At 70.8% G+C, this 49,621-nt stretch carries 45 protein-coding genes and 1 pseudogene (1 of these 46 only partly in view); 24 read left to right on the top strand and 22 right to left on the bottom strand.

Annotation, left to right across the window (positions count from 1 at the left end):
* Positions 1-43 precede the first annotated feature (43 nt).
* Positions 44-292, bottom strand: coding sequence for a flavin reductase (locus ACFP2T_RS06680; RefSeq protein ID WP_377418569.1), 249 nt, complete (start codon positions 290-292; stop codon positions 44-46).
* A 55-nt stretch (positions 293-347) separates the two neighbouring features.
* On the opposite strand from ACFP2T_RS06680, the pseudogene ACFP2T_RS06675 reads away from it, so the two are divergent.
* A pseudogene (locus ACFP2T_RS06675) lies at positions 348-581 on the top strand (DNA-binding protein); the annotation flags it as partial.
* The gene (locus tag ACFP2T_RS06670; protein WP_377418566.1) at positions 568-759 is read left to right on the top strand and encodes a DUF397 domain-containing protein; all 192 of its coding nucleotides are present in this window, start codon (positions 568-570) and stop codon (positions 757-759) included. The pseudogene ACFP2T_RS06675 and the gene ACFP2T_RS06670, both read left to right, overlap by 14 nt.
* Positions 760-984: 225 nt before the next feature.
* Here the strand turns inward: ACFP2T_RS06670 and ACFP2T_RS06665 are convergent, their stop codons facing one another.
* Positions 985-1,818 (bottom strand): S1 RNA-binding domain-containing protein, encoded by an 834-nt coding sequence (locus ACFP2T_RS06665; RefSeq protein WP_377418563.1) that lies wholly within the window; start codon positions 1,816-1,818, stop codon positions 985-987.
* Positions 1,819-1,942: 124 nt separating this feature from the next.
* Here ACFP2T_RS06665 and ACFP2T_RS06660 point away from each other — a divergent pair, with 124 nt between their 5' ends.
* On the top strand, positions 1,943-2,134 hold the full coding sequence (locus tag ACFP2T_RS06660) for a DUF397 domain-containing protein (protein WP_377418560.1): 192 nt from the start codon (positions 1,943-1,945) through the stop codon (positions 2,132-2,134).
* 465 nt (positions 2,135-2,599) lie between these two features.
* On the opposite strand, the gene ACFP2T_RS06655 is transcribed toward ACFP2T_RS06660, so the two are convergent.
* Positions 2,600-4,036 carry an amidohydrolase family protein gene (locus tag ACFP2T_RS06655; RefSeq protein WP_377418557.1) on the bottom strand — a complete coding sequence of 479 codons (1,437 nt, stop codon included), beginning with the start codon at positions 4,034-4,036 and terminating at the stop codon, positions 2,600-2,602.
* Positions 4,037-4,532: 496 nt separating this feature from the next.
* Here ACFP2T_RS06655 and ACFP2T_RS06650 point away from each other — a divergent pair, with 496 nt between their 5' ends.
* The 4 genes from ACFP2T_RS06650 to ACFP2T_RS06635 all read left to right on the top strand — a co-directional run bounded on the left by ACFP2T_RS06650 (position 4,533) and on the right by ACFP2T_RS06635 (position 7,459).
* Positions 4,533-5,450 carry a hypothetical protein gene (locus ACFP2T_RS06650; protein ID WP_377418554.1) on the top strand — a complete coding sequence of 306 codons (918 nt, stop codon included), beginning with the start codon at positions 4,533-4,535 and terminating at the stop codon, positions 5,448-5,450.
* Between the two features lie 233 nt (positions 5,451-5,683).
* Entirely contained in the window at positions 5,684-6,505 is an 822-nt protein-coding gene (locus tag ACFP2T_RS06645; RefSeq protein WP_377418551.1) for a C1 family peptidase, read from the top strand.
* A 46-nt stretch (positions 6,506-6,551) separates the two neighbouring features.
* Positions 6,552-6,878 (top strand): protease inhibitor I42 family protein, encoded by a 327-nt coding sequence (locus ACFP2T_RS06640; RefSeq protein WP_377418548.1) that lies wholly within the window; start codon positions 6,552-6,554, stop codon positions 6,876-6,878.
* Positions 6,879-7,009: 131 nt separating this feature from the next.
* Positions 7,010-7,459, top strand: a complete 450-nt coding sequence (locus ACFP2T_RS06635) for a DoxX family protein (protein ID WP_377418545.1) — start codon at positions 7,010-7,012, stop codon at positions 7,457-7,459.
* A gap of 79 nt (positions 7,460-7,538) precedes the next feature.
* Here the strand turns inward: ACFP2T_RS06635 and ACFP2T_RS06630 are convergent, their stop codons facing one another.
* From ACFP2T_RS06630 to ACFP2T_RS06595, 8 genes are read right to left on the bottom strand one after another with little or no spacing between them, the layout of a single operon-like run.
* Positions 7,539-8,711, bottom strand: a complete 1,173-nt coding sequence (locus tag ACFP2T_RS06630) for a 4-hydroxybenzoate 3-monooxygenase (RefSeq protein WP_377418542.1) — start codon at positions 8,709-8,711, stop codon at positions 7,539-7,541.
* Positions 8,712-8,765: 54 nt separating this feature from the next.
* Positions 8,766-10,037, bottom strand: coding sequence for a CynX/NimT family MFS transporter (locus ACFP2T_RS06625; RefSeq protein ID WP_377418539.1), 1,272 nt, complete (start codon positions 10,035-10,037; stop codon positions 8,766-8,768).
* A gap of 47 nt (positions 10,038-10,084) precedes the next feature.
* Entirely contained in the window at positions 10,085-11,545 is a 1,461-nt protein-coding gene (locus ACFP2T_RS06620; protein WP_377418536.1) for a benzaldehyde dehydrogenase, read from the bottom strand.
* 49 nt (positions 11,546-11,594) lie between these two features.
* Positions 11,595-13,199: a thiamine pyrophosphate-binding protein gene (locus tag ACFP2T_RS06615; RefSeq protein WP_377418533.1), complete on the bottom strand. Its 1,605-nt coding sequence runs from the start codon at positions 13,197-13,199 to the stop codon at positions 11,595-11,597.
* Positions 13,196-14,092 carry an ABC transporter ATP-binding protein gene (locus tag ACFP2T_RS06610; RefSeq protein WP_377418530.1) on the bottom strand — a complete coding sequence of 299 codons (897 nt, stop codon included), beginning with the start codon at positions 14,090-14,092 and terminating at the stop codon, positions 13,196-13,198. Before ACFP2T_RS06610 ends, ACFP2T_RS06615 begins: the two co-directional genes overlap by 4 nt.
* Positions 14,089-14,937 carry an ABC transporter permease gene (locus ACFP2T_RS06605; protein WP_377418527.1) on the bottom strand — a complete coding sequence of 283 codons (849 nt, stop codon included), beginning with the start codon at positions 14,935-14,937 and terminating at the stop codon, positions 14,089-14,091. Before ACFP2T_RS06605 ends, ACFP2T_RS06610 begins: the two co-directional genes overlap by 4 nt.
* On the bottom strand, positions 14,934-15,779 hold the full coding sequence (locus ACFP2T_RS06600) for an ABC transporter permease (RefSeq protein WP_377418524.1): 846 nt from the start codon (positions 15,777-15,779) through the stop codon (positions 14,934-14,936). Before ACFP2T_RS06600 ends, ACFP2T_RS06605 begins: the two co-directional genes overlap by 4 nt.
* A complete protein-coding gene (locus ACFP2T_RS06595; protein ID WP_377418521.1) occupies positions 15,776-16,738 on the bottom strand; it encodes an ABC transporter substrate-binding protein in 963 nt (320 codons plus the stop codon). The genes ACFP2T_RS06600 and ACFP2T_RS06595 overlap by 4 nt, the downstream gene beginning before the upstream one ends.
* Positions 16,739-17,245: 507 nt before the next feature.
* Here ACFP2T_RS06595 and ACFP2T_RS06590 point away from each other — a divergent pair.
* From ACFP2T_RS06590 to pcaC, 6 genes are read left to right on the top strand one after another with little or no spacing between them, the layout of a single operon-like run.
* Complete coding sequence (locus ACFP2T_RS06590; RefSeq protein WP_377418518.1) at positions 17,246-18,427, top strand: thiolase family protein; 1,182 nt, start codon at positions 17,246-17,248, stop codon at positions 18,425-18,427.
* A 14-nt stretch (positions 18,428-18,441) separates the two neighbouring features.
* Positions 18,442-19,227: a protocatechuate 3,4-dioxygenase subunit beta gene (gene pcaH / locus ACFP2T_RS06585; protein WP_377418514.1), complete on the top strand. Its 786-nt coding sequence runs from the start codon at positions 18,442-18,444 to the stop codon at positions 19,225-19,227.
* Entirely contained in the window at positions 19,220-19,900 is a 681-nt protein-coding gene (gene pcaG / locus ACFP2T_RS06580; RefSeq protein ID WP_377418511.1) for a protocatechuate 3,4-dioxygenase subunit alpha, read from the top strand. Before pcaH ends, pcaG begins: the two co-directional genes overlap by 8 nt.
* A 40-nt stretch (positions 19,901-19,940) precedes the next feature.
* Positions 19,941-21,383 (top strand): 3-carboxy-cis,cis-muconate cycloisomerase, encoded by a 1,443-nt coding sequence (gene pcaB, locus ACFP2T_RS06575; RefSeq protein ID WP_377418508.1) that lies wholly within the window; start codon positions 19,941-19,943, stop codon positions 21,381-21,383.
* Positions 21,380-22,207, top strand: coding sequence for a 3-oxoadipate enol-lactonase (pcaD, locus tag ACFP2T_RS06570; protein WP_377418505.1), 828 nt, complete (start codon positions 21,380-21,382; stop codon positions 22,205-22,207). The genes pcaB and pcaD overlap by 4 nt, the downstream gene beginning before the upstream one ends.
* A complete protein-coding gene (gene pcaC / locus ACFP2T_RS06565; RefSeq protein WP_377418502.1) occupies positions 22,200-22,580 on the top strand; it encodes a 4-carboxymuconolactone decarboxylase in 381 nt (126 codons plus the stop codon). Before pcaD ends, pcaC begins: the two co-directional genes overlap by 8 nt.
* A 13-nt stretch (positions 22,581-22,593) precedes the next feature.
* Here pcaC and ACFP2T_RS06560 read toward each other — a convergent pair whose 3' ends face one another.
* Positions 22,594-23,808, bottom strand: a complete 1,215-nt coding sequence (locus ACFP2T_RS06560; protein WP_377418499.1) for an RNA-guided endonuclease InsQ/TnpB family protein — start codon at positions 23,806-23,808, stop codon at positions 22,594-22,596.
* A 155-nt stretch (positions 23,809-23,963) separates the two neighbouring features.
* On the opposite strand from ACFP2T_RS06560, the gene ACFP2T_RS06555 reads away from it, so the two are divergent.
* Positions 23,964-24,749, top strand: a complete 786-nt coding sequence (locus ACFP2T_RS06555) for an IclR family transcriptional regulator (RefSeq protein WP_377418495.1) — start codon at positions 23,964-23,966, stop codon at positions 24,747-24,749.
* Between the two features lie 7 nt (positions 24,750-24,756).
* Here ACFP2T_RS06555 and ACFP2T_RS06550 read toward each other — a convergent pair whose 3' ends face one another.
* Positions 24,757-25,362: a DUF1349 domain-containing protein gene (locus ACFP2T_RS06550; protein ID WP_377418492.1), complete on the bottom strand. Its 606-nt coding sequence runs from the start codon at positions 25,360-25,362 to the stop codon at positions 24,757-24,759.
* 302 nt (positions 25,363-25,664) lie between these two features.
* On the opposite strand from ACFP2T_RS06550, the gene ACFP2T_RS06545 reads away from it, so the two are divergent.
* Complete coding sequence (locus ACFP2T_RS06545) at positions 25,665-26,960, top strand: L,D-transpeptidase (RefSeq protein ID WP_377418489.1); 1,296 nt, start codon at positions 25,665-25,667, stop codon at positions 26,958-26,960.
* Between the two features lie 169 nt (positions 26,961-27,129).
* Here ACFP2T_RS06545 and ACFP2T_RS06540 read toward each other — a convergent pair whose 3' ends face one another.
* Positions 27,130-27,480, bottom strand: a complete 351-nt coding sequence (locus ACFP2T_RS06540; RefSeq protein WP_377418486.1) for a histone-like nucleoid-structuring protein Lsr2 — start codon at positions 27,478-27,480, stop codon at positions 27,130-27,132.
* 349 nt (positions 27,481-27,829) lie between these two features.
* Complete coding sequence (locus ACFP2T_RS06535) at positions 27,830-28,813, bottom strand: LacI family DNA-binding transcriptional regulator (RefSeq protein ID WP_377419917.1); 984 nt, start codon at positions 28,811-28,813, stop codon at positions 27,830-27,832.
* A gap of 410 nt (positions 28,814-29,223) precedes the next feature.
* On the opposite strand from ACFP2T_RS06535, the gene ACFP2T_RS06530 reads away from it, so the two are divergent.
* The 7 genes from ACFP2T_RS06530 (at position 29,224) to ACFP2T_RS06500 (ending at position 37,668) form a co-directional block, all read left to right on the top strand.
* Positions 29,224-30,165 (top strand): ABC transporter substrate-binding protein, encoded by a 942-nt coding sequence (locus ACFP2T_RS06530; protein ID WP_377419915.1) that lies wholly within the window; start codon positions 29,224-29,226, stop codon positions 30,163-30,165.
* 88 nt (positions 30,166-30,253) lie between these two features.
* The gene (locus ACFP2T_RS06525; protein ID WP_377419913.1) at positions 30,254-31,816 is read left to right on the top strand and encodes a sugar ABC transporter ATP-binding protein; all 1,563 of its coding nucleotides are present in this window, start codon (positions 30,254-30,256) and stop codon (positions 31,814-31,816) included.
* Positions 31,816-32,868, top strand: a complete 1,053-nt coding sequence (locus ACFP2T_RS06520) for an ABC transporter permease (RefSeq protein ID WP_377418483.1) — start codon at positions 31,816-31,818, stop codon at positions 32,866-32,868. The genes ACFP2T_RS06525 and ACFP2T_RS06520 overlap by 1 nt, the downstream gene beginning before the upstream one ends.
* Positions 32,869-32,970: 102 nt before the next feature.
* A complete protein-coding gene (yjfF, locus tag ACFP2T_RS06515; RefSeq protein ID WP_377418480.1) occupies positions 32,971-33,969 on the top strand; it encodes a galactofuranose ABC transporter, permease protein YjfF in 999 nt (332 codons plus the stop codon).
* Between the two features lie 107 nt (positions 33,970-34,076).
* Positions 34,077-35,747, top strand: a complete 1,671-nt coding sequence (gene araB, locus ACFP2T_RS06510) for a ribulokinase (protein ID WP_377418477.1) — start codon at positions 34,077-34,079, stop codon at positions 35,745-35,747.
* A 179-nt stretch (positions 35,748-35,926) separates the two neighbouring features.
* Positions 35,927-36,598 carry an L-ribulose-5-phosphate 4-epimerase gene (locus ACFP2T_RS06505; RefSeq protein ID WP_377418474.1) on the top strand — a complete coding sequence of 224 codons (672 nt, stop codon included), beginning with the start codon at positions 35,927-35,929 and terminating at the stop codon, positions 36,596-36,598.
* 323 nt (positions 36,599-36,921) lie between these two features.
* Positions 36,922-37,668, top strand: coding sequence for a 4'-phosphopantetheinyl transferase family protein (locus tag ACFP2T_RS06500; protein ID WP_377418471.1), 747 nt, complete (start codon positions 36,922-36,924; stop codon positions 37,666-37,668).
* Between the two features lie 75 nt (positions 37,669-37,743).
* On the opposite strand, the gene ACFP2T_RS06495 is transcribed toward ACFP2T_RS06500, so the two are convergent.
* The 4 genes from ACFP2T_RS06495 to ACFP2T_RS06480 form a co-directional block, all read right to left on the bottom strand.
* A complete protein-coding gene (locus tag ACFP2T_RS06495; RefSeq protein WP_377418468.1) occupies positions 37,744-37,974 on the bottom strand; it encodes a hypothetical protein in 231 nt (76 codons plus the stop codon).
* A 340-nt stretch (positions 37,975-38,314) separates the two neighbouring features.
* Positions 38,315-39,625, bottom strand: coding sequence for an Hsp70 family protein (locus tag ACFP2T_RS06490; protein ID WP_377418465.1), 1,311 nt, complete (start codon positions 39,623-39,625; stop codon positions 38,315-38,317).
* Between the two features lie 252 nt (positions 39,626-39,877).
* The gene (locus ACFP2T_RS06485; protein ID WP_377418462.1) at positions 39,878-40,660 is read right to left on the bottom strand and encodes an LLM class flavin-dependent oxidoreductase; all 783 of its coding nucleotides are present in this window, start codon (positions 40,658-40,660) and stop codon (positions 39,878-39,880) included.
* A gap of 124 nt (positions 40,661-40,784) precedes the next feature.
* A complete protein-coding gene (locus ACFP2T_RS06480) occupies positions 40,785-41,621 on the bottom strand; it encodes a hypothetical protein (RefSeq protein WP_377418459.1) in 837 nt (278 codons plus the stop codon).
* Between the two features lie 357 nt (positions 41,622-41,978).
* On the opposite strand from ACFP2T_RS06480, the gene ACFP2T_RS06475 reads away from it, so the two are divergent.
* The gene (locus ACFP2T_RS06475) at positions 41,979-45,350 is read left to right on the top strand and encodes a BTAD domain-containing putative transcriptional regulator (RefSeq protein WP_377418456.1); all 3,372 of its coding nucleotides are present in this window, start codon (positions 41,979-41,981) and stop codon (positions 45,348-45,350) included.
* A 72-nt stretch (positions 45,351-45,422) separates the two neighbouring features.
* Here ACFP2T_RS06475 and ACFP2T_RS06470 read toward each other — a convergent pair whose 3' ends face one another.
* Both ACFP2T_RS06470 and ACFP2T_RS06465 read right to left on the bottom strand, forming a co-directional pair.
* Positions 45,423-45,734, bottom strand: coding sequence for a hypothetical protein (locus ACFP2T_RS06470; protein WP_377418454.1), 312 nt, complete (start codon positions 45,732-45,734; stop codon positions 45,423-45,425).
* 232 nt (positions 45,735-45,966) lie between these two features.
* Positions 45,967-47,037, bottom strand: a complete 1,071-nt coding sequence (locus ACFP2T_RS06465) for a LacI family DNA-binding transcriptional regulator (protein ID WP_377418451.1) — start codon at positions 47,035-47,037, stop codon at positions 45,967-45,969.
* Positions 47,038-47,196: 159 nt separating this feature from the next.
* Here ACFP2T_RS06465 and ACFP2T_RS06460 point away from each other — a divergent pair, with 159 nt between their 5' ends.
* Positions 47,197-47,781 carry a beta-L-arabinofuranosidase domain-containing protein gene (locus ACFP2T_RS06460; RefSeq protein WP_377418448.1) on the top strand — a complete coding sequence of 195 codons (585 nt, stop codon included), beginning with the start codon at positions 47,197-47,199 and terminating at the stop codon, positions 47,779-47,781.
* 916 nt (positions 47,782-48,697) lie between these two features.
* On the opposite strand, the gene ACFP2T_RS06455 is transcribed toward ACFP2T_RS06460, so the two are convergent.
* Positions 48,698-49,621 carry the 3' portion of a hypothetical protein gene (locus tag ACFP2T_RS06455; RefSeq protein ID WP_377418445.1) on the bottom strand. Its footprint extends 111 nt past the window's final position, so 924 of the gene's 1,035 nt are visible here — the last part of the coding sequence; the start codon falls outside the window, past its right edge; it ends in the stop codon at positions 48,698-48,700.

Below are 49,621 nucleotides of genomic sequence, written 5' to 3'. Positions count from 1 at the left end.
CCGATCCCGTGGAGGAGTGCGGCCCGGTCGGGTGACGCGGCGGTCAGCGGCGGCGCGGCACCCAGTAGAGGATCTGCGCAGCGAGTAGTGCCGGATGCGTGTCGGGCAGCGCTTGCAGCGCACGGGCGAGGTGCGCGCCGAGGTACACCATCAACCCCGTCCGGTCATTGCGGTACGCGGTAACCAGCGCCAGCCGGGCGGAATGGCAGGGCCAGGGGTCGGCGCAGCCCCGGCAGCGATACGACGGGTAGGTCGGGAGGTGCCTACGCCAGCGTTCCTGCGGGCCGATCACCGGTCACATCCGGGTACGGGGCCGAGTTCGGTGCTCCTGCGCGGGCGTCAGCCCGCCCGCGCGACCGTGCCTGTACGTCGGTCTTTCCGGGCAACTCGCCCTGGCCAGGTCCGCCGACGGCAACTGGGTAGGGAACCTGGAGAACCAACTTGCCGATATTGCCGTCGGTGATGAGGATGGGATCGCCACGCTGCTCGGGCGGTGGGAGGGTGTGCGCGGCGTAGCCTTGCCGCAGAACCTGTCGCTCGCCCTGCTGAAGGAAGTGGAGAGCCAGCATGCGCCTCAGTAACGCCCGGTGGCGGAAGTCGTCCCGCAGCGGCACGGCCGGCGGCGACTGTGTCGAGGTGGCCGACAACCTGCCCGGCGTGGTTGCCGTACGCGACAGCAAGAACCCGACCGGCCCGGTGCTGAGCTTCGGGCCGGAGGCGTGGCGAGCCTTCGTCGGCCTCGCTGCCAGCCAGCACTAGTAGTACTTCGTCACGATCTAATCGGTTAACGGGGTTCCTTAGCGGACCAAGATTCTTGGCGAGCCAGGGCGCGTAGGGATCCATAGTTCGCCAAGGATCATGGCAGGCTGAGTGTTGTCCATCGGCCAGGCGATGGGCTGAGGAGCGGGGTCCCCGCTTCGCCTGCCCAGGCCAATGGGCACGGATTGCTCGGCAGGGAAACCGTGTGAAGGCAACGCGTGGGAGTTAGCCGAGGTCGGGTGGGACCTGTCGTCGGGAGAGGGTCAGCCTTCGTCGCTCCCGGTCGACTTCGGTGACGACGACTATGACGTCGTTACCGACCTGGACGACGTCCTCCGGGGTTTCCACGGGCGTCGGTGTGAGTTCTCGAAGATGGACCAGCCCTTCGATCCCGTCGGCGACCTCGACGAGGACGCCGAACGGGATCAGCTTGGTGACCTGTCCACGCAGTGTCTGGCCAACCGCAATGCCGTCGGCGAACGTCTGGAAGGGGTCTGGCTGTGTCGCCCGCAGGGACAGCCTGGCCTCTCCGTTCGATGTGTCGAACTGGAGAAACTCACATGAGACGCGCTGTCCGACCTGAACGACGTCCGAAACTGCTTCGAAGCGCCGCCACGACAGTTCGGGGGTCGTGATGAACCCGACGCCGGGGAAGACCGGGTGATCGGGGCCGTCGTCCAACGCCACGAACACGCCGAAGCGTTCGATCGCCGCGACCGTTCCGGGGAGGATCTCTCCGCGGTGAAGTGATTTCAGGAACGCCCAGAGTTCGGGATTCTCGGTGGCGGCCATCGACAGTCGGGTCCGGCCCTCGTCCAGGTCAACGGCGATCACCTCGGCGGTGATCCGCTGGCCGACCTGCACCGCCGCAGCACGATCCTGACGCCAGGACAGTTCCAGCGGTCCGACGGTCTCCAGGGGGCGCGTGGGGAATCCGTCCAGGGTCACCGCCACTCCGTGAGATTGCGTGATCCCTGTTGCGGTCCCACTGCAGAGGTCACCCACCTGGATCGCTGCCAGAAACCTCCGGGAAGCCTGATCATCCGACGCTTCGTCCATGCCGTCAAACCTCTCACGAGGAGCCGCGCGCTTGCCCGGAAGTGTGCTCACGCTGCAGTCTTGAGGGGACGTCCGCCCCAGCGAAACCTGTCGCTCACCCTGCTGAAGGAAGTGGAGAGCCAGCATGCACCTCAGTAACGCCCGGTGGCGGAAGTCGACCCGCAGCGGCACCAACGGTGGAGAGTGCGTCGAGGTGGCCGACAACCTGCCCGGCGTGGTTGCCGTACGCGACAGCAAGGACCCGACCGGCCCGGTGCTCAGCTTCGGGCCGGAGGCGTGGCGAGCCTTCGTCGGCCTCGTTGCCAGCCAGCACTAGTGCTGTGACCGCATAGGTTTGCCGGGTGAGGAGCGGGAGTCTCCTCTTCGCCCGTCTGCCAGACGAGCGGAGGGCGCTTCACCCTGTCCGCCGTGCGAGCCCTCCGCCCTGTTGTCCGTCCAGCCGAACCTCGCACCATCGTGGTCAGCCCGCTTCCGAGCCTCGATCGGCAACGATGGGCGGCATGGCTCGGCGGATGAAACTGAAGACGTGCAACGACCTACCCGGGGAGGCAAGGTGAGTCAGCGCTCGCAGCACCAGCGGGGCCGGTGCCCCGTCTGTAAACGCCTCGTAGCCCTCACCGCTGACGGAAGAGCTGCGCGGCACAACGGCACCATTCGTGCCTACGCCCCGCCCGAGGAGTGCCCCGGGGGTGGACAGCCAGCGGAAGCCACGGGGTCATGAGCAACAGCGCGGCCCTGGCGTAGACGCCGAGTCCGGTCACCGCACGAGGTAGCTGCCAGATCAGCCGAGCCGGTCCCGCGCGGCCTTGGCATTGGCGCGAAGGGCGGTCAGGTCCGCGACCAGCTCTCCGGCCCGTTTGCGGGCCTCGCCAGCCACGAACACCCAGGCGATGTTGCCCGGGTGGGCCGCGTGAACCACGGCGTCACGCGGGTCGGTGAGGAACAGGTTGAGGTCGGTCGAGTCGATGACGATGAGGTCGGCTTGCTTGCCCGGCGAGAGGCTGCCGATCTGCCAGGTAATCCCCAGCGCGGCGGCGGGGTTGGTGGTGACGTAGGACAGCACGTCGCGTAGCCCGGGTGGGGGCAGGGTGGAGAGCGGCGTGCCGGCCTTCAACGCGGCCTGCTGGGCCAACATCCGGTGGCTGGCGACGGAGGCACGGAGGTTGTCGAAGAGGTCGCCGGTGTTCGCCGCAACGATGTCTGCCGAGACCGCCGGGCGAATACCGGCCGCGACGCTGGCCGGCAGGATGTCCGGGCCGACCATCTGCATCTCGACGAGCGGTGAGGCGGTCAGTTGCGCTCCCCGGGACCTGATGAGCTGAAGGTCGGCCGAGGTGAACAGGTTGCCGTGGACGAATGTGACGTTTCCGTTGAGCAGGCCGACGCTGTCGAGCATGCGGGGCGCGTAGGTCGACACCGGTTGCAGACCGGCGTGCAGGGTCACCGGCACCCCCAACTGTTGGGCAAGGCGGATGTCCTGCTGGATCCGCTGCCAGACCTGGGCGGTGGCGGTCTCCGGGTTACGGGTGCCGATCGCCAGCCCGATCATTGGCTCGTTGTCGGTCAGCGCCTTTGCGGCAAGGATGTCGTCGTTGCTGGGTGGGCTGTCCGGCGCGGTGGCGGAGGCGGGCGGGCCGTACGCGTAGACGGCGCGGATACCGGAGTCGCTCAGTGCGCGGATACCGGCCAGCGCATGCGCTCTGGTGTTTGTGCCGTGCGCCCAGTCGAGGACGGTCGTGATGCCGCTGTCGATGGCCTCGTACGCACCCAGCAGAGTGCCGTAGTACACGTCGTCGGGGGTGAGCCGGGTCGAGACGCCGAGGGGCACGTCGGCGAAATACTGCCCGAAAGTGCTGTTTACCGATCGGCCGCGAACGAGGCTCTCCCACAGATGCCGGTGGTTGTCGATCAGACCGGGCATGACGATCATCCCGCTGGCATCGATGACCTCGGTCCCGACCGGGACAGACAGGTTGGGCCCGACCCCGGTGATGGTGCTGCCGATGAAGAGGACGTCGCCACGGGTGATGTTTCCCAACGAAGAGTCCATTGTGATCAAGTAACCGCCGCGTATCACGATAGAGCGGTCGGCGGCGGCGCTCGCCGGTGCCGCCGATTGCAGCGCCACTCCGCCGAGTCCGGCCATGGCCGCCAGCGAGAACAATTGCTTGCGGGTCACCGGAAGTTGGGCCAATCGGCGCACATCGTCCACGGACATGAATACTCTCCACTTTGGAATTGGCTGAGCCGGCGGCAGCGTATCGGGCAGCCGTTGTCGGATCAACTCCGCCGGGCCATATGGTCGTTGACCAGCGGAAATCAGCGAATAGTGGAAGGAAAACACGAGCGGCCCTGAATTTGCCTAATCGCCTGTCCGTAATCCTCCATTATGGAGCCCAATCAGCCGGGAAGTGGCCACTGATTGTCCGAGATAGTTCATTACGGCGGCCGACAGGCGAGCCGAGAGAGGGTTGTATTCCCGCCTCGATCGCACCGAACGGAACTATTGGTACTTTGTCGCCTCTCGAATGAGTAGCCGTCACCTTCGAGCTGTTGATTCGTGAGGTGGGGTGTGCGCTGACCCGTAGCGGCTGGCGGGACCGGGCCGCGTCCTACCTGCGATGACTGGCTGGTGCGCGGTCCGGGCCTGTGCGTCCGCTCGGGTTGTGGTCGGTGACCCGGAACCGACCGGGGCTTCGGCCCGTCTGATTGGCATGAGAACGTGGCGAGGTGTCCGGATAACCTGTCTCGGCGTGGTGCTTCTGCTGGCTGCGGCCTGTGCCCGGGAGGGCAGTGGGGCGGGCGACGACGGACCGGGCGGCTCGGGCGGCGATCCCGGCCCGGCCGACCCGAACGGTGTGGTGCTCCGGGTGGAGCACGTCGGCGGGTTCGTGGCGCCGGCCGCCCGGCTGACCCGGGTGCCGATCGTGACGGTCTACGCCGACGGGCGGGTCATCACGGAGGGCCCGCATCTTGCCATCTATCCCGGCCCGGCACTGCCGAACCTCCAGCAGCAGCGCATTCCGCTCGACGAGGTCGACAAGCTGATCGAGCAGGCCCAGGCCGCCGGTGTCGGCTCCGCCGCCGCCGCCGATTTCGGCCGGCCGTCCGTCACGGACATGCCGTCGACCCGGTTCACCGTGTCGTCCGCGACCGGCACGGAGGAGCTGGAGGTGTACGCGCTGTCCGAGGGCACCCAGGGCGCGGGCGGCCTGACCGAGGCGCAGCGTACGGCGCGGACGGAACTGCAGAAGCTGATCACCGTACTCACCGACCTGGCCGGGACATTGGGGCCGGACACGGTCGAGGCGGCGAAGCCGTACCAGGCCGAGGCGGTGGCCGCAGTGGCGAGTCCGTGGCAGGCCGACGACAACGGGATCGCCGCTCCGCCCGAGGTCGCCTGGCCCGGCCCGGCCCTGCCGGGGTCGCCGGCGGCACCCGGCCTCGACCAGGGCTGTGTCGACGTACGCGGTGCCGAGGCGACGGCGCTGCTCGATGCGGCGGCGCTGGGCGGTGCGGCGGCCAAGGCGAACGCCCGTACCCCGTGGACCTCCGGCGGCAAGCGGTGGCTGGTCAGCCTGCGTCCGCTGCTGCCGGACGAGGCGGGCTGCGCCGACCTGCCGGTCGACTGATCCCCGGGGCCGTCCCGCGTCCTGTCGTGAATACGTCTCGGTTCGGTCGACGGATCGGACCCGGAGAATTGCACCGGGGGCGCACAATGGGTGACGCGGCGGCCTCGACGCGGAACGGCCCGTTTCCGACCTGCGCGAGCGGTGCGGAACGGGCCGCTCCGGGCTTCGCCCGGGTTTGACCCGCAACGGCCGCCTCCCACCCCGCCCGCCAGGGCCCGGTCGAAGGCGAGTTCATGGAGCAGGACAGGCGTTTCGCGGTAGATCCACCGGAGACGAGCGCGAATGACACACCCGGTCCACAGTTGCTCGGCCGGCTGTACCAGCCGGATGCGCGGGACTGGGACATTCCACGTCTGCTGGAGATTGCGGAGCCACCCGAGTCGATCCGTCAGATGACCATCGAGCAGGTGTTGACGGACACGTCGTACTTCTCGGACTGGCGGTCGTACCTGGTCTTCTGGCGGTGGCTCCGGACCCAGCGCGAGCCCGTCGCCACGCGCGACACGGCACCCGCCTGGGAACTGACCACCCAGCTCGACCAGGGGCAGACCGGGCACTGCGTGGGGTTCGGCTGGGCGGGCTGGGTGGACGCCATGCCGGTCGCCGGCACCTACCAGAACGCCGACGCACACGCGCTCTACTACGAGTGCAAGGTGATCGACGGCGAGCCGGGCGCGGAGAACGGCTCGTTCGTACGGTCCGGAGCGTTGGCGGTGCGGGAGCGGGGCCGGCTCGCCGCCTTCGCGTTCGCGCACACGCTCGCCGAGATCGACGAATGGATCGACAGTCAGGGGTCGATCGTGGTGGGCACCCAGTGGACGAATGACATGTTCGAGCCGGACGCCAATGGATTCGTCAGGCCGACCGGTGCCGGTGCCGGCGGGCACTGTTATCTGATGCTTGATCGGATTGCGGACGAGGACGCCTATCTCTTCCAGAATTCCTGGGGTTCGGGCTGGGGCCAGAGCGGTCGGTTCAAGATGAAGCGCGGCGACTTCGACGGCCTGCTTCAGGATCAGGGGGAGGCGTGCTGCGCGGTCGAGCTGCCGCACTGACCGGATCGGTCGGCTCCGGTCGGAGGGCCGCGAGGCGGGATCCGGTATGGCGAACCTTGAGCTGACCGAGTCCGACGGCGGACGGTCGTACAGCCCGTCGCCCGGTGACGTCGTGGTCGTCCAACTGCCCGAAACACCGAGTTCGGGTTTCCGCTGGCAGCTCGATACGGTCGATGCCAGCGTGCTCGCGCCGGCCGGGGACAGCTTCCGGCCCGACCAGGCGGGGCTGGGCGGCGGCGGGATCAGGCAGTTGCGGTTCACCGTCGTCGGGCCGGGGCGTACCAGCGTACGGCTCGGCCTGCGGCGAGGCTGGGAGACGGATGGGCCCGCCACCCGGCGATTCGAGGTGGCGATCCACGTGGCCGGGGACTAGTCGATTCGGTCGGTAGGGAGGCGCCTGCTCTGGCAGGAATGGGAGTCTATTGACATCCATCAATGTCACTGGATAACGTGGCGTTGCCGTGGGACCCGATAGCTACCCCTGCCAGTCGCAAGGAGTGTCCCATGACCAATGCCAAACTCACCGATCTGATCACGACGCTGTTCCGAGTGGTACTCGGGCTGCTGTTCGCGCTGCACGGCGCCGCATCCCTGTTCGGACTCTTCGGCGGCAATCGCGGCAGCGGTGAGGCGATCCCGCTCGGTACCTGGCCCGGGTGGTACGCCGCCGTCATCCAGTTCGTGGGCGGGCTGCTCGTGCTGGTCGGCCTGAGCACCCGGATCGCGGCCGTGATCTGTTCCGGCTCGATGGCGTACGCCTACTTCGTGGTGCACCAGCCGGACGGGCTGCTGCCACTGAACAACGGCGGCGAGACGGCCGCGCTGTTCTGCTGGTCCTTCCTGCTGGTCGCCGCGCTCGGCGCCGGACGCTGGTCGCTGGACGGCACGCTCAGCCGCCGCCGGGGCCGTGACGTAGCCGAGAACACCGGCCGGGTGGCCGCGCCCGCGAGGTAGCCGCTCTGCCCACCGGTCCGCACCGGGTCCCGTCCGCCGATCGGCGCAAACGGACGGGACCCGGTGTGTGCCGGAGGGCTCACACCTCGGCGAGCCCGACGTAGTTCTCCGCCAGGCTGGTGGCGTACGCCCGGGACGAGGTGAGGTAGTGCAGGGTGGAGACCTGTAGCTTCGCCTCGTACGGGTCCTGGGTCTCCAACCGGTGTAGCAGCGAGGTCATCCACCAGGAGAAGTGCTGGGCCCGCCAGACCCGGCGCAGCGCGGTGTCGGAGTAACCGGTCAGCAGATCGTCACGGCCCTCGTGGTACCAGGCGGCGAACGCGTCGCCGAGCAGCGCGACGTCGGCCATTGCCAGGTTCATCCCCTTCGCGCCCGTCGGCGGCACGATGTGCACCGCGTCGCCGGCCAGGAACAGCCGTTCCCACCGCATCGGCTCCACCACGAGGCTCCGCATCCCGGTGACGCTCTTCTCCAGGATCGGGCCGGTGTTCAGCGACCAGCCCGGCACCGTCTCCAGCCGGGTCCGCAGCTCGGACCAGATCCGGTCGTCCGGCCAGTCGGCGATGTCGGTGTCCGGCTCGACCTGTAGGTAGAGCCGGGATATCTCCGGCGAGCGCATGCTGTGCAGGGCGAAGCCCCGCTCGTGGTGCGCGTAGATGAGTTCCTCGGCCGCCGGTGCGGCGGCAGCGAGTACGCCCAGCCAGGCGAACGGGTACTGCCGCTCGTACTCGGTCAGGACGCCGGCCGGCACCGCGTCCCGGCTCACCCCGTGCGAGCCGTCGCAGCCGGCGACGAAATCGCAGTGCAGCTCCTCCTCGCGCCCCTGGTGCCGGTACCGGATCACCGGCGAGGTGGAGTCGAGCCCGGAAAGGCGTACGTCCTCGACCTCGAACCGGAGCTGTCCACCGACGGCCGTACGGGCGGCGATCAGGTCCTTCACCACCTCCTGCTGCCCGTAGACGGTGATCGCCCGGCCGGTCAGCTCGGTCATCGCGATCCGGTGCGCCGTACCGCCGAAGCGCAACTCGATGCCTTCGTGCCGCAGTCCCTCGCGGTCCAGCCGATCCCCGAGACCGGTACGCCGGAGCAGGTCGACGGAGCCCTGTTCCAGTACGCCGGCCCGGACCCGGTGCTCCACGTAGTCCCGGCTGCGACGTTCCAGCACCACCGAGTCGATACCGCTGCGGTGCAGCAGGTGCGACAGCAGCAGGCCGGCCGGCCCTGCCCCGACGATCCCGACCTGGGTACGCATCGTTCCACTCCCTGAGGTTCCGACTCCACGAATCATCGCCGCGATCCGGGCCCGTCACACCTGGCGGTTGCGGCCCGCGCCGAGCGCGCTCACTGCCATCCCCACCGTCACGACCGTCAGCGCGGCGAGCGGTACGCCCCAGCCGGTGGACAGGTCCCGCAACCAGCCGACCAGCACCGGACCGGTGGCGCCCAGCAGGTAGCCGACCGACTGTACGGCGCCGGACAGCTCGCGTGCCGACCCGGGCGTCCGGGCCCGCAGCACGAGCAGGGTCAGGGTCAGGCTGATCGCGGCACCCTGGGCGAGCCCGGCGACCGAGGTCCAGAGCGGGTAGAGCGACGGGACGGTGAGCAGCCCGATCAGCCCGACCGCCCAGCCCGCGCAGACCACCAGCGCCAGCCCGCGCTGGTCCCGTCGCCGGACCGCGAGCGTCGGCACCAGCAGCGCGGTCCCGATGCCGAGCAGGTTGAACAGGGCCAGTGCCGCACCCGCGCGGGTCGGGTCGACGCCCTGGTCCCGCAGCAGGCTGGGCAACCAGGTCAGCATCGCGTAGTAGAGCATCGACTGGGTGCCCATGAAGAGGGCCAACTGCCAGGTCACGGGGGAGCGCAGGATGCTGCCGCGACCGTCGCCGCTCGCGGTCGAGGTCACCGTCTGATGCCGGCGGCGCAGTTGGGGCAGCCAGCCGAGCACCGCGATCGTGGCGAGGCCACCCAGCGCGAGCAGCGACCCCCGCCAGCCCAGCCCCACGCCGTACGCCAGGGGCGCGCTGACCGCCGCGGCCAGCGTCGCCCCGGTGGTCAGCGACGCGGTGCTGAGCCCGGTGGCCAGCCCCGGCCGTCCGGCGAAGTGCTGCTTGACCGCGCTGGGCACGAGCACGTTGCCGACGGTGATCCCGGCACCGATGATCGCGGTCCCGACGAACAGCCATCCGGCGTGCGGCAGGGTCCGGGTCAGACTTCCCACGACGATTCCGAGCATCGCGCCGAGCAGCGCCAGTTCGATGCCGATCCGGCGGCCGAGCAGCGCGGCCAGCGGGGAGAGCAGGCCGAAGCAGAGCACCGGCAGGGTGGTGAGCAGGCCGGCCGCGCCACGACCGAGACCGAGGTCGACCTGGAGATCGGGTAGCAGTGGCGGCACCGCGGCGATCGCCGCGCGCAGGTTCAGCGCCAGCAGGACGATGCCGAGCAGGGTCAGCCAACCGTGCCGGATGGACCCGGGTCGGCCGCTGGGCCCGTCGGCCGAGCCGCCCGGTGCGACGCCCGCCGTGCCGCCCGGTGCGACGCCCGCCGTGCCGCCCGGTGCGACGTCGGCCGGGTCGCCCACGGGGGTACGGTCGGCCGGCGGCGCACCGGGAAGCCGGGGTTCGCGGTTCAGAACGGGTACCTCGTGATGTCGCCCTGCACGGTGACCCACTGGGTCTCGGTGAACGCGGCGAGGTTGGCCGCCGGACCACCGAGCCGGGGCCCGTTGCCGGAGCCGGCGACCCCGCCGAACGGGGCGACGGCCTCGTCGCTGACCGTCTGGTCGTTGATGTGCACGATGCCGCTCGGCACCCGTTCGGCGAACGCCATCGCCTTCATCACGTCGCGGCTCAGGATGCCCAGCGACAGCCCGTACTCGCTGTCGGCGGCCAGCTTCGCCGCCTCGTCGAGGTCACCGAAGCTGAGCACCGGCGCGACGGGGCCGAAGACCTCGTGCGCGTACGCCGGGGTGGCCGGGGTGATCCCGGAGAGCACCGTCGGCCGGTAGAACAGATTCTCGTACGTCCCACCGGCGACCAGCGTCGCTCCGGCGTCGACGCTGCTGGTGACCAGAGAGTGGATCTTGTCCCGCTGGCGTTCGTCGATGATCGGGCCGAGCGCCACGTGTTCCCGGGCCGGGTTGCCGACCGGCAGGTGTTCCGCCTTCTCGGCCAGCCGGCCGATGTACTCCTCGGCCAGCGACTCGTGCACCAGGTGCCGGCCGGTGGTCATGCAGATCTGACCCTGGTGCAGGAACGAGCCCCAGGCGCCGGCCGAGACGGCCAGGTCCAGGTCGGCGTCGTCGAGGACGACCAGCGCCGAGTTGCCGCCGAGTTCCAGGAGCACCCGCTTGAGATGACGGGCGGCGGCCTGCCCGACCTGCCGTCCGGCGGCGGTCGAACCGGTGAAGCTGATCAGGCGCACGTGCGGGTCGGCGACCAGCGCCTCTCCCGCGTCGGGTCCGCCGGGCAGCACGTGCAGCACCCCCGGCGGCAGCCCGGCCTCCTCGAAGATCCGGGCGATCGCGACCCCACCGGTCACGGCGGTACGCGGATCGGGCTTGAGCACCACCGCGTTGCCCAGGGCCAGCGCCGGGGCGACCGAGCGGATGCCGAGGATGATCGGCACGTTGAACGGGGAGATCACCCCGACCACCCCGACCGGCAGCCGGCGGGCCAGGCTGAGCCGGGGCTGCGCACTCTGGATGATCTCGCCGAGCGGGTGCGAGGCGAGCGCGGCCGCCTCGTAGCACTCCTGGGCGGCCGTATCCGTCTCCAGGGTCGCCTTGGGCGGCACCGAGCCGGTCTCCCGGATGATCCAGTCGCCGACCTCGGCGGCGTGCTCCTCCCACAGCCGCCCCGCCCGGCGTAGCACCGCGGCCCGCTTGTCGTAGCTGGTGGCGGCCCAGTCGCGCTGAGCCTGCGCGGCGCGGGCGGCGGCCCGGGTGATGTCGGCGGCGTTGGCGATCCCGGTGCGGCCGATCTCCTCGCCGGTGGCCGGTTCGAGCACGGCCGCGTCGCCACCATCGGCCCGGACCCAGCCGTCGCTGTAGACCTTGCCGTGCCAGGTCGTCGAATCGAGAAGAGTCATGGAATCCTCCTTGGGGTGGTGGTGCGCCGCGGTGGCGACGCCGAGCGGGTCAGGCCTTGACGTGCCGTCGGGAACTCACCGACACGTCGAGCAGCAGTGGTTCGGTCCGGTCGGCGAGGGTCGGGACCACCTCGTCCAGCACGGCGACCAGCTCGGCATGGGTCCGGATCCGGCGGGACGGGCAGCCGAACGACCGGGCCAGCCCGTGCACGTCGACCTCCTCGAACGCCGGCCAGGGCGCGGTGCCGCCGTACCGCTCGGTGAGTTCGTTCATGACCGCGTAGCGGCCGTTGGACAACACCACGTACAGCACGCCGCAGGCGTACCGGGCAGCGCTCCACAGTCCCTGGATCGCGTACAGCGAGGCACCGTCGCCGAGCAGCGCGACCACCGGCCGGCTGGGATCGCCGAGGCGCAGTCCGGCCGCGGCGGGCAGGCCGAAGCCGAGCCCGCCCATTGCCGCGGAGACGAAACCGCGCGGTTCGCGGGCCGGCAGCAGCCGTTGCAGGTCGGGCCGCGACGAGGGCGTCTCCTCGACCAGTACGACGTCGGCGGGCAGCCGCTCCGCGAGCGCGGCGAAGACCTGCGCCGCCCGCATCGGCTCGCCGCTTCCGGGCAGCGGTTCCGGGGTCGGCGCCGCACGCCGGGGCGACACCGGCCGGTCCCGTGGTGCGACCCGGTCGGCGAGCGCCGCGCAGAACGTCGCCGGATCGGCCCGTACCGCGAGGTCGGCCTGGCTGCGGTGCAACTCGTCCGGGTCGGCCGAGACGACCGCCACGGCCAGCCCGTCCGGAAGCAGCGGGCCGGGCTCGTAGACGTACTGCCGGAAGGCGGCGGTCCCGACGACCAGGGCCAGGTCGTGCCCGGCCAGCACCGAGCGCAGTCGGGTCCGGTTCGCCGGCAGGTGACCGGCGAACCGGGGATGGTCCTGCGGGAAGCCGGCCCGGGAGCCGAACGCCTCCTGCCAGACCGGTGCCCCGATCCGGTCCACCAGGTCGACCAGCGCGTCCCAACTGGCCCGGTCGTCCGCCCCGGCCCCGACCACCAGCACCGGGGAGCCGGCCGCGTCGAGCAGCCCGGCCACCTCGTCGACGGCCGGGCCGGGCGCGGGCGCCGCCGGCCGTACCGTGACCGGCGCGGCCAGGCCGATCCACGGGTCGAGCTCGACGGACCAGTCGTCCATCGGCACCACCACGATCGCCGGCCCACGGTGCAGGACGGCCTCGTGCCAGGCCCGGCGTACCGCCGCCGGCACGTTCTGGGCCCGCACCGGCTGGTCCACCCAGACCGGGTACGGCCCGGCGAGCTGGTCCAGTCGGCCGGCGAGGAACGGCTCCTCGGCCAGATGCCGGCGATCCTGCTGCCCGACCAGTACGACCAGCGGCGCCCGGTTGACCCGGGCGGTGGCCAGTGCCCCGACGGCGTTGCCGAGCCCCGCCGTGGTGTGCAGGTTGACCACGGCCGGCACTCCGGTGGCGAGCGCGTACCCGGTGGCCATCCCGACCACGGATCCCTCGTGCAGGGCGAGGACGAACGTCAGGTTGTCGGGCAGGTCGGCGAGGAACGGTATCTCGGTCGAACCGGGATTGCCGAACACCCGGTCCACCCCACACTCACGCAGTACGCGCAGGGTGGCGTCCCGGACCGTGGTCATCGGCTTCCCGCGTCGGTCGGCTGCCGCTCCTCCGTCGTCTCCTCCGGCGTCTCCAGCGTCGTCTCCGGCGTCGGCCCCGGGTCGCCGGACTGGTGCTTGGCGCGCTGGATCTGCCCGAACACCTGAGCCCGCAGCTCCGCGAACCGCGCCGACGACCGGGTGCCGAGCTGGTCACGCTCGGCAGGCAGGTCGATCGCGACATCGTCCAGCACCACGGTCGGCGAGGAGGAGAGCACCAGCACCCGCTGGCCGAGGTAGACCGCCTCGTCGATGTCGTGGGTGACGAACAGGATCGTCACGCCGAGCCGCTGCCACAGCGACCGGACCAGGTCCTCGAGGTCCGCCCGGGTCTGCGCGTCGACCGCGGCGAACGGCTCGTCCATCAGGAGGATGTGCGGCTCGTACGCGACCGCGCGGGCCAGCGCCACCCGCTGCTGCATACCGCCGGAGAGCTGCCAGGGATAGGCCCTCGGTACGTCGCCGAGACCGACCGCCTCCAGCGAGTTCCGGACCAGCTCCTGGCGGCGGGCCCGGAGCAGCTTCTTCTGCTTCAGCGGCAGCTCCACGTTCTGCTGCACCGTCATCCACGGGAACAGGCTGCGGCCGTACTCCTGGAAGACCACTGCCATGCCCGGTGGCGGCCCCTGCACGGCGGCACCCTCCAGCACGACCTCACCGGAGGTCGGCGCGAGCAGCCCGGCGATGCACCTGAGCAGGGTGGTCTTGCCGGCGCCGGACGGGCCGACCACGCAGACGAGGTCACCGGTGCCGACGGAGAAGGTGAGGTCGCGGACCGCCTCGACCGAGCGGTTGCGTCCGGCGTAGACCTTGCGGAGCGCGCGGACGTCGAGCAGCGGCCCGGCGTCGTCCGGGGAGATACCTGTCGCGTTCATCGGTGCCCATCGTTTCGTTGTGACTGCCGTAGGCCGAAGTACCAGTGCAGGGCCCACCGCTCGAAGAGCCGCAGCAGTACGGCGAGCAGGAAACCGAGCAGGCCCAGCAGGAGGATGCCGGTCCACATGTTGGTGACCGCGAACGTCCGCTGGAACTGGATGATGCTGAAGCCCAGCCCGTTGTTCGCGGCGAACATCTCGCTGATCACCATCAGGATGATGCCCACCGAGAGCGCCTGCCGGAGGCCGGTGACGATCTGCGGCGAGGCGGACCGGACGACCAGGTGCCAGAGCCGGGCCGGGCCGCGGATGCCGTAACAACGGCAGGTCTCGGTCAGCACCTCGTCGACCGCCCGCACCCCCTCGACCGTGTTGAGCAGGATCGGCCAGACACAGCCGGAGAGGACGACCAGCACCTTCATCGTGTTGCCGAACCCGGCGAAGAGCATCAGCACCGGTACCAGCACCGGTGGCGGGACCGCCCGGAGGAATTCCAGCACCGGTTCGAGGAACGCGCGCACCCGACGGAACGACCCGATCAGTACGCCCAGCCCGACGCCGAGGACGACGGCGAGCAAGAACCCGGCGGAGAGCCGGAGCAGGCTCGGCAGGACGTCGGCCTGTAGCCGGTCGCTGTGCAGCCAGACGTCGTCGAAGGCGGCCAGGATCTCGGCCAGCGGCGGCAGGTAGAACGTCTCGCTGTCGGCGGAGAGCACCCACCAGAGGGTGAGCAGCGCGACCGGCAGGCCGAGCACGGCGGCGACCCAGCGGAGCACCCGCCCCACCGTGCCGGCGACCGCGCCCACGGAGTTACGTCCAGGCTCTGTCGTTGAACCCACACTCATGGCGACTCCTCGCCGCGTACCGACGGATGCCAGGAGAGCACCGCGCGTTCGAGTCGCCGAGCGAGGACGTTGACCGCGACTCCGAGCAGCCCGGTGACGATGATCAGGGCGTACATCGAGTCGACGGCGCCGCCGGACTGCGCGCGGTTGATCTCGTTGCCCAGCCCGGGTGCGCCGATGATCAGTTCTGCCGTGATGGCCAGGATCAGGGCCACCGCGGCGGCGAGCCGGATCCCGGTGAGCAGATACGGCAGGGCGGTGGGCCAGAGCAGGTGCCGGATCCGGGTCCAGCGGCTCAACCCGAAGGTGTACGCGGTGTCCCGGGCGACCGGATCGACGTCCCGTACGCCGTACAGCACCTGGACGAGGACCTGCCAGAACGCGGCGTAGACCACCAGGAGCAGCACGGATCTCAGCTCGCTGCCGAACAGCAGCACGGCCAGCGGGATCAGCGCCACCGAGGGGATCGGCCGGAGGAACTCGATCGTCGAGGCGGTGAACTCGCGCAGCACCGGCACGGTGCCGAGGACGAACCCGACCACGACGCCGAGGGCGACCGCGATCGCCAGGCCGAGGAACCAGCCCCGCAGCGTGTCGGTGACCGCGGCCCAGAACCGGCCCTCGCCCAGCAGTTCCGCCAGGGCGCCGGCGATCCGGCTGGTCGGCGGAAGGTAGTTCGCCGAGACGAGCCCGCTGCGTGGCACCACCTCGAGCACCACCAGGAAGGTGGCGAAGCCGAGCAGCCCGAGCAGCGCGTTGCCGCCGCGCCCGGTCCCGCCGGACCGACCGGTGGATACCGGTGCGGTCGCGGCGGGCGGCGGTACGGTGGCGGCTGGCGTCACGGGAGAATTTCCGACACGTCAATCTTTTCTTTGATCAGCCCGTCGGTGACCATCAGGTCGGCCAGGGTCTGCACCGACTCACGGTTGATCTCGGCGGGCCAGGCCGGCAGGACGATCTTCGCGGCCACGGCGGGGTCGATCTTCGTGTACGTCTGGAGCACCTGACGGGCCTCGTCCGGGTGCTCCTGGGCGTACTTCAGAGACGTGCCCATCGCGGTCTTGAACCGGCCGGTGAGGTCGGCCTTCTGGCTGATGGTCTGTTCGGTGGCGAAGTACGCGGCCACGGTCATGTTGGGGATGGCCTCGGCGAAGTTGTAGGCGACGACCCGGGCGCCCTGGTTCTGCGCGATGGTGAAGAACGGCTCGACGACCATCGCGGCGTCGACGCGCTTGCCCATCACCGCCGCCGGCATCTCCGGGAAGGGCAGTTCGGTCCACTTGATGTTCGACGCGTCGCCGCCGGCCTTGCGGATCGACGCCCGGGTGGTGGTGTCGGTGATGTTGTTCAGGTTGTTGATCGCGATGTTCTTGCCGGCCAGGCCGGCGGCGTCCTTGATCGGGCTGTCCGGCGGCACCACGACGCCGCCGAAGTCCTCACCGGGCTTGCCGGTGGAGGCGTTGCCGACGGTGACCGCCTTGACCGGGATGTTCTGCGAGCGGGCCTGGATCAGCGACACGACGTTGCCGAAGGCGAAGTCGAACTGACCGCTGACCACGCCGGTGACGGCGATCGAGCCGCCGGTCGTGTTGACCACCTCGATCTCGATGTTCTGTTCCCGGAAGAAGCCCTTCGCGATGCCCAGGTGCAGGGGGGCGACGTCGACGATGGGTATCGCACCGACCTTCACCTTGTCCACGCCGCCGGATCCGCCCTCGGGCGAGTCGTCGGAGGAGGAGCCGCAGGCGGCGACGGCGAAGAGGGTGACGAGGGCGGTGGTGGTGGCGGCGAGACGGCGCATGGGGTCTCCCGGCGTCCGGCGGTCCTGTCGGGACCGGGCTTGGGTGGCTCCGCTGGAGCCTTGGGGGGTGTTGGTGGTCGCTAGCCGAACGAATGTTCTCATTTGGAACGTTGGCACAGTGACCGAGTTCACGTCAACAAGCGCCTCGCAACTTCTCGGCAACGTGCCGGAAAGCGGCGCCGAGCGGGCGGAGACCTCGTTGACGGATCGGGGGGCCGGGGATTACGTTCGACATAAGCACGGTAGTCCGCATATCGAACGGATCGTGGTCGCCGGACCGGACGCGACGAGGGGGCGTATGACGAAGATCGTCTCGTCGCTCGCCCGTGCTCGGCCGTCCGGCGGAAGCCTCACTCCGGCTTACCAGTCCGGCCGCCCCGCCGCCACGTGCGGCCGGTCACCGTCCGCCGTCGGCTGTGCCACCCCGGTCACCGTCGGCCACCCCACTCCGGCCCGATCGGCCGGTGCGGCGGACCGGCAGGATGATCCAGGCAGTAAGGAGAAATGGTGACGAACGACGTGTACGTCCTCGACGCCGTCCGAACCCCCATGGGGCGGTACGGCGGCGGCCTGTCCGGGGTCCGCCCCGACGACCTCGCCGCACACGTGCTGCGGGAGGTCGTCCGGCGCAGCCCCGACCTCGACCCGGCCCGGATCGACGACGTACTGCTCGGCAACGCCAACGGTGCCGGGGAGGAGAACCGGGACGTGGCGCGGATGGCCGTACTCCTCGCCGGCCTGCCGCCGTCGGTGCCCGGCGCGACGGTGAACCGGCTCTGCGGCTCCGGCCTGGAAGCGGTGATCGGCGCGGCCCGGGCGATCGCGGTCGGCGACGCCTCGATCTGTGTCGCCGGCGGCGTCGAGTCGATGAGCCGGGCCCCCTGGGTGCTGCCGAAGCCGGAGGCCGGCTTTCCACGCGGACCCGAGACGCTGCACTCCACCACCCTCGGCTGGCGCATGGTCAACCCGGCGATGCCGGCCGAGTGGACCGTGTCCCTCGGTGAGTGCACCGAGATCCTGGTGGACCGGTACGGGATCTCCCGGGCCGAGCAGGACGCGTTCGCGGCCCGCAGCCAGCAGCGCGCGGCCCGGGCCTGGGCCGACGGGGTGTACGCCGACGAGGTCAGCGTCGTCCCCGGCACCGACCTGGAGACCGACGAGAGCATCCGGTCGACCACCACCGTCGAGGCGCTCGCCCGGCTCAAGCCGGTGTTCCGGCCGAACGGCACGGTGACCGCCGGAAACTCCTCGCCGCTCAACGACGGGGCGAGCGCCGTACTGCTCGCCGACCGGGCCGGTGCCGAGGCCGCCGGGCGGACCCCGTTGGCCCGGATCGTCTCCCGGGCGGTCGTCGGGATCGAGCCGCAGCTGTTCGGGATCGGACCGGTACGGGCCGCCGAGGAGGCACTGCGCCGGGCCGGTGTCGGCTGGTCGGACCTTGCCGTGGTCGAACTCAACGAGGCGTTCGCGGCCCAGTCGCTGGCCTGCTTCGCCGAGTGGAAAGATCTTGACCCGGAGATCGTCAATCCGCACGGCGGCGCGATCGCCCTCGGGCATCCGCTCGGCTCGTCGGGATCGCGCATCCTCGGCTCGTTGGCCTGGCAACTGCACCGCCGAGGTGGTGGGCTGGGGCTCGCCGCGATCTGCATCGGCGTCGGCCAGGGCCTGGCCGTCGTCTTGGAAGCCTGAGGGGAAGGACGGCCATGACCACCGACCACATCCGATCCACCGGGTCGCAGAGCGGTCCCGCCGGGTCGGTCCGGCCCAGCGGACTCGTGCTGCCCCGGTACCGGCACGACGATCCGGACACGCACCCGCCGATGCTGCACCCCGACTACGGGTCGACCAACCTGCGGGCGCCGCGGCAGCCGCTGGCCCTGCTGCCACACCGGCTCACCGAGATCACCGGACCGCTGCTCGGAGCGGACCGGCTCGGCGAACTGGACCACGACCTGACCCGGCAGCACGCCGGGGAGCCGCTCGGACAGCGGATCATCGTGCACGGCCGGGTCCTCGACGGGAACGGCCGACCGGTGCCGAACACGCTGGTGGAGATCTGGCAGCCGAATGCCGCCGGCCGGTACCGGCACGCCAATGACAACTGGCCGGCGCCGCTGGACCCCAACTTCACCGGTGTCGGGCGGGCGATGACCGACGGCGACGGACGCTACCGCTTCGTGACGGTGCAGCCGGGCGCGTACCCGTGGCGGAACCACCCCAACGCCTGGCGGCCGGCGCACATCCACTTCTCGCTCTTCGGCCAGGCGTTCACCCAGCGGCTGGTGACCCAGATGTACTTCCCGGGTGACCCGCTCTTCTTCCAGGACCCGATCTTCAACTCGATCCGCGACCCGCTCGCCCGGGAGCGGCTGATCTCCCGCTACGACCATGCGGTGACCGAGCCGGAGTGGGCGCTCGGCTTCGAGTTCGACATTGTGCTGCGCGGCCGGGAGGCCACCCCATTCGAGGACGGCGACGACGATGACTGAACGCCCCGACCTGGCCCCGGCCTTCGTCTCGACGCCGTCCGCCGGCCCGGCTCCGGCCACCGCCCCGACTCCGGCGTCCGGATCGACCCCGACGCCGGGACCGACGCCGACGCTCGGCTCCACGCCCGCGCAGACGGTGGGGCCGTACCTGCACATCGGGCTGCTCTGGCCGGACGGGCCGGAGGTCGTGCCGGACGGGACCCCGGGGGCGATCTGGATTCGTGGCCAGATCTTCGACGGCGCCGGTTCGCTGGTGCCGGACGCGCTGGTGGAAACCTGGCAGGCGGACCCGGACGGCCGGTTCGACCATCCCGACGACCCGCGCGGCGCCCACCCGTCGGACGTACCGGGTTTCCGCGGCTTCGGCCGCAGCGCCACCGACGCCGACGGCCGGTACGAGATCCGTACCGTGAAGCCCGGTGCCCTGCCCGGACCGGACGGCGTCACCGAGGCGCCGCACCTCAACCTGTCGATCTTCGCCCGTGGCCTGCTGCACCGGCTGGTGACCCGGCTCTACTTCCCGGACGAGGAGGCGGCCAACGCCACCGACCCGGTGCTCGGCAGCATCGACCCGGCCCGCCGGGCCACCCTCGTGGCGAGCCCGGCACCCGACGGGTTCCGGTTCGACATTCACCTACAGGGTACGGATGAAACCGTCTTCTTCGCGGTCTGAGGACGCGTCGCGGTCTGAGGACACGCCGCGCTCTGCGGACATGCCGCAGTCTGCGGACACGCCGCCGTCCACCTCGGCGGGACCGGCCGCCGGAGGACTCCTCTCCGGACTGTTCGGCACCCCCGAGGTGGACGCGGAGCTCGCCGACCCGGCGCTGCTGCGGGCGATGCTCGACATGGAGCGCGCCCTCGCCGAAGCCGAGGCCGAAAGTGGCGTGCTGCCGGTATCCGCCGCCGAGGCGATCGCGGCGCAGTGCCGGGTCGAGCGGTTCGACCTCGCCGCGCTCGGCGCGGCGGCCGACGCCGCCGGCAACCCGGTGGTTCCGCTGGTCCGTCAGCTCACCGCCGCGGTACCGGCCGAGGCCCGCCCCTGGGTGCACCACGGCGCGACCAGCCAGGACGTGCTCGATACCGCGCTCGTGCTGGTCGCGGTCCGGGCCACCGGACCGATGCTGCGCCACCTCGACGCCGCGATCGCCGCCGCCGCCACGCACGCCGAACGGCACCGGAACTCCGTCATGCTGGCCCGCACGCTCGGCCAGGCGGCCGCACCGACCACGTTCGGGCTCAAGGCCGCCGGATGGCTGGTCGGTCTGCTCGATGCCCGGAGCCGGCTGGTGGCGGCCCGGTCGGCACTGCCGGCACAGCTCGGTGGGGCGGTCGGCACACTGGCCGCGCTGGGACCGCTCGGACCGGAGGTCGCCGACGGGCTGGCCGCCCGGCTCGGCCTCGCCCCGTCCCGGCTGCCCTGGCACACCCGGCGGCAACCCCTGCTCGACCTCGGGTCGGCGCTCGGTGGCCTGCTCGCCGCGACCGGCAAGCTCGGCCTCGACCTCGGACTGCTCGCCCAGTCCGAGGTGGCGGAGGTGGCCGAGGGCGGCGGTCCGGACCGGGGCGGGTCGTCGGCGATGCCGAACAAGCGCAATCCGGTCGACGCGATCCTGGTCAGTGCGGCGGCCCGGCGCGGTCCGGGCCTGCTGGCCACCTTGTACGCCGCCGCCGTACAGGAACACGAGCGGGCCACCGGCGGCTGGCACGCCGAGTGGGAACCGCTGCTCGACCTGCTGAGGCTGGCCGGCGGCGTGGCCTCGCGGACCGCCCGGGTACTGACCAACCTCGACGTACGTCCACAGCGGATGCGGGCGAACCTCGACGCGCTCGGCGGCCGGGTGCTGGCCGAGGCGGTGGCCACCCGGCTCGCCCCGGTGCTCGGGCGGGCGGAGGCGCACGACGTGGTGGCCCGGGCGGTCTCCGCACCCGACTTCCGGGCCGGGTTGCTCGCCGACCCGGCGGTCCGGGCACAACTGCGCGAGCCCGACCTCGACCGGGCGCTCGATCCGGCGAACTGGCTCGGTTCGGCGGGCGTCTTCGTCGACCGGGCACTCCTCGCCTACCAGGAGTCCGACGCGTACCGGGGGAGCGTGGCTGATCGTGAAGTCGCGACGGACCCGTCGACGCCCACCGCACCGGAGGACGGGTCATGACATCTCGCCTGCACGCCAACGTCGACGGGCCGACCGACGCCCCGGTGGTCGTACTCGGCAGCTCGCTCGGCACCTCCGGGGCGATGTGGCAGCCGCAGTTGGCCGCGCTCACCGAGCACTTCCGGGTGATCCGGTACGACCACCTCGGACACGGCGACTCCGACGTACCCGACGGTCCCTACACCATCGCCGAACTCGGCACCGCGGTGCTCCGCCTGCTGGACGACCTCCGGGTACACCGGGCGTCGTACGCCGGGCTCTCCCTCGGCGGGATGGTCGGGATGTGGCTCGCCGCCAACGCGCCCGACCGGATCGACCGGATGGTCCTGCTCTGCACCTCGGCCTGTGTCGGGCCGGCACAGGGCTGGCGCGACCGTGCCGCCGCGACCCGGGCCGGCGGCGTCGAGGCGGTCGCCGACGCGGTGCTGGCGCGCTGGTTCACGAAGGGGTTCGCCGCCGCCCGGCCGTCGGTGGTCGCCGAGTACCGGTCGATGCTGACCGCCGCCCCGGCGGAGGGCTACGCCGGTTGCTGCGAGGCGATCGCCGCGATGGACCAACGGGCCGACCTGGCCCGGATCACCGCGCCGACCCTCGTCATCGCCGGCGCCAACGATCCGGCGATCCCGATCGAACACGCGCGGGTGCTGGTCGACGGCATTCCCGGCGCCGGGCTGCGGGTGGTCGGCGACGCCGCCCACCTGGCCAATGTGGAGCAGCCGGAACGGATCACCCGGCTGCTGCTCGACCACCTCCTCGGCGGCGACGGTCCCGGCACGGAACACCGGCCGAACGGCGGCCTGCGGAAGGAGCGGGTGGATGGATGACCGGGAACGGCACGAGGCGGGCATGGTGGTGCGGCGCGAGGTGCTCGGCGACGCGCACGTCGACCGCGCGGTCGCGAACACCGACGAGTTCACGGCGGACTTCCAGGACCTGATCACCCGGTACGCCTGGGGCGACATCTGGACCCGGCCGGGGTTGGACCGGCGTACCCGCAGTTGCATCACCCTCGCCGTGCTGGCCACACTGCACCACGACGAGGAGTTGGCGATGCACGTGCGGGCCGCGCTGCGCAACGGGCTGACCCGCGAGGAGGTCCGGGAAGTGCTGCTCCAGGTGAGCGTCTACGCTGGCGTTCCAGCGGCGAACCGGGCGTTCAAGGTCGCCCAGGAGACCCTGCGGCAGGAGGACGGTTGACTTCCTCCCCGTCCTAGCTGGCGGGGATTCCCTGGGTCGCCCCAGGGGTTTCCTGTTTCCCGGCCGATCGCAGAAGGGAGAGCCCTTGCTGTCTCACATCAGCTCCGCAGGCATCGCCGGGTTCGGTCCCGGCTACGGCTCGACCAGCCGCAAGGATGTTCTTGGCCGCGTTGTGGTCCCGATCGTGTCGGGTGCGGCAGTCGGGGCAGGTCCAGGCCCGGGTGGACAGGTTCAGCGTGGCGAGCAGGTGCCCGCAGGTCGAGCAGGTCTTGCTGGACGGGTACCAGCGGTCGACGACGAGGGTCCGGCCGGCGCGTTCGGCTTTGTATTCGAGTTGGCGTCGGAACTCGCCCCAGCCGCAGTCGGAGATCGCTCTGGCCAACCGCCGGTTGCGGACCATGTTCTTGACGGCGAGGTCTTCGACGGCGATCAGGTCGGCGCGGCGGACCAGTCTGGTGCTGGTTTTGTGGAGGAAGTCGTGTCGGGCGTTGCGGACCTTGCGGTGGGCGCGGGCGACTTTCGTCCTGGCCTTGCGCCGGTTGGTGGAGCCTTTGCGGCAGCGGGCCAGGCGCCGCTGGTAGCGGGCCAGGTTACGTGTCTTGCGGTCCAGGTGGCGCGGGTTGGCGATCCGGTCGCCGTCGGAGGTCACGGCGAAATCCTTGACACCGAGGTCGACGCCGACGGCGTGCTTGGCCGGCTCGGCGGGAATGGGACTGACGGTGTCGGCGGCGAAGGTGGCGTACCAGCGGCCGTCGGTGTCCCGGGAGATCACCACCATCGTCGGGTCCAGCGCGTTCAGGTCCAGGTTCGGCCACGACCACGCGACCGTCAGGGGTCCGTCGGTCTTCGCGACGTACAACTCACCGTTCTTGATTCGGAACGCGGAGCGGGTGTAGTGCGCCGATTGGCGGCCACCGCGGGACTTGAACCGGGGATGGCGGGCGCGGCCGGCGAAGAAGTTCACGAACGCGGTGTGCTGGTGCCGCAGCGTCTGCTGCAACGGTACGGAGAAGACCTCGGACAGGAACGCCAGTTCGGTGGTCTTCTTCCAGCCGGTCAGGGCCGCGTCTGTCTGCCGGTACGAGGTCCGTTCGCCACGTTGCTGGTAGGCGATGCGCCGGTCGGCGAGGGTCTTGTTCCAGACCACGCGTACGCAGCCGAAAGTGCGGTGGAACACCGCCGCCTGTTCCGGGGTCGGATAGGCCCGACACCTGTATGCCGTACGCATGTTCGAAAGTTTATCCGAGGAGGAACGTTGAGGAACGCGACCCGACGCGAGGGGGAGGGATGCGATCCGGGACCGTCCCGGCTGCGCCGGGTCGCTCCGGACGGAGTCCGGATTCCTCCCCAGCCTGAACGCCGGGGCATCCACAGGAGGATCCGGTGACCGAGGAGACGGCACGGACCGGTGAGTTCGTCCAATCGCTGGAACGAGGACTCGCGGTCATCCGGGCGTTCGACGCGGATCACTCCCAGTTGACCCTGAGTGAGGTCGCCCGGGCGACCGGTCTCACCCGGGCGGCGGCCCGGCGCTTCCTGCTGACCCTGGTCGAGCTGGGTTACATGCGTACCGACGGCCGGCTGTTCTCGTTGCGGGCCCGGATCCTGGAACTCGGCTACGCCTACCTGTCCAGCCTGAGCCTGCCCGAGGTCGCCCAGCCGCACATGGAGAGCCTCGTCGGCGAGGTGCACGAGTCCTGTTCGATGTCGGTCCTCGACGGTGACGAGGTGGTCTACGTCGCCCGGGTACCCACCAAACGGATCATGACGGTGGCGATCAGCGTCGGCACCCGGTTTCCGGCGTACGCCACCTCGATGGGCCGGGTGCTGCTGGCCGCCCAGCCGCAGGACTGGCTGGACGAGTACTTCGGTAAGGCGGAACTTCGGGCGTTGACCCGGCGTACGGTCACCGATCCGACGAAGCTGCGGAGCATCCTGACCCGGATCTGCAGTCAGGGCTACGCGATCGTCGACCAGGAACTGGAGGAGGGGCTGCGCTCGCTCGCGGCGCCGATCCGCGATGCGGACGGTTCGGTGATCGCCGCCCTCAACGTCTCGGCGCACGCCAGTCGGGGCAGCTCGGACGTGATCCGCCGGGAACTGTTGCCGCCCCTGCTCGCCACCGCGAAGCGGATCGAGGAGGATCTGCGCGGCGGACAGGTCCGGTAGCCGGGAGCTACCGGCCGTCGCGCAGGTCGTCGAGCCGGGTGGCGTGGAAGGCGATCCGGTCGAACGTCACCGAGCAACCCGAGCCGGTCGGCGCCTGTGCCTCCAGCCCGATCCGTACCGGTTCGCCGCCCGGGTCGAGTCGGAAGTGCCGGACGAACTCCCACCACTTCCCGTCGGTGCTGGCGTGGAACGCCCAGGCCGGGCCGAGTCGGGCGATTCGCAACCAGAGCGGTGCGCCGTCGGCCACGACGAAGCCGTTGGCGTCGTCGGAGACCTTGCGGGTGATGACCGAGACCACCATTCCGCTCCCCTGGGGCGAGCGTTCGTAGGCGAGCTTCGCCCAGTGCCGGGGATCGGCGTACACCAGTAGACATCCGGCGTCGAAACTGTCGGCGAAGTCGACCCTGACCCGGGCGGAGAACTGGAAGTCGCCCTCGGGCGCCGGACCGAGCAGCCGGGGCGCGGTCACCACCGGCTCGCCGCCGGCCGGATCCACGAACATGTCGGTGCGGGCCGGCGCGACCACGGTGAGCGTCCCGTCGTCCTCGCTCCGGCACTGGGCCGGCGCGACCTCCCAGCCCATCTCCATCGGCAATCCGATATCGGTCCGCATCCGAGCAGGATGCCAGAACCACGCCGGTCGTGCCGTCCCTCGCGCCGCCCGCTCGTCCGGCGACGGCGACGAGGGGACACGAGGGACACGAGGGGAGCGGTCCGGCTGTACCCCCCGACCGACACCTCGCCGCTGGCGCCGTGTTCGGCCCGTACGCGGCAAGCCGCCGGCCCACCACGGGTTTACCGCCTGGTTGAGCGGCGATTCCGGGGTATTGGCGGTTCTCGCCGGAACGCGCTCCCGGAGGATCGGGCGCGCCACTGAATGCGACCAGGAGCGGGAGGAAATGGGGTGGGGGGAGCATGATACTGAGGCGTCGAGCGGTGTTGTTGGTGATGCTGTTGTTGACCGCCGTGCCGTTGGTCCTGGCGGGCTGCACGGGAAATCCCATCAAACGGGCCTCGCGGCCGGCACCGGCACCACCCAAGCTGGCGATTACCCCGGCGCCGGACAGTAAGGATCTGCCGACCAGTGTCGAGATCGGTACGACGGTGACGGGTGGGAAGGTGACCGAGGTCGTCGTGACCGATCCCAACGGTGTTCGGGTCGATGGTGCCCTGCGGCCGGATGGCTCTGGTTGGATGCCCGGCAAGGCTCTGGCGAACAAGCAGGCGTATACCGCCCAGGTAACCGCGAAGAATGACGCCGGGAAGAAGGTCACCCAAAAGACCAACTTCACCACGATGGACAAGCCGGCCAAGCGGACCGTAACCAACCTTAATCTGCAGAGTGACCAGACCTACGGCGTGGCGATGCCGATAACGGTCGCATTCGACTCCGACATCCCGAAGGACGCCAGGGCGGGGATCCAGCGGCGGTTGCTGGTCAACACCGATCCGCCGCAGCCGGGGGTGTGGGCCTGGGAGGCGAACGGCCGCCAGGTTTCCTACCGGGCGCCGGACTTCTGGCGGCCGGGCACGACGATCAGTGTTCGCGCCGCGCTCGACGGGGTGCCGATGGGCGGTGGCAGTTTCGGCGACACCGACCGGACCGGCACCGCGAAGATCGCCAGCAACCGGCTCTTCCTGGAGATCGACAACGCGACCAAGCAGATGTCGGTGTTCAAGGACGACACCCTGGTGAAGAAGATTCCGGTCAGCCTCGGTAAGAGCAGCACCCCGACGTCGAGCGGCAAGATGGTGATCATGGAGAAGCACGACTCGACGGTCTTCGACACCACGGGTTCCCCGGATCCCTACGTGGTCACGGTGCAGAACGCGCAGCGGCTGACCTGGGGTGGCGAGTTCATCCACGCGGCCCCGTGGTCCGTCTATGCCCAGGGGGAGGCCAACGTCTCGCACGGCTGCACGAACGTGTCGGACGCCAACGCGGCCTGGCTGATGGAGACCACCCGGATCGGTGACCTGGTCACGATCAAGGGCACCGAGGTGACCCTCGACCAGGGCAACGGCTGGACGGCCTGGAACGTCGGCTGGGACGAGTTCGTCAAGGGCAGTGCGCTGCCGGTGCCCGCGGACCTCAAGCCGGCGCCACCCGCGCCGCCGGCTCCGGGCGGCCCCGCGAGCGGCGGCCCGCCCGCCGCGGACAAGCCGGCGGGACCGGCACCGGCACCGACGTCGAGTACCGGCGGCCGGTAGCCGTCCGGAGGGAAACGGCGGCACCTGCCGACCTCGACACCCTGGTGCCACCGGCGACACCTGTCGCCGGTGGCACCTTCGCGTTCCGGATGTGTCCGTCAGGGCGTGGTCCGGCCGGGGGAAAGCCGGGGAACATCAGGAAACCGGGCACTGCCGGCGTCCCGGGCCTTCAGCGCTGGCTGTTGTACGCCTGCACCACGGACGACGGAATGCGTCCGCGCTCGGAAACCTCGTAGCCGTTCTGCACGGCCCATTCCCGGATGGCGCGGTTCAGGTCGCGGTCACTTCGAGTCGGGCTCGTGGTGGGGCCGCGCCGAGCGGATCGACGGCTTTCCACCGAGCCGCGTCCTACCCGGCTGCCCGCGTGGATGTAGGCGTCCAACGCCTTGCGGAGCTTGCCGGCGTTCTTATCCGACAGGTCAATGGTGTAGTTGACCCCGTCCAGACCGAACTCGACAGTGCGGTCGGCTTCGCCGCCGTCGAGGTCGTCGGTCAGAAGTGTGATTACCTGCTTCGCCATGGTCGATTACTCCTCGTGAACATTTATTGCTAGGGGTTGAGTTTGACTGATCAGGAGCGAATTGTGCAAGACATTGGACATTTCCTGGGCGAAAACCACAACCTCTGCGGACTTCTGTTCCACGCGTTGGTGCCCGGGGTTTCACGATCCTCGTATCCACCCGTGCTGTCGGCTACGGCCTACGTGACCGCGGCTCGCAAGGGCCGGATTACCGCCGGGCCAGCGCATCCGGCGAAATCCCCCGGTAGGCATTTCGGACCGGACCCGGTTCGCCGGATCGCCTGTCGCGGCCGCGTTTCCGGTGCTCCGAGCCGGGTCGCCGCCGCCTTGGCGGGGAAGGCCCCTCGGGTCAGGCCGAGGGCGGCCCCGAACTGGTCCGGGCGACGAACGTGGGAGTCAACGAGACCCGGCGGTTCGTCCGGGAACCGCCGTTGAGCTGCTCGATCAGCAGGTCCAGACTGCGTCGGCCGAGTTCGGCGAAATCCTGTCGAACCGTGGTCAGCGGCGGCAGGAAGTAGCCGGATTCCGGTACGTCGTCGAAGCCCACCACGCTGACATCTTCCGGCACCCGCCGACCGGCCTCGTGCAGGGCTCGTAACGCGCCGAGGGCGATCTGGTCGTTGCCGCAGAACACCGCCGTGACCGACGGGTCGGTGGCGAGCAGCCGGCCCTGCTCGTATCCGGACCGGGCGCTCCAGTCGCCGAGCCGGGGCGCGGGTACCGGAGCGGCGACGGCGTACAGCGCCTCACGCCAGCCGTCGACCCGGTCCCGCGCCTCCGGCCAGTCCGCCGGCCCGGCGATGTGGTGCACGGTGGCATGACCGAGGGCGAGCAGGTGCCGGGTGGCCAGCGCGGCGCCGGTGGCGTTGTCGATGCACACCGTGGGCACGGACTCGCCGCCACCGCCGACGCCGACCACGGCCAGCCCGGCCGGCGCCTGGGAGAGCGCGGTCACCACGGTGTTCTTCGGCGCGATCGCCACGATGCCCTCCACCGACTGCTCGCAGAGCCGGTCGATCGCCTCCAGCACCGACTCGCGGTCCAGGGCCCGGATGCTGGCGACGCTGACGAAGTAGCCCGCGGCGCGGGCCGCCTGCTCGATTCCGTACAGCGTGGAGGCCGGGCCGAACAACGTCGTCTCGAAGGCGACCAGTCCCAGGGTGCGGGACCTGCGGGTGACGAGGGTACGGGCGGCGGAGTTGCGTCGGTAGTTCAACGCCCGCATCGCGGCCAGCACCCTGTCCCGGGTCTCCGGCCGTACGTTCGGGTGGTCGTTGAGCACCCGGGAGACGGTCTGGTGCGAGACACCGGCCAGCCGCGCGACGTCGCGCATCACCGAGCCCCGGGTCCGCTGCGGCACACCGGTCGGCTGGTCATCGGCGTCGATCCGGTCAGCAGTCAACGGCCGCTCCTTCGTTCCGACCGGCCGCCCGGGTACGGGCGGCGAAGGTGTCGCAAAATCACGGATGCATACCGTCGCCGGAGGTACCTCTTGACGGGCAGCATGAGAACGTTAACATTCTCGGCACAGGAAGCCCCACAGAACGTCTGGCATGCCCTCAGTGCTGGCGTTTCACGTGGAAAAGTGGGCCGGCGACAGCGAACCCGGGTGTCGTGGAGGTGGCGGTAAGCCGGCCGTACCTGGCTCCCGGTGTGAACGGTAACCACGACAGTTGACGATGTTCCCAAGGCGAGGAGGAAACGGTGCTGAAAAAGATCTCCGCCGTTGTACTCGGCGGACTGATGGTGACCGCATTGGCCGCCTGCGGGGGCGACAACGGTGCGGGCGGAAGCCAACCGGACGACGGCAAGATCACCCTGGGCTTCGCCCAGGTGGGAGCCGAGAGCGGCTGGCGTACGGCCAACACCAAGTCCATCCAGGATTCGGCCAAGGAGGCCGGCATCGATCTGCAGTTCTCCGACGCGCAGCAGAAGCAGGAGAACCAGATCAAGGCGATCCGGTCGTACATCACCCAGAAGGTCGACGTCATCGCCTTCTCCCCGGTGGTGGAGTCCGGGTGGGACACGGTGCTCAAGGAGGCCAAGGACGCCAAGATCCCGGTCATCCTGACCGACCGGGCGATCGACTCCCCGGACACCACGCTCTACAAGACCTTCATCGGGTCGGACTTCGTGCTGGAGGGCAAGAAGGCCGGCGAGTGGCTGGTCACCGAGTACCAGGGCAAGCCGGAGCCGGTGAACATCGTGGAGTTGCAGGGCACCACCGGTTCGGCGCCGGCCAACGACCGCAAGGCCGGTTTCGCCGAGGTCATCAAGGCCGACCCGAAGTTCAAGATCATCGCCTCCCAGACCGGCGAGTTCACCCGGGCCAAGGGCAAGGAGGTCATGGAGGCCTTCCTGAAGGCCAACAAGGACATCGACGTCCTGTACGCGCACAACGACGACATGGGTCTCGGTGCCATCGAGGCGATCGAGGGGGCTGGCCTCAAGCCGGGCGTGGACATCAAAATCATCACTGTGGACGCGGTGAAGGACGGGATGCAGGCGCTGGCCGACGGAAAGATCAACTACATCGTCGAGTGCAGCCCGCTGCTCGGGCCACAGCTGATGGAGCTGGTGGAGAAGGTCGTCGCCGGTGAGACGGTGCCGGCGCGGGTGCTGACCGAGGAGACCACGTTCACCCAGGAGCAGGCGAAGGCGGCACTGCCGAACCGCCAGTACTGAGCGGCGCGGTCAGCGGCGCGGGCGAGCCGGCACGACGGACGGAGGCAGGAGGATGGCCACGGTGGGGGAGCCCGCAGCGATCCTGACCATGACGGGCATCAGCAAACGGTTCCCCGGCGTCAGGGCCCTCGACGGGGTCGACTTCCGGCTCGTCCCCGGCGAGGTACACGCGCTGATGGGCGAGAACGGCGCCGGCAAGTCGACGCTGATCAAGGTCTTGACCGGGGTGTACGACGTCGACGAGGGCGATATCGCCCTCGACGGCACGCCGGTGCGCTTCGCCGGCCCGTTGCAGGCGCAACAGGCCGGCGTGAGCACCGTCTACCAGGAGGTCAACCTCTGCGCCAACCTGTCCGTCGCGGAGAACATCTACATCGGCCGGGAACCGCGGCGGTTCGGGGCGATCCAGTGGGGCGAGATGCGGCGCCGGTCCCGGCGACTGCTCGACGGGCTGGGGCTGGACATCGACGTCTCAGCCCCGCTCGGCGCCCACTCCCTCGCCGTACAGCAGATGGTCGCCATCGCCCGGGCGATCGACATCTCCGCCAAGGTGCTCATCCTCGACGAGCCGACCTCGAGCCTGGACGCCAGCGAGGTCGACCAGCTCTTCCGGGTGATGCGACAACTGAAGGGGGAAGGGATGGCGATCCTGTTCGTCACCCACTTCCTCGACCAGGTCTACGAGATCTCCGACCGGATGACGGTACTGCGCAACGGCCGCCTGGTCGGCGAGTACGCCACCCGCGAACTGAGCCAGCTCGACCTGGTCAGCGCGATGATCGGCAAGGAACTCGCGGTCCTGGAGGAGCTGGAGGAGCAGCCCCGGCGGTCGCTGGCCACGCTGGAACGGGACCGGCCGGTGGTCGAGGCGGCCGATCTCGGGCGCACCGGCGCGGTGGCCCCGTTCAGTCTGGCCATCCACCGGGGAGAGGTGGTCGGGCTGGCCGGGCTGCTCGGCTCCGGCCGGACCGAGGTGGCCCGGCTGCTCTTCGGAGCGGACCGGGCCGACCACGGCCAGCTCCGGGTGGACGGCGAACCGGTCTCGCTGCGCGGCCCCCGCGCCGCGATGTCCCACGACATCGCCTTCTGCTCGGAGAACCGACGTACCGAGGGGCTGGTGGCGGACCTCACCGTCCGGGAGAACATCATCCTGGCCGTGCAGGCCGCCCGGGGCTGGTCCCGCCCGCTGCCACGGCGCCGGCAGGACGAACTCGTCGACCGGTACGTCCAGGCGTTGCGGATCGTGCCGGCCAATCCGGAGGCGTTGGTCGGCCAGCTCAGCGGCGGCAACCAGCAGAAGGTGCTGCTCGCACGCTGGCTGATCACCGAACCTCGGCTGCTGATCCTCGACGAGCCGACCCGGGGCATCGACGTCGGCGCCAAGGCCGAGATCCAGCGGCTGGTGGTCACGCTGTCCGACGGTGGGATGGCCGTACTCTTCATCTCCGCCGAACTGGAGGAGGTGCTCCGGCTGAGCCACAAGATCGCCGTACTACGGGACCGGCGGATGGTCGACGAACTGGCCAACGACGACGAGGTGACCGCGGGACGGATCATGTCGATCATCGCGAGCGGCAACGGCTCGGCACCATCGGAGGACGATCCTCCGCCGCCAGATCCTGACATGGTCGTGATCCGGAAGGAGGTGTGATGGCCGGCGTGATCCGGCACCGGTTCTTCTGGCCGGTGGCCACCCTGCTGATCCTGTTGGCGAGCAACCTGTTCTTCAGCCCCGACTTCTTCGCCGTCGACGTACGCCAGGGGCACCTGTACGGAAGCCTGATCGACATCGTGCGGTTCGGCGCACCACTGATCCTGGTCTCGCTCGGCATGACCCTGGTGATCGCGACCGGTGGGATCGACCTCTCGGTGGGTTCGGTGGTCGCCATCTGCGGAGCCCTCGCGTGCCTGCGGATCAGCGGGCTCAGCGACCAGAACAGCGTGGTCGGCGTGCTGCTCGCGGTCGGGCTCGCCCTCGGGCTGGCCCTGCTGCTCGGCGCCTGGAACGGCCTGCTGGTCGCCCAGGCCGGTATCCAGCCGATCATCGCCACGCTCATCCTGATGGTCGCCGGACGCGGTCTGGCCCAGCTCATCACCGACGGCCAGATCATCACGATCAACAGTTCGCCGTACAAGTTGATCGGTGGCGGCTACTGGCTCACCGTGCCGTTCTCGATCCTGGTCGCGCTGGTGGTGTTCGGCTTCGCGCTGCTGCTCACCCGGCGTACCGCGCTCGGTCTGCTGATCGAGTCGGTCGGCGGCAACGCCGAGGCGAGCCGGCTGGCCGGGATCCACTCCCGGCGGATCATCTTCACCGGCTACGTCTTCTGCGGGCTCTGCGCCGGCATCGCCGGACTGATGATCAGTTCCAACGTGTCCAGCGCCGACGGCAACAACGCCGGACTCTGGATCGAACTGGACGCCATCCTCGCGGTCGTCATCGGCGGCACGTCGCTGGCCGGCGGACGGTTCTCGCTGGGCGGCACGGTACTGGGTGCGCTGATCATCCAGACCCTGACCACCACCATCTACAGCATCGGCATCCCGCCGGAGACGACGCTGCTCTTCAAGGCCCTGGTGGTGACCCTGGTCTGCCTGTTGCAGTCGCCGGCCTTCCGGGCGAAGGTCTTCCACCGCAGGCGGAAGCCCCCACCCCCGCAGCCGGACCGGCAACAGCAGCCGAAGGTGGAGGTGCCAGCATGACCGGGCGCAGCGAGGAGGGGACATGAGCGAGCGGAGCGAGCGAGTCGGTTGGCTCGGCGCGGTACAAGCTCATGGGTCCGACGAGCGCAGCGAGGAGGGGACATGAGCGCCGTACCGGGGACGGTGGACGCGGGCCGACCGCGCGTCCTGCGACCGCAGCAGAAGTACCTGCCGCTGTTCGCCACCGGAGCGCTGCTGGTCGTGATGTACAGCGCCGGAGTGCTGCGCTACGACGGGTTCTCCGACACCCAGGTCGTGTTGAACGTATTCGTCGACAACGCGTTCCTGCTGGTCGTCGCGGTCGGCATGACCTTCGTGATCCTGACCGGCGGGATCGACCTCTCGGTCGGCGCCGTGGTGGCCCTGACCACGATGCTCTCCGCCACGTTGCTGCAGGACCAGGGCTGGTCGCCGTACCTGGTCCTGCCGTTGGTGCTGTTGATCGGCGCCCTGCTGGGGCTGGGCATGGGCTGCATCATCCACTACTTCGAGATCCAGCCGTTCATCGTGACCCTGGCCGGGATGTTCCTGGCCCGCGGGCTCTGTTACACGATCAGTACGTCGTCGATCCCGATCAGCGACCCGCTCTGGACCTCGATCGCGCAGCAACGGATCCGGTTCGGCGGATTCTTCATCTCCATCAGCGTCCTGATCGCCCTGGCGGTGGTCGCGATCGGCATCTACGTGCTCGGCTACACCCGACTCGGCCGCAACACGTACGCCATCGGCGGCAACCCGCAGTCGGCGTTGCTGATGGGACTGCCGGTGGCGCGCACCCGGATCGCGGTCTACACGATCAGCGGATTCTGCTCGGCGCTCGGAGGCGTGCTGCTCAGCTTCTACATGCTCTCCGGGAACAGCCTGCACGCGGTCGGCATGGAACTCGACGCGATCGCGGCCGTGGTCATCGGCGGCACCCTGCTGACCGGTGGCTCCGGCTACCTGGTCGGCACGGTGCTCGGCGTCATGGTGCTGGGCCTCATCCAGACCATCATCACGTTCCAGGGTGACCTGAGTTCCTGGTGGACGAAGATCGTCATCGGCGTGCTGCTGTTCGCCTTCATCGTCTTGCAGCGCACCGTGGCGAGACGACAACGCTAGCCATGGCCGGTGCGGCGCCAGCCGTCCCGCACCGGCAGCGCGGTAGCCGTGCCCCGCTGGTAGCGGTAACACTGTGAACGGCAACAGAGAGCGGGAGTCCAGGAGGAATGCAAGTGAGCGCTAACGGTGACCGGTACGTCGTGGGGGTGGACTACGGCACGCTCTCCGGTCGGGCGGTGGTGGTCCGGGTCTCGGATGGCGCCGAGGTCGGATCAGCGGTGCACGAGTACCGGCACGGAGTGATCGACGACCGCCTCCCGGAGACGGGGGCGCCGCTGCCCGGCGGATGGGCGCTGCAGATGCCGGAGGACTGGCGTTCGGTGCTGCGTGAGGCGGTGCCCAAGGCACTCTCGGCCGCCGAGGTCGATCCCGGGTCGGTGATCGGCATCGGTACGGACTTCACCGCCTGCACGGTGCTGCCGACGCTCGCCGACGGCACGCCGCTGAACGAGGTACCCGGGCTCGCAGACCGGCCGCACGCCTACCCGAAGCTCTGGAAGCACCATGCCGCCCAGCGGCACGCCGACCGGATCAACGGGCTCGCGGAGGAACGCGGCGAACCGTGGCTACCCCGGTACGGCGGACGGATCTCGGCGGAGTGGCAGTTCGCCAAGGCACTACAGGTGCTGACCGAGGATCCGGAGATCTACGACCGTACCGAGCGGTGGATCGAGGCGGCCGACTGGATCATCTGGCAACTGTGCGGCGTCGAGACCCGCAATGTCTGCACCGCCGGTTACAAGGGGATCCACTCCGACGGGCAGTATCCGTCGCGGGACTACCTGACCGCACTGAACCCCGACTTCGCCGACTTCGTCGAGACCCGGCTCGCGCATCCGCTCGCCCCGCTCGGCGGGCTCGCCGGCCAGTTGACTCCCCAGGCCGCGGCCTGGACCGGGCTGCCGGCCGGCATCGCGGTCGCGGTCGGCAACGTCGACGCCCACGTCACCGCCGCCGCCGCGAACGCCGTCGAGCCCGGCCAGATGCTGGCGATCATGGGTACGTCGACCTGCCATGTCATGGTTTCGGACGTCCTCGCCGACGTGCCGGGGATGTGCGGGGTGGTCCGGGACGGCATCGTGCCCGGTCGATGGGGGTACGAGGCCGGGCAGAGCGGTGTGGGCGACATCTTCGGCTGGTTCGTCGAGCACTGCGTGCCGGCCGGCTACGTCGAGGAGGCCGCGCGGCAGGGCATCGGCGTACACGAGCACCTGACCGCGCTGGCCGCCGCCCAGCGTCCGGGCCAGCACGGCCTGGTCGCCCTGGACTGGCACAACGGAAACCGTTCGGTGCTGGTCGACCACGACCTGTCCGGCGTCATCGTCGGGCAGACCCTGGCCACCCGTCCCGAGGACCAGTACCGGGCGCTCATCGAGGCCACCGCGTTCGGCACCCGCACCATCGTGTCGGCGTTCGACACCTCCGGGGTGCCGGTGACCGAGTTCATCGTGGCGGGTGGGCTGCTGAAGAACCAGTTCCTCATGCAGGTCTACGCCGACGTGCTGCGCCGGCCGCTGAGCGTCATCGACTCCGAGCAGGGTCCGGCGCTCGGCTCCGCGATCCACGCGGCGGTGGCCGCCGGGGCCTACCCGGACATCACCGCCGCGGCCGCCGCGATGGGCAAGGTCCGCCGGGCGGTCTACCAGCCGGATCCGGCCAGCGCCGACGTCTACGACCGGTTGTACGCGGAGTACGAGCGGCTGCACGACTACTTCGGTCGGGGTGGCAACGACGTCCTGCACCGGTTGCACGCACTACGCGAGGAGACGCGGGCATGAGCGAGCGAAGTGAGCGGAGCGGAGGTCGGGCATGAGCGAGCGAAGTGAGCGAATCGGTTGGCTCAGTGGTACTCATGGGCGGCCGGAGCGGAGCGGAGGTCGGGCATGAGCGAGCGGAGTGAGCGAATCGGTTGGCTCAGTGGTACTCATGGGCGGCCGGAGCGGAGCGGAGGTCGGGCATGAGCGACACGGTCAGTGACACCATCGCCCGGTTGCGCCGCGAGGTGTGTCAGTTGCACGAGCAGTTGACCCGCTGGGAACTCGTCACCTGGACCAGCGGGAACGTCAGCGCCCGGGTTCCGGGTGCCGACCTGCTGGTGATCAAGCCAAGCGGCGTGTCGTACGACGAGTTGACGCCGGAGTCGATGGTGGTGACGACCCTGGACGGAAACGTCGTCGACGGCAACCACTCGCCGTCGAGCGACACCGACGCGCACGCGTACGTCTACCGCGCCATGCCGCACGTCAACGGGGTGGTGCACACGCACAGCCCGTACGCCACCGCCTGGTCCGCCCGGGGCGAGTCGATCCCGTGCGTACTCACCGCGATGGCCGACGAGTTCGGCGGGGAGATTCCGATCGGTCCGTTCGCCCTGATCGGCGGGGACGACATCGGCAAGGGAATCGTGGCCACGCTCGCCGGGCACCGCTCCCCGGCGGTGCTGATGCGCAACCACGGCGTCTTCACGATCGGCGCCAGCGCGAAGGCGGCGGTGAAGGCGGCGGTGATGTGCGAGGACGTGGCCCGTACGGTGCACATCGCCCGGTCCGGTGGCGCACTGGTGCCCATCGAGCCGCAGCACATCGATGCCCTCTACGAGCGCTACCAGGGCGTTTACGGCCAGCGGTGATCCGAGCGGCGGCGGTCGGCGCGGCACGCCCGCGGGGCTGGTGTGCCGACCGCCGCCTCTGGCATGCTCGCCTACAGCTATCCGTGGGTGGTTGCCCGATTCGTGGCTGGCTGCCCGCGTTCGCCCGTCTGCCCCGCGACCGATGGTGGTGACCGTTGACCGGATCTCCTCGCCCGTCCGCCGAGCCGACCAGGCTTCCGGCGCCGAGGTCCGAACCAGCGTCGAGGTCCGAACCAGCGCCGACGTCCGCACCGTCGACGTCCGCACCGTCGTCGGGCCCCGGGCCGGTCGGGTCGCCGTCGACGTACTCCGGTGGGCCGGTCGTGCCGACGGCACCGACGGTCGGCGAGTGTCAGGTGTGGCGCCTGCCGATGGGTTCCGGTCACTGGGGCGGGTTCGACGTACTCGACCAGGACGAGCGCGAGCGGCACGGGCGCTTTCTCCGGGCCGCCGACCGGGACCGCTACCAGGCCGCGCACGTCGGCGTACGGCTGCTGCTCGGTCACTACCTCGGCGTGCCCCCGGCCGAGCTGCGGTTCTCCCGGCACTGCCGGCACTGCGGCGCCGGACACGGCAAGCCGGTGGTCGAGTGGCCGGCGACCACGCTCGACTTCTCGCTGACCCACTCGGGCGACTGGGTCGGTCTCGCGGTGGCGGCGGAGCCCGTCGGCCTCGACGTCCAGGAGTTGGCGGAGGGCACGGAGGTGGCGGCGTTGAGCAGCACGGTGCTCGCACCCGCCGAACTGCGCTGGTGGGCGGGGCAACCGGCGGAGACCGCCCGGACGGCGTTCTTCGGCTACTGGGCCCGCAAGGAGGCCCTGTTGAAGGCGACCGGGCACGGGCTCGCCGTGCCGATGAGCACGATCACCCTCACCCCGCCCGACGTACCGGCCCAACTCGTCGAGTGGTCGGGTGACCGCCCGTTGGACGGGCCGGTGCGGCTGTACGACCTCGACGCGGGTCCGGGCTACATGGCCGCCGTCGCCGTACTCACCACCGAGCCGGTTCGGATCACCCAGGCGGAGTTCTCCGGCACGACCCTCAGCGGGGAGCCTCGGCCGGCGGGCTGACCGTACCGGCCCGGACCGGTGCCGCTCCGCGCATCCGGTTCCCCGAGCCGTCGCGGCGGTGGTGGTGGCGCGACGTCACGCGTGGACGGCGACGACGTCCAGGGTCAGGTGGAGCCGTCGGCCCGTCATGCCTCTGGCGTTGGTCAGGCCGAACGCGTAGCGGTCGATCGACGTACGGGCCCGCGCCGTCAGGGTCGCCCCGCCACCGGCGACCGTCTCGACCGTCAGCGGCACCGGCCGGCTGACACGCTGGACAACCGGTTCCAACTGCTGTCCCGGGGAGACCGTACGGCGCCGGTCCGGCACCAGACCCTGCGCTCGGTGGTGGCCTGGAGCTGGGGCCTGCTCACTCCGGAGGAACGACGTCTGGCCGCGCGGCTGAGCGTCTTCACCGGAGGCATGAGCCCGGCCGCCGTCGCGCACGTTTGTAGGTTGACGTCCGATCCGTACCCGGACGACCCCGGCTGCTCCGCGCCGAGCAGTTGACCTGGCTACGCCGCCTCGACATCGAGCGGGACAACCTGTATGCCGTCCTGCGCTGGGCGCTCCACGACGATCTCCGGCTCTGCCTGCTCGTCGACGCGGCGAACCGACCGAACGTCACAGACCTGCCGACCCGGCTGGAGAGCGGGCGGCATCCGCTGACCTATTCGCCGGTTACGGGTGCCGACCGGATTCTCCGGCGAAGCTCACGCAGGGTGGCGAGCGCGGAATTCAATTCGGGACGTTGCGGCCAGCCGTGCTCGTGGGGGTGGGCGCACTGGTTGCGTACTTGCCAGGCTGTCGCGACGGCGTGGTTCGACAGACCGCTCCGATTGGCCAGCACCTTGACGCGATCTCCTCCGGGCGCCGACGCGGCGAGTTCGTCGGACAACGACAGCACCTCGGCCACGCCTCGGATGAGCCATGCCGGTAGCCGGTCTGCGGTGCCGATTGACGCGTCGGCGGGACGGCCGGCCGTCAATCGAGCCAGCTCCGGATCGAGGTCACTGATCCGGATGTTGTCCGCCGAAACGACGTACCGGAGCCGGCGAGCGCGCAGTGCGCTTTCGGCCAGGCTCGGTCTCGGCCAGGGCGCCACCCTGGCCGGGCCCCAGCCGCGTCCGGCGCCGAGTACGGCGAGGCCGCGCATACGGCTGGTTCCGCCAACGAACCAGACTGGCACGGGCTGACGCCTGGCGGTCGGACCCAGATGTTCGACCACGTCGTCGATCGCCGCCGCGATGACCTCGAGTTGAGGGCTGCCGAACCTCTCCACGTCGAGCGCTGTCAGCCGGACGGCCCGGCCAAGGTCCGGAAGCTCGACGGACGTGGACGCCGTGGCGGACACCATCTCCCTGGCCCGCCGGATATTGCGCCAGAGCAGCCACTGTTCGCCGGTGGTTCCGTGCGGTGGGCCGAGCAACGACGGAGCCGTATCCTCCCGGACGATGTGGTGCCGGTGCAGCAGTCCCCTGGCGACGGCGGCATCGAGGCTGACACCCCCGAGATGCTGGATCTGCACCCCCGCCCGCACCTCGACGCCATCGTCCTCCCGGACGACCAGGCTGACCGTGGTGTCGCCGCCGCCGATGTCCACCACGACGACGTGTTCCCACGGCGGCACGACGCAACGGCTGTGCAGTAGGCCGGCCATGGCGGCCGCCGCCGTCGGGACACGGACCGGATCCGGGAGGCCGATTCGGGCGGCGGCCTGTTCGATGATCCAATGCGGCATCCGGTCACGCGGCTTGGCGACGACTCGCAACTCGGCCAGATCAGCAGCATTGACGCCGCGGGCATTGGCGAGCACCTGTTGCAGGAAGGCGGCCATGAGATCCACCGGCTCGACCGGGCTGATGACCCTGTCCTCGAGATAGCTCGTCGCGCTCGGCTCGACGACTCGAGGCTGCTCGGAGCTGGCGATCTCGGCATCATGTCCGATGCGCAGGACGCCGTCCGAATCGATGCACAGCATCGCGGGAAGGAGATCTTCCCGCCCAAACCGTAATGGTCTGACCTGTCCGGTCCGGCTGGTAAGCGCGGCGGTCACATGGACCCGCCCGAAGTCGACGGCCAACCGGCGGCCTCTCATCAGCCGCATACTACCGGCCAGATCCATAAAGGAGCAGCCGCCTGTTCCATCCGAACGGTGGCGGGTCCTGTCGGTCCTGTCCGCATTGGCATCGAGGCGTGGGACGTTGGCACCACCAGCAGGTGGGTGCCCGGTTCAGCCGGGCGGACCGGCCTCGATCCGCCGCCGTAGCGCGGCGAGCCAGTCACCGGAGGGCTCGTCCGGACCGATCACCGACCAGGTGACCCCGGCGGCGGCGTGTTCGTCGATCGGGACCGCCGGGTCGTACGGCAGCACGATGTCCCGGTCGGGACCGAGGATGGCGCGTACCTCGGCCACCTGGTCGGGCGTCAGGCCGCCCACCGCGTCGCGGCCCAGCGCGAACACCCCATCGTAACGGGCGGCCCGGGCCAGTGGGCGCCGGTGGGGCCAGGTCGCGGCGACCCAGATCGGCGGCCGTGGCCGCTGGACGCTGCCCGGGGTGAGTCGGGCCCGTACCTGGAACCGGGGACCGGCATGGTCCACCTCGGCGCCGCGCAGCAGGCCGTCCAGCACGACCAGCGCCTCGTCGAGCGTGGCGGCCCGGGTACGCGGGTCGGCCGACTCGCCGAAGGCGGTGAAGTCGCTGTCCGGGATACCGAGCCCGACACCGACCACGACCCGTCCACCGGTGAGCTGGTCCAGGGTGATCACCTCCTTGGCCACCTTCCACGGCCGGCGCCGGGCCAGTGGCGTGACCATCGCGCCGAGCCGGACCCGGTCGGTGGCGGCCCCGATCGCGCCGAGCAGCACCCAGGGATCGTGCAGTGGCATCCCGTCGGACCCGTAGACGTGATCCCAGAGGAAGAAGGCGTCCCATCCGGCGTGCTCCGCCGCGACGGCGCAGGCGACGAGATCGGCCGGTGGCCCGGCGGGCGGAATGGAGATGGCGTACCGCATGTCCGCATGTCTACCGGGCGGCGTCGATTTCGGCTGTCCCGGCCGCTTACCGGGATGGCGGGATCCGCCGCCCCCGGCTCCGAACCGAGGGCGACGGAGGCGCGGCGCCCCGTACCCGTCGGGATCAGGCCGAGCAGATCGCGTACGACGTGACGGTCCAGTTGCCGGCGAACGGGCCGTTCTCGGCGCCGGTCGCGGTCGCCGTCAGCAGGCCCACGTTGGGGCGCAGGTCGTCGATGACGACCGCTCCGAGCGCACCGCTGAGTTCGGCGCCCACCCCGTGCACCCTGGTACCCGCCGGACAGGCGGCCGTGGTGGCCGAGGCCGCCACGGGTGAGGCGGCGGCACTGGTCAGCACCCGACGCACCATGTTCGCCGAGGGGTTGCCACAGATCGCGTACCCGGTGATGTTCCAGTTGTTGGCGAACGCGCCGTTCTCGTACCCGGTGACGGTCGCCCCGGTCAGCCCCGCGTTCGGGGTGAGGTCGTCGAGGAAGACGTTGCCGCCGGCACCGTTGAGTTCGGCACCGAGGCCGTAGAGCCGGAGGCCGGACGGACAGCCGGCGAAGACCGACTTGGGCGTGACGGAGTTGCTCACGCTGGTGAACTGGATGCGTTGCAGGTTGAGCGTGTTGACGCCGCAGATCGCATACGCGGTGACGGTCCAGTTGTTGGCGAACGCGCCGTTCTCGACCGCGGTCACGAGCACGTTGTTGAGGGCGAGGCTGGGGGTGATGTCGTCCATGGTCACGTTGCCCCCGCCACCGTTGATCTCGCCACCGGCGCCGTAGACCCGCTGCCCCGCCGGGCAGGTGGCCACGATGCTCTTGCTCGCGAGCGAGTTCGACGCGCTGGTTGCGGCGACGCGTACCGGGGCGGCGACCCGCGTGCCGGAGTCGCTCCGAGCGCCGGCGCCGCCTGCCCGGGCAGGCCCGCCGATGCCGATCGTGCCAATCGCCATGACCAACACAAGGGCCTGCGCGGTCCCGCGCCATTCCCTGATCCTCTTGACAGCCATCGCTGCAGATCTCCCTTCGTCGCCCGCCGCCGGAGCTGGCGGTGGCACACGGTCCAGCCTGGTCAGGGCCGTCACGGTGCGGTCCGGGCCGGATCAGGACGCGATCAGGGCCGGATCAGGGCCGGATCACGGCGCGGTCACGGCCGGATCAGGGACGCCAGCGGACCGGCGGTGGAACTTCCTTGGCGGAGGTGTCGGCGTTCCGACTTGTCGCAGGCAAATGCCCGCCTTGTATCGATATGCTGTCGCCCGGCGCCCCCCAACCGTGTCGATACCGGCCACCGGGGGAGGAGCTTCAGCTTGCGCGCGTCACCCGTGCCACCGTCGATCCGCCCTGCGCCGTCCGTCCGGCCAGGGCCCGAACGCCGACAGCAGTCGCCGATCCCGCCGAGGCTGCCGGGCCGGCGCTGTACCTTCGTCGTGGCGGCGGCCGGCTACGGCAAGACGACCACGGTACGGCGGATGCTGGCGCAGGCCAGCAGCCGATGGTGCACCCCGGCGGAATGCGGCGCGGTGTTCGACGGCGGTGCCGACGATGGCCCGGACGTTCACCTGACCGAACTGCTGAGGTCCACTGACGACGACGTCGGGCACGATCTGTGGCTCGTGTTCGACGACGTCGGCCGAATGCCCAGCGCGCGGCTGCGGGCCGTACTGGCCGCGGCGCGACGGCTGCCCGACCGGGTCCGACTGGTGATCCTCACCCGTCACCCGCCCGCGTCCGCCCTGGTCGATGGCGGGTGCCGACGTGGCGAACTGGGCGTGCTGGGCCCGGCGGACCTGGCACTCTCGCCCGCCGAGGTGGCCGACGTGCTGCGCGACAACTACGACCTGCCGGACCCGGCACTGGCCCGGACGGTGCACCGGTCGACCGCCGGCTGGCCGGTGCTGGTCCATCTGCTGGCCGAGGGGCTCCGGGACGGTGGAAGCCACGATGACGCCCCGACCTCGCTGCCCGGCGCCGCCGCGTGGGCCGAGGCGTACCTGATCCGTGAGGTCTTCCCGGAGTTGCCGACGGAGGCCGCCCGGCTGCTGCGTCTGGCCGCACGGCTCGACCCGGCGCATCCCGAGCTGGTCGGCGGGGCGGATCCCCGGCGGGCCGGGCGCCTGCTGCGCTCGCTGGCCGCCGTCGGGCTGTTCGGTCCGGAGCGGCCGGACGGAACCGGATATCCGGCGATCCCGTTGGTCGCCAGCGCGGTGCACCGGCACCTGCCGCTGCCGTCGGCACAGGTCACCGCCCTGCGGGTCCGGGCGGCCGACTGGTACGCCGAACACGGTCTGCCGGCGGCGGCGCTGCGCGGTTACCAGGACGCCGGCCGCGTCGAGTCGGCGGTCCGGGTGCTGCGGCGATCCGGCGCACGGCTGCTCGCCGACGGTGAGAGCGCGATGGTCGCCACCGCCATCGAGTCGCTGCCGCTGGCCCTGCGTACGCCGCTGCGCCAGTTGCGTGCCGACGCGTTGCGGACGGTCGGCGAGGCGGACTCCGCACTCGAGGTCTACCGGACGCTCGCTGGCCGGCGGGCCGGGCTGACCCCGGCACTCGCCTGGCGATACGGGCTGGTGTACCTGTCGCGCGGCGAGCCACTCGCCGCGATCGAGCTCTTCGAGCAGGCGTCGGCCGGCACCGGACGGACGGTCGACGAGGCGCTGCTGCTCGGCTGGGCCGGGTGTGCGTACGCGCTCTCGGGAAACGCCGGCCCGGCCCGGGAGCGGGCCCGACAGGCCCTGGTCGTCGCGGCCGCAGCCGCGGCAGCAGCCCCGGTTCCGACGATGCCGGTCCGGCCGCCCGGCCCGGCGGCGCCGACCGATCCGGGATCGGCGATGCCGTCCGTCCCGGGCCAGACCACGGCCCCGACCGGGCCGGAACGGAGGGTGCGGGCGACCGGGCCGGAGCAGGCGGCGCGGGCGACCGGCTCGGAGTTGGCGGCGCGGGCGGCCTCGCCAGGGCTGGCGGCGCGGGCGACCGGAGCGGAGCTGGCGGTCGCCCAGGCGTTGGCGACCGCCGGGGTGGGTGCGGGACTGACGGCGCGGTTGACCGGTGACCGGTCGGCCGTGTTCGGTCAGCTAACCGAGGCGCTACGGCTGGCCGATTCCGTCGGCGATCTCGGACTGGCGGCGTGGGCCCGGGTCAACCTCGCGGCGGCCCGATCCGGCGTGGCCGAGTACCGGGAGGCGGTGGCCGAGGCGGCCGATGCGGTCGAACTGGCCGAGGTCGCCGGACATCCACCGATGCTGGCGCTGGCGCTGGCCGTCCGAGGCGCCGGGCTGGCCCGGCTCGGCCGGCTCGACGAGGCGACGGCCGACTACGAACGGTCGTTGGCGGTGCACCAGCGGATCGGTTCGGGTCACATCGCCCTGCCACTGATCGGTCTCGGACAACTGCACCTGCTGCGCGGCCGGGACAGCCTGGCCCGGGCGGCATACGAGGAGGCGGTACGGGTCAGCGAACCGCGCGGAAACCTGTTCGCCCTGGTCCCGGCGCTGGCTGGTCTGGCCCTGGTCATCGCCAGGGAGGATCCGACCACCGCCACCGCCCTGGCCGAACGGGCCGTCGAGCTGGCCCACGGCCCGCACGCCGTCGTGGCCCGGTGTGCGCTGGGCTGGGTGGCGGTCTCCGTACCGGACCTGCCCCGGGCGGTCCGACTCGCGAGCGAGGTGGAGGAGCAGGCCCGGCTGCATCAGGACCGCGCCGGACTCGCCGAGGCGCTGCGGTTGCGGGCCGCCGCCGCCGACGACCCGCGGGTTGCCCGGCAGGCGTTGCTGGAGGCCGGCGCGATCCTGCGCGAGATCGGTGCGCGGATCGAGGCCGATCGGGTGTGCGTGCTGATCGGGCAGTCGCCCGGAGCGGGCGCGGCGGATCGGATCGACGCCCGGGTCGCCGCCACGCGGCTCGCCGAGGCGGAGGTGGTCGACCTCGCGTCGACCGGTCCGGAGCGGCTGGCGGCGAAGGTCGCGGTACGCACCCTGGGCCGGTTCGAGGTACGCGTCGACGGCCACCCGGTGCCGACCTCGGCCTGGCAGTCCCGCAAGGCCCGGGATCTGCTCCGGATCCTGGCCGCCCGCCGGGGGCGCCCGGTGTCCCGGGAACAACTCGCCGAGCTGCTCTGGCCCGACGAGGAGCCGGGTCGGGTCGGTCACCGACTCTCGGTGCTGCTCTCCCTTTTGCGCGGCGTCCTGGATCCGCACCGGCGGGGTCCGGTGGACCGGTACGTGGTGGCCGAGCGCGCCAGCGTCGCGCTGGATGTCGAACAGGTGGAACTCGACGTGGAACTGTTCCAGGCCGAGGCGCTGCTCGGTCTGCGCCGGTTCGAACGCGGCGAGACCACCCTCGCACAGGACATCCTGGGCCTTGCCGAGCAGCGCTACCAGGGCGACTTCCTGGTCGACGACCCGTACGACGACTGGGCGGTCCCGGTGCGGGACGAGATGCGCCGGCTCTATCTGCGCGTGGTCCGGGCCCTGGCCGAGCTGGCCCGGCACCGGGGCGACCAGGAGCAGGCGGCCCACCAGTTGCGCCGGGCGCTGGAAGCCGAGCCGTACGACGAGCGGACGCACGAGGAGCTGATCTCGGTACTGACCTCGGCCGGTCGGTACGGCGAGGCGGACGAGGCGTACCGGCGGTACCAGCGGGCGATGGCGGTGCTCGGCGTCCCGGTCCGCCGGACCCGGTGATGCCGTCGGTCCGCCGGCCCCGGGGTGGCCGCCGGTCCGCCTGGCGCGTCGCGGCTGCCCGTGCCCACGGAGTCAGAGGCCGAAGACGTCCTCCTCGGCGCCCTGCCGCGCACCGTCGACGAAGCCGCGGAACGCCGGGTCGTCCCGGTCGGCGGTCACGCTGGTGACCAGTTCCCCGGTCGCCTCGGCCACCGCGTCGACCAGCGGGGGGTAGGTGAGGTCCACGTCGGCGAGTTCGTCCTCGTCGACCTCGGCCAGGTTCAGCACGTCCTGCAGTTGGTCGGCGTCGGTGTCCGGGTCCCCGGCCCAGCCCTCGCCGAGGTCGTAGCACTCGTCGTACAGCGCGCGCTGGTCCTCGGTCCAGTCGTCGTCGTAGGTCTTCACGCCGTACCTCCTTCGCCGTCCACCACCTGAGCATGCCCCGAGGCGGACCGGGTCGTAGCCGGTCGGCGGAAACGGCTCGGCGCCAGGGGCGGCGGGTTGGTGCGCGGAACGTCACGGATCGTCACCTTCGTACCCCGGAGGCGCTTTCCGTTAACCCCGCCCCGCGTGGCGCCCCCGGGTCGGCGACCTCCACCGGCCGGGAGTGACCGGGGGCAACCGCCGCTCGGGAGGGCTAACCGTGCTCGGGCCGGGTCACCGCCGAGCCGGACATACCGGCGCCGAGCGAGGCGACCGGGCCGGTCGACTCCCGGACGACGAGCCGACACGGCTGGCGGATCACGCCCGAGGTCCGTTCGCCGTCCAGGGCCGCGAAGAGTTGCTTCACCGCGGTCGCGCCGAGCTGTTGCAGGTTCAGGTCCACCGTGGTCAGCGGCGGCCGGCAGTCGGCGGCGAAGACCTCCCAGTTGTCGTACCCGACGATCGCCACGTCGTCCGGGATCCGCCGGCCCAGGTCCAGCAGTGTCTCGGCGACACCGGTGGCGATCTGGTCGTTGCCGCAGAACACGGCGTCGATGTTCGGGTCGGCGGTGAGCAGCATCCGTCCGGCGTGCCGGCCCCAGCGCTGGGACCATTCGCCGTAGAGCGGATCGCCGCCGGCCAGCGGCAGACCGGCCTCGGTCAGCACCGAGTGCAGCCCGGTCACCCGGTCCCGGGCGGCGCGGTAGGTCTCCGGGCCGGTTATGTGGCCGATCCGCCGTCGCCCGAGCGAGACCAGGTGCTCCACCGCGAGCCGCGCCCCGCCGGTGTCGTCGGCGAGTACGGAGAGGTCGGCGGGGTCGTCCGACTCGCCGTACACGTAGACGACCGGGACCGGGATGTCCCGGGTGAGTGACGGGCGGATGTCGTTGGAGTCGCCCAGGATGATGAACCCGTCCACCTGGCGGGCCAGCAGCGTACGGATGTAGTGCCGGCGCCGGATGACATCACCCCGGGCGTCGCAGAGCAGCACGCACATCTGCTCGTTGCCGAGTGCGTTCTCGATTCCGAGCAGGACCGGGAAGGCGAACCGTTCTCCCAGCTCGTCGGTGAGCAGCCCGATCGTCCGGGTCCGTCCGGAGATCAGCCCCTTGGCCAGCGCGTTCGGGTGGAAGGAGAGTTCCTCCGCCGCCTCCAGCACCCGACGCCGGGTGGCCGGCGCGACCTCGTCGCGGGCGTTGAGGGCCTTGGATGCGGTGGCCACCGAGACTCCGGCCCGCCGCGCCACGTCGGTCAGGGTCACTGACTGAGATCGTTGTCTGACCACCGAAATCCTTTCGGACTGTCTTTCGAAAACGGCCGAGCGAAGGGAATCCTAGTCTAGGCGGCCGCTTCGCGATTTACCCCATCATGAGGCGGGTTGACATCGACATAGCCCGCTCGCTACCTTCCGAAAAGGTTTTCGGAACCGGGGGAGATGCTGACGATGATCACACCGGTCCTGCCGTCGACGGGTGCGCTGCGCCCGCTCGGCCTCGACGACGTACGGCTGACCGACGGCTTCTGGGCCGAACGAGTGTCCCGCAACGCGGCGGTGACCCTTCGGCACTGCCGGGACTGGATCGGCCGGACCGGCTGGCTGGACAACTTCCGGCTGGCCAGTACCGGCGGACTCGCCGACGGCCGGCGGGGTCGGGAGTTCTCCGACTCCGAGGTCTACAAACTGGCCGAGGCGATGGCCTGGGAGATCGGCCGGGGCGGCGTCGCCCCGGTCGCCGACCTCGCCGAGGCGGTCGCGGCGGCGCAGCAGCCCGACGGCTACCTCAACACCCGGTTCGGGCAGCCGGGCCAGCACCCGCGCTACTCCGACCTGGAATGGCCTACATGTCCCAGGCCGCCACGTCGTCCCGGTCCGCATTGGAGACCACCCGATGATCTGGTTCACCTGGCGTCGGTTCCGCACCCAGGCCGCGACCACCGCCGTTGCCCTGACCGTGCTCGGCATCCTGCTGCTGGTCACCGGGCGTGGCCTCACCGACATGTACGCGGACGTCGCCACCTGTCGAAGTGACTGCGCCACCGTGGTCGACCTCTTCCTCGCCCAGGTCCGCAACGGCGTCAACGGCACCCTGTACTACGCCGCCCTGGCCGTGATGTGTCTGCTGCCCGCCCTGATCGGCGTCTTCTGGGGGGCGCCGCTGATCGCCCGCGAGCTCGAGACCGGTACCCACCGGCTGGCCTGGAACCAGTCGGTCACCCGCACCCGCTGGCTGGCCGCCAAGCTCGGCGTCCTCGGCGCGGCCACGGTGGCGACCACCGGTCTGCTCAGTTGGGCCGTCACCGTCTGGGCACGACACATCGACAGTGCCGCCGCGGACCGGATCACGCCGCTGGTCTACGGCGCCCGCGGCGTCGTCCCGATCGGCTATGCGGTCTTCGCCTTCGTCCTCGGCGTGACCGCCGGCATGCTCCTCCGGCGCACCGTCCCGGCGATGGCCGTCACCCTGGCCGGCTACGCCGCCGCCGTCGCGTCGATGCCACTGGGGGTGCGAACACACCTGGTCCCGGCGCGCCACGACACACCGGCCCTGGACTTCGACAACCTGGACCTGGTCGGAATTCGCCCCGACGGCGAGATGTATGTCCTGAGCGAGGACCTGCCCAACGCCTGGACCGTGTCCAACCGGACGATCACCCCCGGCGGCCGGGTCTTCACCGGACCCGCCGACCCGATCGCCTGCGGGCGTGACGCGGCACCCCAGACCTGCGACACCTGGCTCCGCACGCTCGGCCTGCGCCAAGACGTCGTCTACCACCCCGACAGCCAGTTCTGGCCGATGCAGTGGATCGAAGCCGGCATCTTCGTCGCCCTCGCCGCGCTGCTGGCCGGATTCTGCTTCTGGTGGGTCCGCCGGCGCCTGACCTAGGGCCCCGCCGGATCCCCTGGTGGCCAGCGCTCCGCCGCGAGCCCGAATTCCTGGCCGGGGTCAGGGCCCCGGCCAGGAACTCAGTCGGCTCATCGCGGTACGGAGCAGTTCGGGTAGCCGGTGCCGGTGGCCGGCCTCCGACCGATCGAGCGCGAGGGCGAGTACGACGTCGTCGTGCCGGCCGACGGCCTGCTCCGGCCGGAGGTACGCCTCCGCGCCGATCCCGGGTAGCGGTGTGCCACCCGGCTTGGCTCCGGCGAGGGTGAGCCTGCCGTACCAGCCGCCGAGAACGTGGAGGGTCAGCACCGGACGGCCCCGACTGCCGACGAACTGCACGGCCTGCACCTGCCCGTCCGGCGGTTCCGGCGCCCGGAGGGTCACCCGTTGGCCGAGCGCGCGACCGACCTCGCCGACCGTGAGTAGCGAACCGGCGAGCGATCGTGGCGCGGTCAACGCCCCGGATCCGCCCGCCGGGGCGAGCGGATCCACCCGGGCCGGACCGGGCAGCTCGTCGACCTCGGTGTCGAACGGATCGGTCCCCTCGGCCAGCCGTTGCACGGTCACCGCCAGCACCCGTCGGGTCCACGGCCGGACCCGCGCGCTGACGACGTCACCGACCCGGCAGGTGTCGGCGAGCCCCGCCGGCAGCACCCAGGCGCGGGTCCGGTCGGCGCGGCCGTCGTCGATGACGAGGTGGAAGTTCACGGGTATGGTCCGGGCGTCGAAGTCGTCGCTCGACTGCCGGCACTGCCACAACTGGTGCCGGAGCACCTCGCCGCTGACCGTGCGCGGTCCGGCGAGATCCAGCAGCAGCCGCAGGCCGAGGTACCCGCCGTAGCCGAGCAGCAGCAGCCCGGACAGGGTGAACCCGAGGGTGACCGGGTCGCTGGCGACGAGTCTCGGTGCCAGGTCGGCTGGGGCGGCGAAGGTCCAGCCGGCCAGCACGGCCAGCGTGGCGCGGAAGCCGATCCAGCCCAGCCGCTG

This window comes from Plantactinospora solaniradicis, from assembly GCF_042658085.1.
GTDB lineage: Bacteria > Actinomycetota > Actinomycetes > Mycobacteriales > Micromonosporaceae > Plantactinospora > Plantactinospora solaniradicis.
The sequence above is the reverse complement of the archived record's forward strand: the minus strand, read 5'-3'. Positions and strand labels throughout refer to the sequence as shown.

Coding starts and splice junctions, on each gene's coding strand:
- ACFP2T_RS06490 (WP_377418465.1), bottom strand. CDS start 39,625: ATGCTGTGCATCGATTCGGACGGCGTCCTGCGCATCGGACATGATGCC.
- pcaH (WP_377418514.1), top strand. CDS start 18,442: ATGACCACCGACCACATCCGATCCACCGGGTCGCAGAGCGGTCCCGCC.
- araB (WP_377418477.1), top strand. CDS start 34,077: ATGCAAGTGAGCGCTAACGGTGACCGGTACGTCGTGGGGGTGGACTAC.
- ACFP2T_RS06610 (WP_377418530.1), bottom strand. CDS start 14,092: ATGAACGCGACAGGTATCTCCCCGGACGACGCCGGGCCGCTGCTCGAC.
- ACFP2T_RS06545 (WP_377418489.1), top strand. CDS start 25,665: ATGATACTGAGGCGTCGAGCGGTGTTGTTGGTGATGCTGTTGTTGACC.
- pcaB (WP_377418508.1), top strand. CDS start 19,941: ATGCCGCAGTCTGCGGACACGCCGCCGTCCACCTCGGCGGGACCGGCC.
- ACFP2T_RS06620 (WP_377418536.1), bottom strand. CDS start 11,545: ATGACTCTTCTCGATTCGACGACCTGGCACGGCAAGGTCTACAGCGAC.
- yjfF (WP_377418480.1), top strand. CDS start 32,971: ATGAGCGCCGTACCGGGGACGGTGGACGCGGGCCGACCGCGCGTCCTG.
- ACFP2T_RS06645 (WP_377418551.1), top strand. CDS start 5,684: ATGGAGCAGGACAGGCGTTTCGCGGTAGATCCACCGGAGACGAGCGCG.
- ACFP2T_RS06605 (WP_377418527.1), bottom strand. CDS start 14,937: ATGAGTGTGGGTTCAACGACAGAGCCTGGACGTAACTCCGTGGGCGCG.
- ACFP2T_RS06505 (WP_377418474.1), top strand. CDS start 35,927: ATGAGCGACACGGTCAGTGACACCATCGCCCGGTTGCGCCGCGAGGTG.
- ACFP2T_RS06665 (WP_377418563.1), bottom strand. CDS start 1,818: ATGGACGAAGCGTCGGATGATCAGGCTTCCCGGAGGTTTCTGGCAGCG.
- ACFP2T_RS06540 (WP_377418486.1), bottom strand. CDS start 27,480: ATGGCGAAGCAGGTAATCACACTTCTGACCGACGACCTCGACGGCGGC.
- ACFP2T_RS06660 (WP_377418560.1), top strand. CDS start 1,943: ATGCACCTCAGTAACGCCCGGTGGCGGAAGTCGACCCGCAGCGGCACC.
- ACFP2T_RS06520 (WP_377418483.1), top strand. CDS start 31,816: ATGGCCGGCGTGATCCGGCACCGGTTCTTCTGGCCGGTGGCCACCCTG.
- ACFP2T_RS06525 (WP_377419913.1), top strand. CDS start 30,254: ATGACGGGCATCAGCAAACGGTTCCCCGGCGTCAGGGCCCTCGACGGG.
- ACFP2T_RS06560 (WP_377418499.1), bottom strand. CDS start 23,808: ATGCGTACGGCATACAGGTGTCGGGCCTATCCGACCCCGGAACAGGCG.
- ACFP2T_RS06640 (WP_377418548.1), top strand. CDS start 6,552: ATGGCGAACCTTGAGCTGACCGAGTCCGACGGCGGACGGTCGTACAGC.
- ACFP2T_RS06655 (WP_377418557.1), bottom strand. CDS start 4,036: ATGTCCGTGGACGATGTGCGCCGATTGGCCCAACTTCCGGTGACCCGC.
- ACFP2T_RS06530 (WP_377419915.1), top strand. CDS start 29,224: ATGGTGACCGCATTGGCCGCCTGCGGGGGCGACAACGGTGCGGGCGGA.
- ACFP2T_RS06460 (WP_377418448.1), top strand. CDS start 47,197: ATGATCACACCGGTCCTGCCGTCGACGGGTGCGCTGCGCCCGCTCGGC.
- ACFP2T_RS06670 (WP_377418566.1), top strand. CDS start 568: ATGCGCCTCAGTAACGCCCGGTGGCGGAAGTCGTCCCGCAGCGGCACG.
- ACFP2T_RS06595 (WP_377418521.1), bottom strand. CDS start 16,738: ATGCGCCGTCTCGCCGCCACCACCACCGCCCTCGTCACCCTCTTCGCC.
- ACFP2T_RS06615 (WP_377418533.1), bottom strand. CDS start 13,199: ATGACCACGGTCCGGGACGCCACCCTGCGCGTACTGCGTGAGTGTGGG.
- ACFP2T_RS06650 (WP_377418554.1), top strand. CDS start 4,533: ATGAGAACGTGGCGAGGTGTCCGGATAACCTGTCTCGGCGTGGTGCTT.
- ACFP2T_RS06535 (WP_377419917.1), bottom strand. CDS start 28,813: ATGCGCGACGTCGCGCGGCTGGCCGGTGTCTCGCACCAGACCGTCTCC.
- ACFP2T_RS06630 (WP_377418542.1), bottom strand. CDS start 8,711: ATGCGTACCCAGGTCGGGATCGTCGGGGCAGGGCCGGCCGGCCTGCTG.
- ACFP2T_RS06480 (WP_377418459.1), bottom strand. CDS start 41,621: ATGGCGATTGGCACGATCGGCATCGGCGGGCCTGCCCGGGCAGGCGGC.
- ACFP2T_RS06485 (WP_377418462.1), bottom strand. CDS start 40,660: ATGCGGTACGCCATCTCCATTCCGCCCGCCGGGCCACCGGCCGATCTC.
- ACFP2T_RS06635 (WP_377418545.1), top strand. CDS start 7,010: ATGACCAATGCCAAACTCACCGATCTGATCACGACGCTGTTCCGAGTG.
- pcaC (WP_377418502.1), top strand. CDS start 22,200: ATGGATGACCGGGAACGGCACGAGGCGGGCATGGTGGTGCGGCGCGAG.
- ACFP2T_RS06550 (WP_377418492.1), bottom strand. CDS start 25,362: ATGCGGACCGATATCGGATTGCCGATGGAGATGGGCTGGGAGGTCGCG.
- pcaD (WP_377418505.1), top strand. CDS start 21,380: ATGACATCTCGCCTGCACGCCAACGTCGACGGGCCGACCGACGCCCCG.
- pcaG (WP_377418511.1), top strand. CDS start 19,220: ATGACTGAACGCCCCGACCTGGCCCCGGCCTTCGTCTCGACGCCGTCC.